This is a genomic window from Amycolatopsis sp. NPDC005961 (assembly GCF_040629235.1).
Taxonomy (GTDB): domain Bacteria; phylum Actinomycetota; class Actinomycetes; order Mycobacteriales; family Pseudonocardiaceae; genus Amycolatopsis; species Amycolatopsis camponoti.
In genome coordinates this window covers 110982-167032 of sequence record NZ_JBEXVF010000010.1, presented here as the reverse complement: position 1 = coordinate 167032, position 56051 = coordinate 110982, and the positions used below count along the sequence as shown (strand labels likewise).

Genomic DNA, 56051 nt, shown 5'->3' with positions numbered 1-56051 from the left:
CCGATTTCGATGGCGCGGTCGTCGAACGCGGCGAGGCTGTCGGGCACCACGACCGGCGAGTAGTCGCCGTTGAGGATCTGGAAGCTCAGGTCGGCGGTGGTCCCGCGGACGCCGGTGACGAGGTATTCGCGGTCGGCGCGGATGTTCGCGTTGAAGTAGAGCGTGTCCGGGTTGTCCAGGCCCATCTTGGTGTACGGCCCGGTGGACGCGGTGAAGTACGGGAAGTCACGCTGGTAGGCCCAGGCCATCTGCAGCGACGCGCGGATGCTGCCGGCGAGGTAGTCGTAGCCCTCGAGGAGGCCCTGCTCGGTCTGCGCCGGCGGCGCTCCGGCGATCAGCTTCTCAGCCTCGGCGATGGCGTCGGCGAACGACCGGGTCAACGAGAACTCGTTCTCGATCATGCCGGAACGGCCCAGCGGTTCGCGAGCAGCCGGAAGCCCGGGGTGTCCTTCCACGAGACCATCGACTCGTACGTCCGGACGTAGCCGATGTGCGTCATCCGCCACGCGCCGTCGGTCTCGCGGCGGTAGGTGTCCTCGTAGAACGCGGCGCCCTCGATGATCACCTTGTGCTCGGGCACGATGACCTTGTCGGTGAACGACCAGCGTCCGGTCGCGGTGTCCCCGTCGACCTCGATCTCGGGCTGACCTGCGTGGTGGACGGTGATGATGCCGTTGCCGAGGCTCTCGGTGAGAAACGCGACGATGGCGTCGCGACCCTCGAAGTGCTTCCCGTCCTCCCCCGTCGCGCGGGTCCCGTAGTCGGCCGTGGCGTCGGCGGTGAAGGTGTCGGCCACCTCGTCCCACTGCTTCAGGTCGACCGCGCGGAGGTAGCGGTACTTCAGCCGGCGGATCTCTTCGAGTACGACCAGGTCCATCGTCCCAGGATCGCGCACCGCTTGACCGATGACAAGAACATGTTCTACTTTTTTCCGGTGCCCGTGGCCTATGAACTCTCGCACCTGGCCGCGCTCGAAGCGGAGGCCGTGCACGTCTTCCGTGAGGTCGCGGCGACCTTCGAACGCCCGGTGCTGCTCTTCTCCGGCGGCAAGGACTCGGTGGTGATGCTGCACGCCGCCGCGAAGGCCTTCTGGCCGGCCTCACTGCCCTTTCCCGTGCTGCACGTCGACACGGGCCACAACTTCGACGAGGTGCTGCGGTTCCGCGACGAGACCGTCGCCGCCTTGAACCTCCGGCTCGAGGTGGCGAGCGTGCAGGACGACCTCGACGCCGGCCGCGTCGTCGAGGAGACCGGCCCGGGAGCCAGCCGCAACCGGCTGCAGACCGTCACGCTGCTGCGGGCGATCCGCGAAGGCGGCTTCGACGCCGTGTTCGGCGGCGCCCGCCGCGACGAAGAGAAGGCGCGGGCGAAGGAACGCGTCTTCAGCTTCCGCGACGAGCACGGCCAGTGGGACCCGCGGGCGCAACGCCCGGAGCTGTGGAACCTCTACAACGGGCGGCACCGGCGCGGCGAGCACATCCGCGTCTTCCCGCTGTCGAACTGGACCGAGCTGGACATCTGGCAGTACATCCGCGACGAGCGGATCGCGCTGCCACCGCTGTACTACGCGCACCGGCGTCCGGTCGTCCAGCGCGACGGCATGCTGCTGGCGGCGACCCGTTTTCTGTCCCTTGTGGACGGTGAGACGCCGTACGAGGCGACCGTTCGCTTCCGGACCGTCGGCGACGCGACGTGCACCGGCTGTGTCGAATCGTCGGCGGCGACACCGTCCGAAGTGGTCGCCGAGGTGGCCGCGACGCGCGTCACCGAACGCGGTGCGACACGCGCGGACGACCGGATTTCCGAAGCAGGCATGGAAGACCGCAAGCGGGAAGGCTACTTCTGATGCAGCTGCTGCGGATCGCCACGGCGGGCAGCGTCGACGACGGCAAGTCGACGCTGATCGGGCGGCTGCTGTTCGACTCGAAGGCGATCTTCACCGACCAGCTCGCCGCCGTCGAACGCGCCAGCCGCGAGCGCGGCGAGGACTACCCGGACCTCGCGCTGCTCACCGACGGCCTGCGCGCCGAGCGCGAGCAGGGCATCACCATCGACGTCGCGCACCGCTACTTCGCCACGCCCAGACGGAAGTTCATCATCGCGGACACGCCGGGGCACCTGCAGTACACGCGGAACATGGTGACCGGCGCGTCGACGGCCGACCTGGCGCTGGTCCTCGTCGACGCGCGCAAGGGCGTGCTGGAGCAGTCGCGGCGGCACGCGTTTCTCGCGTCGCTGCTCGGGATCGGGCACCTCGTGGTGTGCGTGAACAAGATGGACCTCGTCGGCTGGTCGCAGGAGCGGTTCGACGAGATCCGCGAAGAGTTCCGCCGGTTCGCGATGAAGCTGGACGTCGCCGACCTGACGTTCGTGCCGGTTTCGGCGTTGCACGGCGACAACGTCGTCCACCGCAGCGCGAGCATGCCTTGGTACGAAGGGACTTCGTTGCTGCACCAGCTGGAGGAGGTGCACGTCGCGTCCGACCGCAACCTGATCGACGCGCGGTTCCCGGTGCAGTACGTGATCCGCCGGTCGGACTTCCGCGGCTACGCGGGCACCATCGCCGGCGGGGTGTTCAAGCCGGGCGACGAGGTCGTGGCGCTGCCGTCCGGGTTCACCTCCCGGGTCCGGGCGGTGTGGGGGCCGGGCGGGACCCCGCTTCAGGAGGCGTTCACGGGGCAGGCGGTGGCGGTCGAGCTGGCCGACGACCTGGATCTGGGCCGGGGCGCGATGCTCTGCCGGCCGGGCAACCGCGCGGAGTCGGCGCGCGAGGTCGACGCGCTGGTGTGCTGGTTCTCGGCTCGGTCCTCGTTGACGCCGGGCGCTTCGTACGTCGTCCGGCACACGACCACCGAAACGCGGGGTTCGGTGGAGCGGCTGGAGTACCGCCTCGACGTGACCACGCTGCACCGCGACTCCGCGGAGTCGTTGTCGTTGAACGACATCGGCCGGATCCGGCTGCGCACGCGCGCGCCGCTGCTGTTCGACCCGTACCGCCGCAACCGCGCCACGGGCGGGTTCCTGCTGGTGGACGAGCACACCGGCGATACGGTCGCGGCGGGCATGATCACCGGCGCGCCGCTGTCCCCGATCGTCTGGCACACGGCGGCGGTCCGCCGCGAGGACCGCCCGACCCGCGGCGCGACGGTGTGGCTGACCGGGCTGTCGGCGTCGGGCAAGTCGTCGGTGGCGGTGGAGCTGGAACGCCGCCTGGTGGCGGCGGGCCGCCCGGCCTACCTCCTGGACGGCGACAACCTGCGCCACGGCCTGAACGCGGGCTTGGGTTTCAGCCCCGAGGACCGCGCGGAGAACGTCCGGCGGGTGGCCGAGGTGGCGCGCCTGTTCGCGGACGCGGGCGTGGTGGCGATCGCGTCGCTGATCAGCCCGTACGAGTCGGATCGTGCTTCGGCGCGGGCGATTTCCGGCGATCTGCCGTTCGTGGAGGTCTTCGTGGACACGCCCCTCGAGGTGTGCGAGGCGCGGGACCCGAAGGGGATGTACGCGAAGGCGCGGGCCGGAGAGATCCGCGGGTTCACCGGGATCGACGCACCGTACGAACGCCCGTCGGCGCCGGACCTGGTGCTGCGCCCGGGCGACGGCGACCCGGCCGCGATGGCGGCGGCGATCCAGGCCCTGTTCGAAGGTTTCGACTGACGAGACCGGCCCGTTGCATGATCAAGATCGCCCGAAGGTGATCAAAGGCTAGATTACCGGCATGCGCTTTCTCGGGGGGATCCTCGCTGCCTGCCTGCTGACCGGTCTCGCCGCGTGTTCAGGTGGCACTCCGGCCGCGGCACCGCCGCCCGCAACGTCGACACCGCCGTCCAGCACGGTGAGCAAGCCGAAGACGACGGCCCCGACCTTCACACCGGCGGCCTCGCCGGCCACCTTGACCGCGGCCTGCCCGTTCCTCAGTGCCGAGGAGATCATGCAGGCGCTCACCCAGGTACTCACCGGTGGATCGACCGAGCAAGATCCGGTACAGACCGGCGTCGGCAAGGCCTACTCCTGCGATTACGGCACGGGGCTGACCGGAAGCCTTTTCGTCGCCACGGATTCCAGCACGCCGGCCCGGTTCCTCTCCCGGTCGGAAAGGGACTGTGCGGACGTGGTGCCGATGCCCGGCATCGGCGAGGGCGCGATGCACTGCGAGACGAAGGACGCCGGCACGGAGATCGCGGTCGCCAAGCACAGCCACGGCCAACTGCGTACCGCGACCCTGTTCGTGCGCTCCGAGGGCCGCGCGGACAGCTACACCACCCTCGCGAAGCTGCTGGCTGACCGGCTCTGAGACCGGTCAGCCAGCCGGAGTCACGCGGCAGACGCGGGTCGAGCTAGTAAGCGACCTTTTGGGAAGCGGCCGCGGTAGCCGCGAAACCGTTCACCCACAACGACTGCACCTTCGCCGCCTCGGCCGCCGACGGCTTCGCGTTCGTGCACGCCGTTCCCGGGCCGTGGCCGGACATCAACTCCGTGCACGGGCCCGTGTAGTGGTCCGGCAGCCCCAGGTTGTGGCCCAGCTCGTGCGCCGCGATGCGGGTCGGGTCGAAGCCCTCCGCCACCTGGCTCGTGTCCAGGTAGATGTCGCCGCGGCCGTGGCCGTTCGTGTTCGTGTACGAACCGCCGCTGTGGATCTCGTGGAACTTGATCGTCGCCCCCGAGGTCCGCTTGACCAGCTTCACGTCGGTCACCGCGGCGTTCCAGTTGGCCGCGCCCTGGTCGATCTGGCCCAGGTAGTCCGGCGCGCCCGACGAGCTGTAGTACAACGTCGTGACCGCGGCCGCCGAAGCGGCGGGGGCGACCGCGAGCCCCAAGCCCAGCGGGGCCGCGACTGCCGTGGCCAGTGCCACGATCCGGCCGATCGCGCGTCCGTTCATCGTGTCTCCTTCGTCCGGTTTAGAGAACACTTCACCGTGGTTCGCGCGGTCAGGTTAGAAGTCCACGGACGATCGGGGCCACGGCCGAAAGTACCCTGCTGGCGATCAGCGCACCGGTGGAGCTGCTTTTCGCCGTCCTCCGGCGTTCCGGACGACGGTCACGATCAGCCCGATGAACCCGCCGACGAACAGCACGAACCCACCGAGGATCCACCACCGCAAGCCAGGCAGGGTCCCGTCGGCGTTCGGCGCTCCCGGCAGGCCCGCGTCGGTGAACGAGGTGACCGGGGTCAGGGCCTTCGGAGTGACCACCGTGCCGGTCGCGACCACCAACCCGACGATGCCGGACGACCGCACCGGGCCGCTGAACCGCGAGTCGTCGGAATTGCCGCGGTTGTCGCCTTCGACGAAGATCGTGCCTTCGGGCACCGTGGCCGAGAACTCGAAGAGCCCCTCGAAGCCGGGCGTGATGTAGGGCTCGGTGATCGGCTTGCCGTTGACCGAGAGGTGCTCGTCGGTACAGCAGGCGACCGTGTCCCCGGCGACCCCGACCACGCGGACGACACTGACGCCCTCGTGGCTCGCCTCGGCGTACGCGCTCAGGTCGATCGCGACGACATCCCCGCGGTGCACCTCGTCGACCGGGCGCACCACGAGCCGGTCGCCGATCGCCAGCGTCGGGCTCATGTTCCCGCTCTGCATCACGTAAGCCTCGTACCCCAGCATCAGCCGCCCGAGACCGTAGCCGCCGGCGGCCACGCCGAGCACCATGACGGCGATCATCACCAGCAGGACGGGCGAAACTCGGCGCCGCTTCGGCGCAGCGGGTGGTGCGGGCGGGAAGACGGGTTCGGTCACCAAGATCTATCGGCGCAAAGCGGACGGCGTTACCCCGTCCGGGGCGCGTACATGATCACCGCGACACCGGCCAGGCACAGCAGCGTGCCGATCACGTCATACCGGTCGGGACGGTAACCGTCCGCGACCATCCCCCACACCAGTGAACCGGCCACGAACACACCGCCGTACGCCGCGAGGATGCGGCCGAAGTGGGCGTCCGGCTGGAGCGTCGCCACGAAACCGTACAGGCCGAGGGCCACCAGGCCACCGCCGATCCAGAGCCAGCCGCGGTTTTCGCGGACGCCTTGCCAGATCAGCCACGCGCCGCCGATTTCGCAGACCGCCGCGGCCAGGAACAGGAGGATCGACCGCAGGACCACCCCGGGATACTAGCTCCCGTGCCGTTCACGCTGAGTCATCCCGCCGCCGTGCTCCCGCTGGCGAGACGACCGCTGGTCCCGGCCGCGCTCGTCGCCGGGTCGGTCGCCCCGGACGTCTTCTGGTTCGTGCCGCGGCTGCCCGGCGTCGGCCTGACCAGGACCCACGAACTGACTTCCGTCCTCTGGCTCGACCCGCTGCTCGCGCTCGTCCTGCTGGCGGTCTTCCAGATCGTCCTGAAGGAACCTCTGCTGGCGCTGGCACCGAGACCCCTGGCCGAACGGCTTCCCCGCCGTTTCAGCTGGCGGCGGCCGGGCTGGATCGCGCTGTCGCTGGTCGTCGGCGCCGCCACCCACGTCGGCTGGGACGCTTTCACCCACGAAAGCGGCGGGTTTCCGTTCCTGCGGATCCCGCTCGTCACCGGGGTCGACGTCGGACGGCTGATCCAGCTGGTCAGCACGGTCGCGGGCGCCGGGATCCTCGGCTGGTGGCTCGTGCGCTGGTACCGCACCGCGCCCACCGGACGCGCGCCGAGAGCCACCCGCCACCGCAAGCCCGTGCTCGCGTTCCTGGCCGCCGGTGCGGTCGTCGGCGTCCTGGCCGAGGTGCTGCCCTTCCTGGCCCACCACGACCCGATGACCCGCGCCGGCGTCGTCGGCAACGCGACCTACCTCGCGGTCACCGGCGCCGGCAGCGGGTTTCTCGCCGCGCTCCTCGGCTACGCGCTGGCCTGGCACGCGCGGTATAGCTCGTTATACACAAAGCGGGCCACCTCGGAAGGTGGCCCGCTCGATGTAAAGCTCAGACGGTGAAGCCGAGGGCGCGCAGCTGCTCGCGGCCGTCCTCGGTGATCTTCTCCGGGCCCCACGGCGGCATCCAGACCCAGTTGATCCGGAAGTCCTTGACGAGCCCGCCGGACGTCAGCGCCGCCGACGTCTGGTCCTCGATGACGTCGGTCAGCGGGCAGGCCGCCGAGGTGAGCGTCATGTCGATGGTGGCGGTGTTGTCCTGCTCGACGCGGATGTCGTAGACCAAGCCCAGGTCGACGACGTTGATGCCGAGCTCGGGGTCGACGACGTCGCGCATGGCTTCCTCGACGTCCTCGAGCTTGGCGAGGTCGAGGTCCTGCGTGGCCGTCGTCTCGGCGTCGAGGTCGGCGGCGGTCCGGCCCTCGCGGGTGTCGGTGGCGGTGTCTTCGGTCATGCTGTCTCAGCTCCACTGGTGGTCCGGGCGACGGCGTCCTTGAAAGCCATCCAGCCGAGGAGGGCGCACTTGACGCGGGCCGGGTACTTGGCAACGCCCGCGAAGGCGATCCCGTCCTCCAGCACGTCCTCGTCCGGCTCGATCTTTCCCTTGCCCTGCATCAGTTCCACGAAGGCGTCCATGGTGGTGAACGCCTCCTCAAGGGTGTGGCCGACCACGAGATCCGTCAAGACCGACGTCGAAGCCTGGCTGATCGAGCAGCCCTGGCCGTCGTAGGAGACGTCGGCGACCTTCCCGTCGTCGAGCTTGACCCGCAGGGTCACCTCGTCGCCACAGGTCGGGTTGACCTGGAACGACTCGGCGTCGAACGGGTCGCGCAGGCCGCGCCCGTGCGGGTTCTTGTAGTGGTCCAGGATGATCTCCTGGTACATGCTCTCCAGGTTCACTGGGCCACCCCGAAGAACTTCTGGGCCTCGCGCACACCCGCTACCAGGGCGTCCACTTCGGACAGCGTGTTGTAGAGGTAGAACGACGCGCGCACGGTCGCCTGCGCGTTGCAGGCCCGGTGCAGCGGCCACGCGCAGTGGTGGCCGACGCGGACGGCGATGCCGAGGCTGTCGAGCACCTGGCCGGCGTCGTGCGGGTGCACGCCGTCGATCACGAACGACACGGTCGCGCCGCGGTCCTTCAGGTCGGTCGGCCCGATGATCCGGACGCCGGGGATGGCGCCGACGCCTTCGAGGGCGGCCGCGGCCAGCTCGTGCTCGTGGGCGGCGATCCGGTCCATGCCGATGGCCGAGAGGTAGTCGACGGCCGCGCCGAGGCCGATGGCCTGCGACGTCATCGGCACGCCCGCCTCGAACCGCTGCGGCGGCGGCGCGAAGGTGGAGCCCTCCATGCGGACCATCTCGATCATCGACCCGCCGGTCAGGAACGGCGGCATCGCCGACAGCAGCTCGGTGCGGCCGTACAGGACACCGATGCCGGACGGGCCGAGCATCTTGTGTCCGGAGAACACCGCGAAGTCGACGTCCAGCGCGTGGAAGTTCACCGGGAAGTGCGGAACGGACTGACAGGCGTCGAGCACGGTGAGCGCGCCGACGGCCTTCGCCTTCTCGACGAGCAGCGACACCGGGTTGACCGTGCCGAGCACGTTCGACTGGTGCGCGAACGCGACCACCTTGGTGCGCGGCGTGATCAGCTCGTCCACATCGGACAGGTCGAGGCGGCCTTCGGGCGTCACCTTGAACCACTTCAGCGTGGCCCCGGTGCGCTGGCACAGCTGCTGCCAGGGCACGAGGTTCGCGTGGTGCTCCATCTCGGTGATGACGATCTCGTCACCCGGGCCCACGACGAAGCGCGCGGCTTCGGGACCGGCGGTGGCGGCGTTGCTCATCGAGTACGCGACGAGGTTGATGCCCTCGGTCGCATTCTTGGTGAACACCAGCTCTTCGGGGTCGGCGCCGACGAACTCGGCGATCTTCGCCCGAGCGGACTCGTACGCGTCGGTCGCTTCTTCCGACAGCTGGTGCGCGCCGCGGTGGACGGCGGCGTTCGACGTGAAGACGTAGTCGCGTTCGGCCTCGAACACCGCGGTCGGACGTTGTGACGTCGCCCCGGAGTCGAGGTACACCAAGGGTTTCCCGTCGCGGACGGTGCGCGACAGGATGGGGAAGTCGGCCCGGAGGGCCGCCACGTCGAGTGGCACAGAGCTGGCCGAGGTGGTGGTCATCGGGCCGACTCCTCTCATTCTCGGTGTGTGCTGACGAAAGTCAGACCGCGGCCGGCTCGGGCTTGCCGACGTACTTGACGTAGCCGTTCTCTTCCAGCTCGTCCGCCAGCTCCTTGCCGCCCGACTCGACGATCTTGCCGCCGGCGAAGACGTGCACGAAGTCCGGCGTGATGTGCCGCAGGATCCGGGTGTAGTGCGTGATCAGCATGACGCCGACCTCGCTCGACGCCTTGTAGGCGTTGACCCCCTCGGAGACGACGCGCAGGGCGTCGACGTCGAGACCGGAGTCGGTCTCGTCGAGGATGGCGAACTTCGGCTTGAGCAGCGCCAGCTGCAGGATCTCGTGGCGCTTCTTCTCGCCGCCGGAGAAGCCTTCGTTGACCGAGCGCTCGGCGAACTCCTGCGAGATCTCGAGCTTGCCCATCTCCTCCTTGACCTCCTTGACCCAGTGGCGCAGCTTGGGGGCCTCGCCACGGACCGCGGTGGCCGCGGTGCGGAGGAAGTTGGACATGGACACGCCGGGCACCTCGACGGGGTACTGCATGGCCAGGAACAGGCCGGCGCGGGCGCGCTCGTCGACGCTCATCTCGAGCACGTTCTCGCCGTCGAGCAGCACCTCGCCGGAGGTCACCTGGTACTTGGGGTGACCGGCGATCGCGTAGGACAGCGTGGACTTGCCGGAGCCGTTGGGGCCCATGATCGCGTGCGTCTCGCCCGACTTGATGGTCAGGTTGACGCCCTTGAGGATCTCCTTGGCGCCTTCGTCGGTGTCGACCGAGGCGTGGAGGTCCTTGATTTCGAGGGTAGCCATGTCTTTTCTTTCCTGAAGTCTGTGGTGGACGGCGTCAGGCGCCAACGGCTTCGAGCTCGGCCTCGATCGCGGCTTCGAGGCGCTCGCGCACCTCGGGGACGTCGATCTTCACCAGGATCTCGTGGAAGAACCCACGCACGACCAGTCGCCGCGCGGCTTCTTCGGCGATCCCGCGCGACTGGAGGTAGAACAACTGCTCGTCGTCGAACCTTCCCGTCGCGCTCGCGTGGCCGGCGCCTTCGATCTCGCCGGTCTCGATCTCGAGGTTCGGCACCGAGTCCGCGCGCGCCCCGGGCGTGAGCACCAGGTTGCGGTTGAACTCGTAGGTGTCGGTCGACTCGGCCGCGGCGCGGATCAGCACGTCACCGATCCAGACCGTGTGCGCGCCCTCGCCCTGCAGCGCGCCCTTGTAGCCCACCCGCGACTTGCAGTTCGGCACCGCGTGGTCGACGAAGAGGCGGTGCTCCTGGTGCTGGCCACCGTCGGCGAAGTAGACGCCGAGCATGTCGACGTCGCCGCCCTTGTCGGTGAAGGTCGCCGTCGGCGAGACGCGGACCAGGTCACCGCCCAGGGTGATCACGGTGTGCCGCAGCGCGGCGTCGCGGCCCAGCTTCAGGTGCTGCTCGGAGACGTGCACCGCGTCGTCGGCCCAGTCCTGGACGCTGACCACGGTGACCTTGGCGCCGTCGCCGATGACGAACTCGACGTTGTCGGCGTAGGTGCCGGCGCCGACGTGGTCGAGGACGACGACGGCTTCGGCGAACGCCTCGGCGCGAACCTGCAAGTGCCCGTAGGCGACCTGGTCCACACCCGGGCCGTGGATGCGCAGCACCGACGGCTTGGACGCCTTGGTCTCCTTCGGCACCGTCACGACGGTGGCCTTGGTGAACGAGGAGTAGGCCTGGGCGGCGATCCGGTCGCTCGGGACGCCGGCCTGGCCCAGCCGCGAGTCGTCGCGGCCGACGGTCTCGATGGTCAGCTCGGGGGCGGCGTCGGCTTCGAGGGTGATCTCGCCGGTGGCGACCGCGCTGCCGTCGTGCAGGCCGCGCAGCCGCTTCATCGGCGTGAAGCGCCAGTTCTCCTCACGGCCGCCCGGGACCTCGAAGGCCTCGACGTCGTAGGAGGTGAAGCGCTCCGCGCGGGAGGCGGCCGGAATGACCGCCCCCTCGCGAAGAGCTTCGGAAACGTTGTTCTCGGTAACCGACATGACTAGCCGACGGACCCTTCCATCTGGAGCTCGATCAGGCGGTTCAGCTCGAGCGCGTACTCCATCGGCAGCTCGCGCGCGATGGGCTCGACGAACCCGCGCACGATCATCGCCATGGCCTCGGCCTCGTCGAGACCGCGCGACATCAGGTAGAACAGCTGCTCTTCGCTGACCTTCGACACCGTGGCCTCGTGGCCCATGGACACCTCGTCGTTGCGGATGTCCACGTACGGGTACGTGTCCGAGCGCGAGATCGTGTCCACCAGCAGCGCGTCGCAGACGACGCTGGAGCGCGAGTGGTGCGCGCGCTTCGCCACGCGGACCAGGCCGCGGTACGAGGTGCGGCCGCCGCCGCGCGCCACCGACTTCGACACGATCGTCGAGGAGGTGTACGGCGCGAGGTGCTCCATCTTGGCGCCCGCGTCCTGGTGCTGGCCTTCGCCCGCGAACGCGACCGAGAGGACCTCACCCTTGGCGTGCTCGCCCATGAGGAAGACCGACGGGTACTTCATGGTCACCTTGGAACCGATGTTGCCGTCGATCCATTCCATGGTCGCGCCCTCTTCGCACTTGGCGCGCTTGGTGACCAGGTTGTAGACGTTGTTCGACCAGTTCTGGATGGTCGTGTAGCGGCAGCGGGCGCCCTTCTTGACGATGATCTCCACGACCGCCGAGTGCAGCGAGTCGGACTGGTAGATCGGCGCCGTGCAGCCCTCGACGTAGTGCACGTAGGCGTCTTCGTCGACGATGATCAGGGTGCGCTCGAACTGGCCCATGTTCTCGGTGTTGATCCGGAAGTAGGCCTGCAGCGGGATGTCCACCTTGACGCCCTTGGGCACGTAGATGAACGAGCCGCCGGACCACACCGCGGTGTTCAGCGCGGAGAACTTGTTGTCGCCGGCCGGGATGACCGAGCCGAAGTACTCCTCGAACAGCTCCGGGTGCGTCTTGAGCGCGGTGTCCGTGTCGAGGAAGAGCACGCCCTGCTTCTCGAGGTCCTCGCGGATCGAGTGGTAGACGACCTCGGACTCGTACTGGGCCGCGACACCGGCGACGAGGCGCTGCTTCTCCGCCTCGGGGATGCCCAGCTTGTCGTACGTGTTCTTGATGTCCTCGGGCAGGTCTTCCCAGCTCGCAGCCTGCTTCTCGCTGGAGCGGACGAAGTACTTGATGTTGTCGAAGTCGATCCCGGAGAGGTCCGCACCCCAGTTGGGCATGGGCTTCTTCTCGAAGAGCTTGAGCGCCTTCAGTCGCGCTTCGCGCATCCACTCCGGCTCGGACTTCTTCCCGGAGATGTCGGTGACGACATCTCCGTTCAGCCCGCGACGGGCGCTGGCGCCCGCTTCGTCGGAGTCGGCCCAGCCGAACGCGTACTTGCCAAGGGACTCGATGGTCTCTTCCTGGCTCAGTGGCGCGGTGGTGGGAGTGCGCTGCTCGGCAGCGGCAGTCATGCGGGTTTCCCTCCATTCGGGATCCGTGCTGTGCGCCCAGAGGGCACCGTGCTTCCCGGCTCGGGATGGGCCGGGTTGTTCCCCGTCGTGACGGGAACGTGGGTGGTGCACGCGGAGTCACCGCGTGCGATCGTCGCCAGCCGCTGGACGTGGGTGCCCAGCAGCTCGGCGAACGCCTCCGTCTCGGCCTCGCACAGCTGCGGGAACTCCGCGGCCACGTGGGCGACCGGACAGTGGTGCTGGCAGAGCTGCGCTCCGACGTTCCGGGTGAGCGCGGGCGCGCCCACCTGACGGGTCGACGCAGCGTAGCCCTCCCTGGTCAGGGCGGTGGCCAGGGCCTCCGCGCGCGCCGCCGGATCACTCGATCCAGTGATCGCGGAACGGTGCGGCCCGACGAGCTTCTCGATGCGCTGCTCGGCGAAGGCGCGTACGGCGTCTTCGCCCGCGTGCTCGGCGAGGAAGCGGATGGCGGAGACGGCGAGGTCGTCGTAGGCGTGCCCGAACCGGGCGCGGCCGGGCTCGGTCAGCAGGAAGAGCTTGGCCGGGCGACCCCGCCCGCGGGGCCCGCGGCGGGGCGCGTCGCGCGTCTCGGCTTCGCCGTCCGCGAGAAGAGCGTCCAGGTGCCGGCGGACGGCCGCGGGGCTGATCCCCAGCTGCTCGGCGACCACGACGGCGGTCATGGGACCCTGTTCCAGGAGCAGCCGGGCGACCTCGTTGCGGGTCTTGCCCTCGGCACTGACCTGCGACGGGACAGCGTTGACCACGGCGCGGGGCATGTCGCCGCCCGCCGGATCACCCGCCTCCGTCTTTTTCACAACACAAGTGTGTCTTATTTCCCGGCGGTCGGCAAAGGCGGGGTGTCCGGCAGTGACCCGACTCACTCGAAGACGGCCCCGATACCCTGCACCCGTGGCAGTGGGTGAGCAGGACCAGCAGGCGGCGGTGATCGCAACGGACAGTACGCATCCGGTGACGCTTTCGCCCGTCCGGCCCCTCGAACCCCTCCCCCTCGAAGCCGAGGAGCTGCGCGGGCTGAACGTCGTGCGCCGGTTCGGCACGGTCGGTTCGCTCTTCCTCGCGCTCGGCTCCCTCGGCGCCGGCGCCGCCCCGGTGATCAACCCGGTGCAGGAGATCCCGGTGCTGCGGCTGTTCACCCGGATCCCGACGGTGTCGCTGGCCATCGCGATCTCCGGGATGGGCATCCTCGTGCTCAGCTGGCTGATGCTCGGGAAGTTCGCCCGGCCCGACCGCGCCCGACTCGCGTCGCAGGGCCAGCTCGCGCGCACGATCGCCCTGTGGGTGCTGCCGCTGCTGGTCATCCCGCCGCTGTTCTCCCGCGACGTCTACAGCTACCTCGCGCAGAGCGAGATCGTGCACCGCGGCATGGACCCGTACGTCCTGGGCCCGGCGCAGGCCCTCGGCGTCGCCGACCCGTTCACCGCGGGCGTGTCGAACATGTGGCGCGAGACGCCGGCGCCGTACGGGCCCCTGGTGCTGCGCCTCGGCGGCTGGCTCGCGCCGCTGGCGGGCAACAGCATCGCCGTCGGGGTGCTCCTGCAGCGCGTGCTCGCCCTGGCCGGCGTGGTCCTCATCGTCTGGGCCCTCCCCCGGCTGGCGCGCCGCTTCGGCGTCCAGCCCGCGACGGCCCTGTGGCTCGGCGCCCTGAACCCGCTGCTGATCTTCCACTTCGTCGCCGGCGCCCACAACGACGCGCTCGCCATCGGCCTGATGCTCGCCGGGCTCGAGGTGGGCATCCGGAAGCTGCCGATCCGGGTGAAGGGCGACACGCCGCCACCACTGGCGCACGGCGAGCTGCTCTACATCGGGCTCGGGGTGGCGATCATCACCCTGGGCGTCGCGGTGAAGCTGCCCGCCCTGTTCGCGTTGCCGTTCTTCGCCGTGATGGTCGCGCGACGCTGGCACGGCCGCCTCAAGGACCTCTTCTTCGCCGGCGCGCCGATGGCGCTGTGGTTCGGCGTCGTGCTCGTCGTCGTCTGCTTCGGCACCGGCCTCGGCTTCGGCTGGGTCGGCGCGACGTTCGACACCCCCGGCCTGGTCCGCTCCTGGATCTCCCCGACCGCCGAGCTGGCCAACCTCTCCGGCGTCCTCGGCATCGCCCTCGGGCTCGGCAACCACACCAACGCCCTGGTGCCGATCCTCGGCGCGCTCGGCTACCTGGTGGCCGTCGCCATCACGTTCAAGTTCCTGTGGGACAGCTTCAAGTGGCGCTACCGGCCGATCATCGGCCTCGGCGTCTCCCTCGGCGCGGTGATGATCCTGCAGATCAACCTGCAGCCCTGGTACGTGCTGTGGGCGGTGATCCCCCTGGCGGCCGCGGCCGGGACGTCCCGCTTCCGGGTGGCCGCGGCGGTGCTGTCCGCCGCCCTGCCGTTCCTCCTCCCGCCCACCGGCAGCACGTTCGACGGCCGCCCGTACGTGCTGCCGTTCGCCTACGTCGCGGCGATCGTCGTGTGCGGCGGCGGGATGCTGATCGTGCGCCGGCTCGCTCCCGTCTTGCTCTCCAGGCCGTCCCCGCGGGTGCCCGCGCGGGCCGAGCCCGTATCGTGACCCGATGTGAGTGCCCCCGCCGTCGAGATCACCGGGCTGGTCAAAAGCTACGGCTCCACCCGCGCGGTCGACGGTCTCGACCTGCGGATGGAGCGCGGCAGCCTGCTCGCCCTGCTCGGCCCGAACGGAGCAGGCAAGACCACCACCGTCGAGATCTGCGAAGGCTTCCTGAAGCCTGACGCGGGTTCGGTGCGCGTGCTCGGCCTCGACCCCGTGCGCGAGTCCGCCGCGCTGCGCCCCCGCGTCGGGATCATGCCCCAGGGCGGCGGCGCCTACCCCGGCGTCCGCGCCGACGAGATGCTCGGGCTGGTGGCGTCCTGCGCGGCCTCCCCGCTGGACCCGGCCTGGCTGCTGGAGGTCCTCGGCCTGGCCTCGTCGCGGCGGACGCCGTTCAAGCGCCTGTCCGGCGGGCAGCAGCAGCGGCTCTCGCTGGCGTGCGCGCTGGTCGGACGGCCGGAGCTGGTGTTCCTCGACGAGCCGACGGCGGGCATGGACCCGCAGGCCCGGCGGCTGGTCTGGGACCTGCTCGGCGCGCTGCGCCGCGACGGCGTGTCGGTGCTGCTGACCACGCATCTGATGGAGGAGGCCGAGGCGCTGGCCGACACGGTGGTGATCGTGGACCACGGCAAGGTCGTGGTCTCCGGCGCGCCGCAGTCCCTGACGGTCGACGAGAGCGGCAACGCGGGCCTGCGCTTCAAGGCGCGCACGCGGCTGGACACGGCGCTGCTGACCGCGGCGCTGCCGGAGGGTTACGCGGTGCGCGAGTCGGCGCCGGGCACGTACGTCGTGGTGGGCTCGGTCGACCCGCAGGTCGTGTCGACGGTCACGGCGTGGTGCGCGCAGCAGGGCGTGCTGCCGGAGGAGCTGCAGGTCGGCAAGCGGACGCTCGAAGAGGTCTTCCTGGAGCTGACCGGACGGGAGCTGCGGGCATGAGCGTGTTCGAGCCCGGTGTTTTCGTTCCGGCACCCGGACGGGGGTCGCTGGGCCGGATGGTGCGCACCCACGCGAAGGTCGAGGCGAGCCTGACCCTGCGCCACGGCGAGCAGGTGCTGCTGACGCTGCTGATCCCGCTGGCGCTGCTCATCGGGTTGTCGCTGCTGGACATCCTGCCGGCGTCTTCGGTCGGTTCGACGTCCAAAGTGGACTGGATCACCCCGCGCATCCTGGCGCTGGCGGTGATGTCGTCGGCGTTCACCGGCCAGGCGATCGCGCTGGGCTTCGACCGGCGTTACGGAGTGCTGAAGCGCCTTTCGGCGACGGCGTTGCCCCGCTGGCTGCTGGTGGCGGGCCGCCTCGCGGCGGCGCTGGTGGTCGTCGTCCTGCAGTCGGTGATCATCGGGGTGGTGGCGGCGTTCCTGGGATGGTCGCCGTCGTTCTCGGGCCTGGCTTCGGCCGTGGTGCTGCTGGTGCTGGGCACCTTGGCCTTCGGCGCGCTGGGCGTGCTCCTGGGTGGGGCGCTGCGCGCGGAAGCCGTGCTGGCGCTGGCGAACATCGTCTGGTTCGTGCTGCTCCTGGCGGGCGGCATCCTGCTGGCGCCGTCGTCGCTGCCCTCGGGGTTGGCCCGGGTGGTGGAGCTGCTGCCGTCGGGAGCGCTGGCCGAAGGCATGCGGTCCGCTCTGGTGGACGGTTCTTTCGCGCCCGGGCCCATGCTGGTCCTGGCAGTGTGGGCAGTGCTCGCGGGAGCGCTGGCTTCCCGCACCACGAAGCTCACCTGAGTCCGATCGGGTCGGGTAGAAGTGACCTCACGGACCGCGCGCCGTCCTGGGAAGGTCGTCCGGACCCGCAACCGGACCCCAGGGAGCAGTTCCACATGGTTTCGAAAACCCGCGTCTTCCTGATCATGCTGCTCCTGCTCGTGGTGGCGATCGGCGCGATCATCCTCTTGGTGAAGGTGGACGCGGGAGCGTTCTGGATCAGGACGGTTCCCCTCGCCGTGCTGGGCTTCGGTGCGGTCATCGCGCAGTCGATGGGCTTGTTCCAGAAGAAGGCCAAGAAAACCGAGTGACCTAGGTCCCTTGCGCCCGGCACGCCGTTCTGGGCGCCGGGACCTGCCGAAAGCCACGTTTCCCGGCGCTCTACCATCGATGGGTGCCGTTCACCAGCCTCGTCGCCCGCCTGCCGTATCCCTCCGCCACCGTGCAGCGGGCCGTCGGGATCGCCGCGGTCCTCGCGCAGGCGCTGATCGGCGTCACCGGCTCCATCGTGCGCGTCACCGGCTCGGGCCTCGGCTGCCCGACCTGGCCGCAGTGCGTCGCCGGCAGCCTGGTCCCGGTGGACCACCCCGGCATCCACGCGCTCAACCAGTGGATCGAGTTCGGCAACCGGATGCTGACCGGCGTCGTCATCGCCGTCGCCGCGGTCGCCGTCATCACGGCCTGGCGCGTGCAGATCGACCACCCGAGCCGCACCCGCCTGGTCAAGCTGGCCTGGACGATGCCCGGCGGCGTCGTGCTGCAGGCCGTCGTCGGCGGGATGACCGTGCTCGCCAAGCTCGAGTGGTGGACCGTCGCGATCCACTTCCTCGCCACCACTCCCCTGGTCTGGCTCGCGGTCCTGCTGCTGCGGGCGTTCCGCGAAGGCGACGAACCCGCCCGGCCGCTGGTGCCCGGCCGCTCGGTCCTGGTCGCGCTGGCCGTCGTGATGTGGCTGGTGCTGGCCGCCGGCACCACGGTGACCGGCGCCGGCCCGCACAGCGGCGACATCAACACGCACCGCCTGGCCGTCTCGGTGGAGACCCTCGCCCAGGTCCACGGCGGCCTGCTCGTGCTGTACATGCTCCTGCTCGCGGTGTTCGGCCTGCAGCTGCTGCGCGCCGGCGCGCCGAAGAGCCTGTGGCAGCGCTACATCGCGGTGTGGGTGGTCGCGCTCGCGCAGGGCGGGCTCGGCTCGCTGCAGTACGCGCTGGGCGTGCCGGAGGCGATGGTGTCGTTCCACGTCCTCGGCGCGATGGCGGTGATCATCGCGACGGCGACGCTGTGGACGGGCAGCCGCGACCGCGGCCCGGCCGTCTCGCTGACGGCGGCGCCTAAGGAACTCGCCACCGCCTGAGCAACCGCCGGTCACACCGCCTTAACTCGCACCGCATAGGGTCTGCGCATGACGACGCGCTCCGCGCCCAAGCCGCTCATCTCCCACCGCCGGGGGACCGGCGAGATGCTCGTGCTGAAGACGTTCCTGCTGGTGCCGTTCGCGGCACTCCTCGTCGCGGTCCCGCTGGTGTGGGGCTGGGGCATGACGTGGATCGACCTGGCGCTGGCGGCGGTGTTCTACGTGTTCGCGACGCTCGGCGTGACGGTGGGTTACCACCGCTACTTCACCCACGGCGCGTTCAAGGCGTCCCGGCCCCTGCGGGTGGCGCTGGCCATCGCGGGCAGCATGGCGGTCCAGGGCTCGGTGATCTTCTGGGTGGCGAGCCACCGCCGGCACCACGCGTTCGCCGACCGCGAGGGCGACCCGCATTCGCCGTGGCTGTTCGGCACATCGCCGTCGGCGTTGCTGCGCGGGTTCTGGCACGCGCACATGGGCTGGATGTTTTCCCGCGAGGTGACCAACGCGGACCGTTTCGCGCCGGATCTGGTGGCGGACGGGGATCTGCGGGTGGTCAACCGGTTCTTCTGGCTGTGGATCACGCTGAGCCTGGCGCTGCCGGCTCTTCTGGGCGGCCTGCTCACATGGTCGTGGTGGGGCGCGGTGACGGCGTTCTTCTGGGCCGGGTTGGTGCGGATCGCGTTCCTGCACCACGTGTCTTGGTCGGTGAATTCGATTTGCCACCTGATCGGGGAAAGGCCGTTCGCTTCACGCGACAAGGCGGCGAACTTTTGGCCGCTGGCGGTACTTTCGATGGGCGAGAGCTGGCACAACTCGCACCACGCGGACCCGACTTGCGCGCGGCACGGGGTGTTGCGGGGGCAGGTGGATATTTCGGCTCGGGTGATCCGGACTTTTGAGCAGCTCGGGTGGGCCACCGATGTCCGGTGGCCGCGGGCTGATCGGCTGGCCGCCAAGCGGGTAACCGCGGAAGCTTAATTGGCCCACGAAGACACGATCGAGCAGCTGAGTTCCTCGATCGTGTCGACCGCTTCCCCTCTACCGTGAGTCGAATTTTCGATCAGCCGAAGGAGACTCACGGTGAAGAGCGGTAACTACTGGCGCAGGGCAATTGCCGCGGCAGCGTTGGTTCTCGCACTGGGCGGAGCGACCGCCCCGGCGTCGAGCGACCACGAATCGACGAGTCCCACCGTTGTCGTCGTCGCAGGTGGCGGCGGCGGCAACACCGGAAACTGACCAGTTCCACCAGGATCGATCTCTCGTGACCGAGGTGGCTCCACATCGGTCACGAGGATTTCCACCTGAACGCCACCCCGTAGCTCTCCCGCGGATGGCACCCCTCGAGAAAGGTGTGCTGGACGAAACCGTCTCCGACGGGAAGCAGATGCGGATCACCCTGCGACGGCCGGCACGTCCGTTCGAATTCGAGTTGCTCCGCGTACCACCAACACGCCTCGGGTAGCTGATTCGCGTCGAAGTTGAGCTGGATCGTCAAACCCCCGGGTGCGATCCCGTGGTGGTCGACGGCTACATCGAGCCACCGGCGTTCTTCCTCCAAGTGCCCGTCCAGCGCCTCGGAGACGAAGTCGTACCGCTCGCCTTTCCGAAGCGTCCTGCGAAAGCGCAACGAGACCACCGCCGGGTCGCGGGGTGAAGCGGCCACACGACACGCCCACAGAGCCTTCACCGGCAGGTCTCCCTGGGCATGCTTCCAGCCGGTGCGTGCATGGACGTTGTAAGCGTCGACGCCGTCCTCACAGGCGACAATGGCACGTTCGGTGATGCGACGCTGCACCGTCCGGCGGTGCATCACCGCCCGGACGAGCATGCGTTCCACGAACACCGGCTGTGCCCCTTTCGACGCCGCCCGGGCTCGCCAGCTGACACACCCCGCGTTCGTGGCCTCCACCGCCCCGCGGCCGATGTCGATGTAGGGCTGCCAATCCGCCCCTTCCAGCGACCCCAGTTTCCCCGTCAGCGACGCGGCCAACGCCTGGAGCGCCCACCGCCAAGCTTGGTTCATCGGCGTCGTGGTGGTGGGCGGCGGGTCGCCGAAGACGCGGGGAAGCACCATCAACTGCCGGAACCGATCACCCAGCTTGGTCTTCCAGACGGTGCCGCCCGGCGCCGGCGGCACCCGGAACGCCGCCATCAGGGTGACGCGGCGGCGGTCGTTCCCGGCCGAGCCGATCTCGTCGACGAGCAGACCCCAGATCGCGAACGCGCGCGACTCGGTCCCTTCGGCCGACAGCGACGCTGTCCGCTCTACCAGTGAGCGGAGCACGTCCGCCGACTCGCTCGCCGGCTCGTCGATCGCTTCCCGGAGAAATCGAAGCGGCTCCCCGTCTTTGCGGGTCGCCAGCCAGCGCAGCGCGGCTTCGACCTCGGCGGGCGAACGCGCCTCGCTCGCCGGTCCACAGTCCGTCCGGATGGTCACGGCATCCTCCGCTACTCCCACGAAGATCGACAACTGCCGAACTTCTGCGAGCAACGGTGAAACTGCGATGACAACCCTTCGACAACGAGAAACCGACCTCGGAAACAAAAGATCATTTCCGGACCGGCTCGCTGCCCGTCACCATTGCCCCGTACTAGTACACCGATAAAGGGGTAGCACAGTGACCAAGGGCAAGACAAGGGAACCCACTCCGGGCCGCGGCCTCCGGGAATTGATCAAAGTCGGCCTGAGCGGGATCGGCGGGCTTTATCTGATCACCGGCTCGATCGCCGTGACCGCGATCGGTGCGGTCGTCGCCCTCGCGCTGGCCGCCGTGCGATGACTACGCCAGCTGCTGCCGCACCGCCGAAGCGAATCGCAACGCCGCCGACTCGTCCGCCTGACGGAAGCCCAGCGACGGTTCCGTCAGCTCCAGCTCCAGCAGCAACGGCTTCCCGTCCGCACCGCGGACCACGTCCACCCGCGCGTACAGCAGCTCGGCCCGCAGGATCCCCAGCAACGCCGACGCCGCGTCCAGCATGTCCTCGGCCAACGCGACCGCGTCGGCGGGCGGCGAAGCCGGAGCCAGCTTCTCCGACAGGTACAGCCCCGACGAGTCCACTTCGGACCCCAGCATCGCGCTCTTGGTGAACGCGTGCGAGTAGAACCCGCCGATATACACCAGAGCCAGCTCACCGGAAGTGTCCACACTGGACTGGTACGGCTGGATCAGCGCCGTGTGGCCCTCGGCGTGCAAGGTCGCCACGTGCGCGGAGGCGTCCTCACCGGCAGCGAACCGGGCCGCGCCGCGGGAACCCGCGCCCACCGAGGGCTTCACCACGAAGTCCGAGGACGGGAAGCGTGCGTCGTCGCCCGGCGAGACCAGCGTTGTCGGGACCACCGCCAGACCCGCGTCGAGCAGCTCGACCAGGTACGACTTGTCCGTGTTCCAGCGCACGACCGCCGCGGAGTTGAAGAGAGACGGAACCGACTCGCACCACGCGAGGAACTCCGGGCGCCGCGACGGGTAGTCCCACGTCGCGCGCAGGATCACCGCGTCGGCGTCCTCGAACGCGGCGTCCGCGTCCCACGCTGCCCACGACACCGAGAAGCCCAGCGACTCCAAAGCAGGCACCAGAGCGTCGTCGTCGCCGTCACCCGTGGGGAGCTCCGCGCAGCTGGCCAGGATCGCTGTGCGGTTCACCGGCTGGCCATCTTGCGGCGGTGCTCCGGGCCGATCTTCGTCGCCTTGACCGTCTCCGCGTCCCACGTCGCCGGGGAGAGGTCCTCGACCGCCTCGATCAGGGCCTCGCCGGTCGCCACGGACGGCACCACGACGTCGCCGAGCGCGCCGTCGGCTCCTACCAGCACCACACGCGCGCCCGCGCGGCCGATGTTCTCCACCACCGCGCGGGACGGCTTGCCATGCGCCTTCACGAACTTGCGCGCCGCGCCCAGCTGCGCGCTGGTCGGCGAAACAGTCTCTTCGGAATCAGACACGTCCCGAACGATAACCAAAGACGCGCCGGAACGCGGAACAGCGTGGCGTCGGCCATAGTTGTGCGTGGGAGAAACCCGACCCCAGGAGGACGCATGCCCACCGCAGTGCAGGTGACGAAGACCGGCGGCCCGGAAGTGCTCGAAGCGGCCGAAGTGGACGTCCGCGCCCCGGAGGCCGGCGAACTGCTGGTCGACGTCGCCGCGGCCGGCGTCAACTACATCGACACCTACCAGCGCCAGGGCATCTACCCGATCGACCTGCCGTTCGTGCTCGGGCTCGAGGGCGCGGGGACGGTCGTCGAAGCCGCGCCCGGGACCGGGTTCGAGGCCGGCGACCGCGTCGCCTGGCAAGGCGACCTCGGCAGCTACGCCGCGCGCAAGGTCGTCCCCGCGTCGATCGCCGTGAAGGTACCCGAAGGTGTCTCGCTGGAGACGGCCGCCGCGACCATGCTGCAGGGCATGACCGCGCACTACCTGGTCGCGTCGACGTTCGAGGTCAAGCCCGGCCACGACGTGCTGGTGCACGCGGCCGCGGGCGGGGTCGGCCTGCTGCTGGTGCAGCTGGCGAAGGCGCGCGGCGCCCGCGTGATCGGCACTGTGTCGACCGAGGAGAAGGAGAAGCTCGCCCGTGAGGCCGGCGCCGACGAGGTGATCCGCTACGACCGGGACGACTTCGCGAAGGTCACCCGCGAGCTGACCGGCGGCGAGGGTGTCGACGTCGTGTACGACGGCGTCGGCAAGGACACCGTCGACGGCAGCCTGGCCAGCCTCAAGATCCGCGGCCTGCTCGCGCTGTTCGGTGCGGCCAGCGGCCCGGTCCCGCCGATCGACCCGCAGCGCCTCAATTCCGGCGGCTCGCTGTACCTGACCCGCCCGACGTCGGCGCACTACACGCGCAGCCGCGAGGAGATCGACTGGCGCTCGAAGGAGCTGTTCGACGCGATCCTGGCGGGCGACCTCACGGTCCGCATCGGCGGCAAGTACCCGCTCGCGGACGCGCGCAAGGCTCACGAGGACCTTCAGGGCCGCCGCACGACCGGCAAGCTCCTGCTCATCCCGTAAAGCCGTGAAGGTCGCGTTGAGGGACTTCGATTCCCTCAACGCGACATTCACGGACCGAGCGGCTCAGGCCGGGACCGAAACCGCGTCGGTGACGAAGACCAGCGTCTCGTTCGGCTTGATGCCGCGGCCGCCCTCGCCGTACGCGAGGTCCGGCGGGATGATCAGCAGGCGGCGGCCGCCCTGCTTGATGCCCTCCAGGCCCTTGTCCCAGCCCGGGATGACCTCGCCCGCGCCCAGGTTCAGGTCGAACGTCTCGCCGCGGTCGAACGAGCTGTCCAGCTTCTTCTTGTCCGACCACGTCACCAGCAGGTAGTTCATCTTCAGCTGCTGCCCGGCCTTGGCCGCGCCGCCGGTGCCCTCGGACAGGTCCTTCGTGATCAGCTTCTTCGGCGGGTCGCAGTCGTCGGGGATGGTGATGGTCGGCACCTCGCCGAACTTGCCCGTCGTCTTGATGTCGTCCGCCGTGCACTCGCGGCCCTTGCTCTGGGGCGCCTGGGCGGCGTCCGACGACGGCGGCACGGACGGTCCCGCCGGCGCGGCCGTCTGGGTCTTGGCGGCCTGGCCGCACGCGGCCAGCGACAACGCCGCCGCGGCGGTGACCACGATCTTCCCGATCTTCTGCATGCCGGGCACCCTAGCCAAGCACGGAGAGTGCCGGGACGTCGTCACCCGTGGCGACCACGCCGAGCCGCCGCGTAGCGCGTGTCAAGGCCACATACAGGTCGTTGAGCCCGCGCGGCGAACCCGAGACGACCTCGTCCGGCGCGACCAGCACCACCGAATCGAACTCCAGGCCCTTCGCCCGCTCGACGGTCAGCACGCTCAGCCGCTCGTCGTGCTCCGACAGCCACGACGACACCTCGTCGAACCGGGCCGCGGGCACCAAGACCGCCACCGTCCCACCATCCACTTCGGACAGTTCACGCTCGACCAGCCCCGGCAGCTCCGAGGCCAAGGACGAAGGCCGCGCCGACCACGGCGCCACCCCGGTCTCCCGCACCGAGGACGGCGCCGACAGCGTCGGGTCGACCTCGGCCAGCACCCGGGCCGCGACCGCCATGATCTCCGCGGGCGTGCGGTAGTTCACGGTGAGCTGCTCGAGCCGCCACCGGTCCGCGACGTACGGCGAGAGCGCCTCGCCCCATGACCGCGCTCCCCCGGCCGCACCCGTCTGGGCGACGTCCCCGACCAGCGTCATCGACCGGTTCGGCGAACGCCGCATGAGCAGCCGCCAGTCCATCGCCGACAGCTCCTGGGCCTCGTCGACGATCACGTGCCCGAACGTCCAGGTCCGGTCCTGCGCGGCGCGCTGGGCCGCGGTTAGCTCGCTGCGCTCCACCTGGCGCTCGGCGAACAGCTCGGCGTCGAGGACGTCGGAGACGCGCAGCAGCTCCTCGTCGATGATCTCCTCGTCCTGTTCGAGGATGTCGAGCACGCCCTCGGCGTACGCGCGGTCTTCGCGCTCACGGCGTTTGCGCTCGACGCGGGCCTCGGTGTCGTCGACGCCGATCAGCTCGGCCAGCTCGTCGAGCAGCGGCACGTCGGCCGGCGTCCACTTCGTGTCGCGGCCGCTCTCCAGCAGGGCGCGGTCTTCGGGCGAAAGCAGCTTCCGGGCCGCGCCGGAGAGCCGTTCGCGGTCGGCGAACAGGTCGTCGAGCACGCCTTCCGGGGTCAGCACCGGCCACAGCGCGTCGATGGCGGCCGTGACGTGCTCGTCCGCGGCCAGCTCGGCGCGGATGTCCTGCAGGTCCTGCCCGTCGAGGAGGTCGTCGCCCAGCTTCCGGGCGGCCTGGCGGGTCAGCGCGTCGAGGACGTCGGAGACGAACAGCCGCCGCGCCGGGTTGTGCGGCCGCCGCGACCGGCGGGCGCGGGTCCGGGCGTCGGTGCACGTCTTCCGGTCCAGCCGCAGCACGTCGTGCTCGTACTCGATCTCCATGACGGGCTCGGGCACGCGCTGGCGGTCGCGGACGGCGTTGGCCAGCACCTCGGCCATCACGAGCCGGCCCTTGACCTCGGTGGTCTCGCGCGGCTCGACGCCGTCGGCGTCCAGGCCCGGGTAGAGCTGCCCGACGGTGGCGAGCAGCACGCCGGTCTCGCCGAGCGACGGCAGCACCTGGCCGATGTAGCGCAGGAACGTGCTGTTCGGCCCGACGACGAGCACGCCGCGGGTCGTGAGCTGCTGGCGGTGCGTGTAGAGCAGGTAGGCCGCGCGGTGCAGCGCGACGGCGGTCTTGCCGGTGCCGGGCCCGCCCTGCACGACCATGACGCCGCCCAGCGGCGCGCGGATGATGCGGTCCTGCTCGGCCTGGATGGTCGCGACGATGTCGCTCATTTCGCCGGTGCGCCGCTGTTCGAGGGCGGCGAGCAGCGCGGCCTCGCCGGCCAGCCCGAGGTCCTGGCCCTGGTCGGCGGCGGTGAGATCGAGGATCTCGTCGTCGAAGCCGGTGACCTTGCGGGTCAGCGACCGCAGGTGCCGTCGCCGCCGCACGCCGTCGGGCGAGGCGGCGGTGGCGAGGTAGAAGGGGCGCGCGACGGGCGCCCGCCAGTCGACGAGCAGCGGCCGGTAGTCGTCGTCTTCGTCGAACAGCCCGAGCCGGCCGATGTAGGTGGTCTCCTCGGCGTTGCCGGGGACGAAGTCGAGCCGCCCGAAGGCCAGGCCCTGCTCGACGGAGCCGAGCTGGGCGAGCCGGTCGGTGTAGAGGGTGGTGGCGACGTCGCGTTCGGTGCGGGCCTGCGGGGTGCCGCCGGTCTGGCGGAGGGTGTCGTCGAGGCGCCGCTGGGCCTCGGCGCGTTCGGCGTCGAGCTTCGCGTAGAGGGTGGTGACGTACGCCTGCTCGCGGGCGAGCTCGGCGGTGAAGCCGTCCGAGGACACGGACAAGAGATCCTGCTTTCGCCTCAAGGAAAAGAGCCAGCAGAGTTTAACGACCCCGGCTCCGGGATCATTCCGCCCCGAGGGCGCAGTACGGGTAGACCTCGGTGCGAGCATCATCACCTGTGACAGGCCCACCGACGGACGGAATGACCCAGGTCTCCCGCTCTCCTGGTGAGCAGGACGGGCTGGACGGAACTTGCCGCTCGACGACGATGTCGTTGCCATGGGTGTCCTGGAAGGTGAGCGGCATGCCGGCCGGACCGCTGTCACCTCCGATGATCCGCCCGGCGGGATCACGGAAGAGCGCGACGGTGGCGTGGCTGTCCAGAGCCCGGCAGTTCGTGGACGTCTCCCGATAGTGGACGTCGACGTAGGCCGGATTGTCCGGGTAGTAGCGCAGAGTCCGGAGATAGGTCGCGTTCACCGGGCCGAGGCTGCCCACAGCGGTAGGCGGCAGCCAGGCGTTCGGTCCCACGGCGGTCTCGACGGTGACCACGGTCGTGTCCCGCGCGTAGGTGCCTTTCCCGGCGCCGATCCGCTGGCCGGGCAGGAGGACGGGAATCTCGCCGGCCGCGACTTCGCGGAGTTCGTGGTGCGCGGCGTCGAACAGCCGGAACTTCACCGGAACGCGGTAGGCGACGTCGGTACCGGCGTTTTCCACGACGGCGCCGAGACTGACCAGCCCAGACGGGCTTTGACTGAATCCCTGGTCGACGACCTTGATCCCGCCACCGGACGTGGACGAGCTGGCGGTGACCCGGTCGGGGATGTCGACGGGGATGTCACAGCTGTCGGCCGGCCGGGATCCGGTCCAGGGCAGTTTTCCGCCCGCGGCCAGGACGATGGCGGCCAGGAGAACGACCGCGCCGGCCACCGGGAGCACGAGATTCCGCTTCATCCGTAGAACCGCGTCCTCAAGGCGCTGACCTTCGCCAGGTAGTCCCGGATCAGGATGATCACAGCCTCCTTGGCGCGCGCGGCGAACTGCTCTTCGGTCAACTTCCGGACCGTGCCGGGCTCGATCTCGACCGTGATCTCCTGCATGCCGACGCACGTGATGGTGATCCGGCCGTCGCTCGACCTTCCGCCTGCCTCGATCTTCGACCGCTCGTCGAGGAACTCGTGGTCCCGCTCGTCGTGTGGAGTGATGTCGAGGGCCGACTCGTCGATCGCCGCCCGGTACTGCCGCAACCAGCCCGCGTAGACCAGGCGCGCCAGCGCTGCCAGCGAGCGCTCGAGCCCGCGTTCATCGGCGAAGTCGTAGACGCTTTCGCCGAACGTGATGGTGATGTCCGTGCGGTCGCGCAGCTCGGCTTCGATGTCGGTGCCGGGCGCCCGGACCCGCACCCGGATGGCGTCGAGCCGGTCGGCGAGTCTTCCCATGTGCACGTCCCCCTAGCCCGACTCGCCGAGGCCGCCGGTGCCGGTGAGCCCGCCCTGCGGCAGCGAAGCGAGAGCGGGACGGGCGGCGACGAAAAACGGCTCGGTGGTCGCCAGGAGGTCGGTCACACCCGTCACTTTTTCGGCGATGAAAGCTTCCGCCTTCTCGACGACCTTCGTCAGCTGATCGATTGCCGCCTTCATCGAGTTGATGATCTGCAGTGCCGTCTCGCCTCCACCCTTGGGCGGATCCGACAAGCTGTCCGGTGGCAACGTCGCCCCGACCTGCGCTGCCGCACCGACCACGCTCAGGAGGAGCGGGGCCGCAGCACCCTCGGTCGCGACGGTGAGGATGGCGGCAGCCGTGGCCCCGATCGAAGACAACACGGTGAAGGTCACGTTCCACGTGTTCTTGTCGCAGCACTTGTTGTCGAACGCGTCCATCGTGGCGTGCGCGATCTTGTCGATGTCGTCCCGGGTCTTCGACCACATCGCCTGGTGAGCCTCCAGCGCCGCTTTGAGGATCGCCGTGAGGATGAACTGGTTGGCCGAAATCGCCGGGAACGGGTCGAGGAACTTCTGCTTGAACTGCATCGCGGCCTGTCCCGACCAGTCCTGGAGGTAGTCGCTCGCCGTGTGGATCTTCTCCAGCGTGGGGTTGGCCAGGTAAGGGTTCTTGTCGATCGGGTCCTGGTCGATGTGGCCGCCGGACAGGTCGTGCATCGCGGCGGACAGGTCGTCGATCATCGGCTGGTAGCCGGCCGGGTCGGGAATGCGCGAAAACGGTTTGAACAGGGGCTCGATCACTTGCTGGTAATAGCCGTCGACCCCTTGCCGCGCGTACTCCGGCTCGGTCTCGTGCTCGTCCAGGGCCCGTTTGATCGCCAGGAACTTGATTTCGCTCGCGTGGGCCATCAGCTCGTCGAAGCTCACACGTCACCGCCCCGGCGTCGGCTCGCCGCGTTCCGCGATGAGCTTGTGCAGCTGGTCCGCGGCCGTGCGATCGGTCGCCGCGTACATCTCGGCGGCCTTCGCCAGGGCCGCGGCGGTGTCGTTCAGGTTGGCCTGGGTGTCCGTCATGAACTTCGCCGCCGCGGTGTGCAGCCCGATCCAAGCCGCGTGCACGGGCCCGAGTGCGCTTCCGCCGAAATGGTCAGGTCGTGTCATCGCGCCGTCCAGCCCGGACCTCGCCCGGCCGTACTTCCCGACGACGTCGCCGTATACCGCCGACACTGAGGGCAGATCGTCTTTGGCGACCACGAGCATCCGGTAGAGATCGGCCGCGAGGTCGACTCCGTGATCAGGCATGCACCCTCCCCGAGTAAGCCCAACCCGGGGAGTCTCTCACAGTGTTCGCGAGTGCACCGAGAGTTTCAGAAAGCCGCCAGAGCGCAGTACGGATAGACCTCACTGCCGGCCGCGACGACGACCGGAAGTTCCTTCTCCCCCACCGCGCACGACACGCTCGCCGCCGGCAGTTGCTCGCCGCCGGTGAGCCGACCGTTCGCGTCCCGGTGGAGAACAGCCGCGCCGTGGCTGGTCAGCGCCCGGCAGTTCGCCGAGTGGTAGCGGACGCCGCCGGGGACGACCGTCGCTGTCACCGGGGTGAAGCCGCCGAGGGACTCCGGGGGCAGCCACGTCGCCGGGCCCGGCTCGGGCCGGTCCAGGGCGATGCCGATCCGCTCCCCCGGCAGCAGCAGCGGCATTTCCACCGTCCGGGCGCCCGACGTCAACGGAATCCGGTAAGCAGCCAGGGTGCTCGTGTTCTCCAGCACCGCCGCGCCCGGGCCCTGTTCGGCGACTCGCACGACACCGCCGTCCGGGGCCGGGCCGGGAACCGCCGTGATCCGCGACGGAATCGCGCAGGCGGTGCCGAGGAGCGAGTTCGTGTCGAGCGACACCTTCCCGCGGCCGATGAACGCCAGCAGACCGAGAACCACGACGGCCGCCAGCACGGCCAGGACCCGGTCCTTGCCGAGGCGCGGCATCATGGCTTGCTCGAACTCGAGACGCTGTAGAGGTCACCGGCTTGCCCGTAGTAGGCGCCCGCGACCACGGAGACCAGGATCCCCGCGTCCGGCTGCCGGTACGTGCGCATCTCGTCCGGGTCCGGCGGATAAGGCACCTCGTCCAGCCGCACGCCCCGCGCGGCGAGCAGCGCACTGACTTCGGCGAACGGCACCGGACCGTCGAAGGGGCCGTAGCGATCGCGCACCAGGAGGTTGATCATCTCGGGGTCGCGGTACCGGAGCCGGTGCGCCTGCACCGAGAAGTGTGTCCCCACCCACGGGTGCCCGGGACCGGGACGCTGCCAGAAGAACTCGGCCAGGCCGTGGTCGCGCCCCAACGTGTGCTTCGAAGGGTTGTCGCCGTAGTCGTCGCCGAGCAGTGAAGCCACTCGCTCGGGTGACCAGGTGTGGTCGGCCCCGAGCACGGTGCCCGACTCGATGACGTCGGCGAAGAACTCCGCCGGGCTCAGAACGGCAGGCCGAGGGTCGGCAGGCCGATGGCCGAGTCGACCGCCAGCGCCACGAACACGATCATCAGGTACGTGTTGGACCGGTGGAACAGCGCCATCGGCTTCGTCTCTTCGCCGCGCCGCACCGCGGCCTGCAGGCTGTGCGCGTAGAAGAGGAACCAGCCGCCCGCCAGGATGGCGAACGTGCCGTACAGCCAGGACGTCACCGGGAGCAGCAGCAGCGTCCACGCCACCATCACCCACGAGTAGATGACGATCTGCTTGGCGACGTGCTGGGCGGTGGCCACCACCGGCAGCATCGGGACGCCCGCGCGCTCGTAGTCGTCGCGGTACTTCATGCCCAGCGCCCACGTGTGCGGCGGCGTCCAGAAGAAGATGACGCCGAACATCACGAACGCCGGCCACTGCACGGTGCCGGTGACGGCGGCCCAGCCGATGACCACCGGCATGCAGCCCGCCGCGCCGCCCCAGACCACGTTCTGCGACGTGCGCCGCTTGAGGCCGAGCGTGTAGACGAAGATGTAGAAGAGGATCGTGGCCACGGCCAGCACGGCCGACAGCAGGTTGACCGTGAAGTAGAGCACCACGGCCGACGCGACGCCCATGACCAAGCCGAAGATCAGCGCGCCGCGCCGCGGCACCGAGTCCTTCACCAGCGGACGGCGCTTCGTGCGGTTCATCACCTTGTCGATGTCCGCGTCGATCACGCAGTTGAGCGCGTTCGCGCTGCCCGCGGCCATCGTCCCGCCGACCAGCGTGGCCAGTACCAGCCACGGCGAGGGGATCTGACGGCCGGCGAGGAACATCGCCGGGATGGTGGTCACCAGGAGGAGCTCGATCACCCGCGGCTTCGCCAGCGCGGCGTAGGCGCCGACGACCTGGCGGATGCTTCGCCGGTCACCGTGCGGTCGCTCACCGGTCGGGTGCACGGCGCTGGTGTCGTCACTGCGTCCGTGCGCAGCGTTCACCAACGACATTTCACTCCCTGAGTCAGGTTCGGGCGGGCCCGATGCCGGAGGCGTGTGGTGCCGCTGAAACCCGCCGGTGTGAACCCTCGAACGATGTTAGACGTGGTGAATCCCGTGGGTGATCGCGGGTCTGGAACGGGTCCAAGCACTAGGCTGGCCGGGACGGGCCGCGATTGCCCCTGCGCACGGCCGCGAGCAGGAATATCGTCCCTTCGGGATCGATTGAGATAGATGTCCGTGCGCACGGGTAACCGGAACGAGCAAGACCAGCCGCAACCATCATGACCGGGAGTTGGAGTTCAGTGTCCGATACCGCCCCTACCAGCGAGAACAACCCACTCCTCCGGCGTAACGTCCCCGCCGACTGGACCGACACCGACACCCGCGCCGTGGACACCGTCCGGGTGCTCGCCGCGGACGCGGTCGAGAACTGTGGCAGTGGCCACCCCGGCACCGCGATGAGCTTGGCGCCGCTGGCCTACACCTTGTTCCAGCGCACGCTGCGGCACGACCCGAACGACCAGAACTGGCCGGGCCGCGACCGGTTCGTGCTGTCGGCCGGCCACTCCAGCCTGACGCTGTACATCCAGCTGTTCCTCGCCGGCTACGGCCTCGAGCTCGAGGACCTCAAGCAGCTGCGCAAGTGGGGCTCGAAGACCCCGGGCCACCCGGAGTACCGCCACACCGACGGCGTCGAGACCACCACCGGCCCGCTGGGGCAGGGCCTGGCGAACGCCGTGGGCATGGCGATGGCCGCCCGTCGTGAGCGCGGCCTGCTCGACCCGGACACCGCGCCCGGCGAGAGCATCTTCGACCACTACATCTACGCGATCGCGTCCGACGGCGACATCGAAGAGGGCGTGACCGCCGAGGCGTCGTCCATCGCGGGCCGCCAGGAGCTGGGCAACCTGATCGTCTTCTGGGACGACAACAAGATCTCCATCGAGGACGACACGAACATCGCCCTCTCGGAGGACACCGTCGCGCGCTACGACGCCTACGGGTGGCACACCCAGGTCGTCGAGGGTGGCGAGGACGTCGTCGCGATCGAAGAGGCCATCAAGAACGCGAAGGCCGAGACCGGCCGCCCGTCGTTCATCGCGGTGAAGACCGTGATCGGCTACCCGGCCCCGAAGAAGATGGGCACCGGCAAGGCGCACGGCGCCGCGCTGGGCGCCGAAGAGGTCGCCGCGGTCAAGAAGGTCCTCGGCTTCGACCCGGAGCAGTCGTTCCAGGTCGAGGACGACGTGATCAAGCACACCCGCCAGGCGCTCGACCGCGGCAAGGCCGCGCACGCCGAGTGGGACGGGAAGTTCGAGGCGTGGGGCAAGGCCAACCCGGAGCGCAAGAAGCTGGCGGACCGCATGTCCACCCGCACCCTGCCCGAGGGCTTCGCCGACAACCTGCCGAAGTGGGAGCCGGACGCCAAGGGCGTCGCCACCCGCAAGGCCTCCGGCGAGGTGCTCAACGCGCTCGCCGAGCCGCTGCCCGAGCTGTGGGGCGGCTCCGCGGACCTCGCGGAGAGCAACAACACCACGATGAAGGGCGCCGACTCGTTCGGCCCGGAGAAGGCTTCCACGGACATGTGGAAGACCAGCCCGTACGGCCGGACGCTGCACTTCGGCATCCGCGAGCACGCCATGGGCTCGATCCTCAACGGGATCGCGCTGCACGGCGGCACCCGCCCGTACGGCGCGACGTTCCTGATCTTCTCCGACTACATGCGCCCGCCGGTCCGGCTGGCCGCGCTGATGAAGGCGCCGGTCACCTACGTGTGGACGCACGACTCGATCGGCCTCGGCGAGGACGGGCCGACGCACCAGCCGATCGAGCAGCTGTCCGCGCTGCGCGCGATCCCGGGCCTCAACGTCGTCCGCCCGGCGGACGCCAACGAGACCGCGTACGCGTGGAAGGCCGTGCTGGAGGACATCCACCACCCGTCCGGCCTGGCGCTCACCCGCCAGAACGTGCCGGTGCTCGAGGGCACCAGCGCCGAGGGCGTCGCCAAGGGCGGGTACGTCCTGGCCGATTCCGACGGCACGCCGGACGTCGTGCTGATCGGCACCGGCTCCGAGGTCCAGCTCGCCGTCGAGGCGAAGAAGGTCCTCGAGGCCGACGGCGTCAAGGCGCGCGTCGTCTCGATGCCGTGCGTCGAGTGGTTCGACGCGCAGGACGCGGCCTACCGCGAATCCGTCATCCCGGCCGGGGTGAAGGCCCGCGTGTCCGTCGAGGCGGGCATCGCCCAGTCGTGGCACCGCTTCACCGGTGACGCCGGGGTGAACGTTTCGATCGAGCACTTCGGCGCCTCCGCCGATGCCGCCACACTGTTCCGTGAGTTCGGGTTCACCACGGAGGCAGTCGTCGACGCGGCTCGCCGCTCGATCGCCAACACCAAGAACTGAGAGGGACATAGATGAGCACCGACAAGCTCGCGCAGCTGTCCGAAGCCGGCGTATCGATCTGGCTGGACGACCTCTCGCGTGAACGCCTGACCACCGGCAACCTCGCGGCGCTGATCCGCGACAAGCACGTCGTCGGCGTGACGACCAACCCGACGATCTTCGCCAACGCGATGTCCAAGGGTGACGCCTACGACGAGCGGACGAGGGAGCTCGCCGCCCAGGGCGCCGACGTCGAGGCGACCATCCGCGACCTGACCACGACCGACGTGCGCAACGCCGCGGACCTGTTCCGGGACGTCTACACCGCCACGAACGGTGTCGACGGCCGCGTCTCGATCGAGGTCGACCCGCGCCTGGCCAAGGACACCGACCGGACGGTCGCCGAGGCCCAGGACCTGTGGAAGACCGTCGACCGGCCGAACACGCTGATCAAGATCCCGGCCACCGAAGAGGGCCTGCCGGCGATCACCGCCACGCTCGCCGAGGGCATCAGCGTCAACGTCACGCTGATCTTCTCCGTCGAGCGCTACAAGAAGGTCATCGAGGCCTACTTCGCCGGCCTGGAGCAGGCGAAGGCCAACGGTCACGACCTGCGCGGCATCCACTCGGTGGCGTCGTTCTTCGTGTCCCGCGTGGACACCGAGATCGACAAGCGCCTGGAGGCCATCGGCTCGGACGAGGCGCTGGCCCTCCGCGGCAAGGCCGCCGTCGCCAACGCCCGGCTCGCCTACGCGGCCTTCGAGGAGCTTTCGGCCACGGACCGCTGGAAGGCCCTCGCGGCCGACGGCGCCAACGCGCAGCGCCCGCTCTGGGCCTCGACCGGCGTGAAGAACCCGGACTACTCCCCCACGCTCTACGTCGACCAGCTCGTGGTGAAGGACACCGTCAACACGATGCCGGAGAAGACCCTGGACGCGGTCGCCGAGCACGCCGAGATCACCGGTGACCAGGTTTCCGGCCGCGGCGCCGAGGCGCAGGAGGTCTTCGACCAGCTTTCGGCGGTCGGCATCGACATCACCGACGTGTTCGTCGTCCTGGAGAACGAGGGCGTCGAGAAGTTCGAGAAGTCCTGGATCGAACTGCTCGAGACCGTCAACGGCCAGCTCGAAAAGGCGAAGGGCTGAAGCACGTCATGACGACAGGGGAAAAGACCGGCGTCGAGATCGTGGACGCCGAACTGGCGGAGCGCGCCGCGCCGCTGGCCGAGCGGCTGGTCACCGACCAGGCCGCGTCGAGGCTGGCGGCGCAGGACCCCACGCTGTGGGGACCGGACGCCGAGTCCGAGGCGTCGATCCGGCTTTCGTGGACGACGCTGCACAAGTCGTCCCGGCCGCTGATCGGCGAGATCGAGGCGCTGCGGACCGAACTGCGGTCCGAGGGTGTCGACCGCGTGGTGCTCGCCGGCATGGGCGGCTCGTCGCTCGCGCCGGAGGTCATCACCGGCACCGACGGCGTCGCGCTGACCGTGCTCGACACGACCGACCCCGGCCAGGTCGCCGACGCGCTGGCCGGCGACCTCGAGCGCACGGTGATCGTGGTGTCGTCGAAGTCGGGCGGCACCGTCGAGACCGACAGCCACCGGCGGATCTTCGCGAAGGCGTTCACCGACGCGGGGATCGACGCGGCGCGGCGGATCGTGGTCGTCACCGACCCGGGCTCGCCGTTCCAGGAACTGTCCGAAAAGGAGGGTTACCGCAAGACCTTCCTCGCCGACCCGCACGTCGGCGGCCGTTACTCGGCGCTGACCGCGTTCGGGCTCGTCCCGGCCGGTCTCGCCGGCGCGGACGTCGCCCGGCTGCTCGACCAGGCCGCCTCGGTGGCCGAAGAGCTCGGCGCGGACTCGGTCGACAACCCGGCGGTCAAGCTGGCCGCCGCGTGGGCCGCCGCGCACGAAGCGGGCGCCGAGAAGGTCGTGCTGGCCGACTCCGGTTCCGGCATCAAGGGCTTCCCCGACTGGGCGGAGCAGCTGATCGCGGAGTCCACCGGCAAGCAGGGCACCGGGTTGCTGCCGGTCGCCGTCGAAGGCACCGAGGCGCCCGGCTTCGCCGACGCGAAGTCCGATGCCACGGCGGTCACCGTCGGCCCGGCGAAGGGGGCGGCGAAGCTCGCCGTCACCGGTTCGCTCGGTGCGCAGATGCTGCTCTGGGAGTTCGCGACGGCGCTGGCCGGGCGGCTGCTCGGGATCAACCCGTTCGACCAGCCCGACGTCGAAGCGGCCAAGAAGGCGGCCCGCGCGCTGCTGGACGACCCGGAGAAGCTGAAGGGCGGCGAGGAACCGTCCAACGTGGACGGTCCGGTCGAGATCTTCGGCAGCGACGGGGTTTCCACCGACGGCAGCCTGACCGACGTGCTGCGCGCGTTCTTCGCGTCGGCGCCCGACAAGGGCTACATCGCGGTGCAGGCCTACCTCGACCGCCTCGACGACGCGTCGACGGCGCTGCTGCGCGGCGAGATCGCCAAGCGCACCGGCCTGCAGACGACGTTCGGCTGGGGACCGCGGTTCCTGCACTCCACCGGCCAGTACCACAAGGGCGGGCACCAGAACGGCGTGTTCCTGCAGCTCACCGGCGCCGTCGAGCAGGACCTCGACGTGCCGGAGCGGCCGTACACCCTCGGCCAGCTGCAGCACGCGCAGGCCCTGGGCGACGGGCAGGTGCTCGCCGAGCACGGCCGCCCGGTGCTGCGCCTGCACCTGACCGACCGGGCCGCGGGGCTCGCGGCGGTCGTCCGCGCGGTACAGGAGGGGGACGCATGACCTGGACCAATCCGCTGCGCGATCCGCGGGACAAGCGGCTCCCGCGCATCGCCGGGCCGTCCAGCCTGGTGATCTTCGGGGTCACCGGCGACCTGGCCCGCAAGAAGCTGATGCCCGCCATCTACGACCTGGCCAACCGCGGGCTGCTGCCCGCCGGCTTCTCGCTCGTCGGGTTCGCCCGCCGCGACTGGGAGCACCAGGACTTCGGCGAGCTGGTGCACGACTCGGTCAAGGCGCACGCGCGCACGCCGTTCAAGGAGTCGGTGTGGAACCGGCTCGCCGAAGGCATCCGGTTCGTGCAGGGCACCTTCGACGACGACGACGCCTTCGACCGGCTCGCGCAGACGGTCAAGGACCTCGACAAGGAACGCGGCACCGGCGGCAACACGGCGTTCTACCTGTCGATCCCGCCCGGCGCGTTCCCGGTGGTGACCAAGCAGCTGGCCCGATCCGGGCTGGCCAACGCGGACGAGAACACCTGGCGCCGCGTCGTCATCGAGAAGCCATTCGGCCACGACCTGAAGAGCGCCGAAGAGCTGAACGCGATCGTCAACGACGTCTTCCCCGAGGAGTCGGTGTTCCGCATCGACCACTACCTCGGCAAGGAGACGGTGCAGAACATCCTGGCGCTGCGCTTCGCGAACCAGCTGTTCGAGCCGATCTGGAACGCCAACTACGTCGACCACGTGCAGATCACCATGGCCGAGGACATCGGCCTCGGCGGGCGCGCGGGGTACTACGACGGCATCGGCGCGGCCCGCGACGTCATCCAGAACCACCTGCTGCAACTGCTGGCCTTCACCGCGATGGAGGAGCCGGTCTCGTTCGAGCCGCGGGCCCTGCGCGCGGAGAAGATCAAGGTGCTGTCGGCGACGGGCCCGGTCGGGCCGCTGAGCAAGACGACCGCGCGCGGCCAGTACGCGGGCGGCTGGCAGGGCGGCATGAAGGTGCCCGGCCTGCTGGAGGAAGAGGGCTTCGCGAAGGACTCGAAGACCGAGACCTACGCCGCGGTGACCCTGGAGGTGCAGAGCCGCCGCTGGGCCGGGGTGCCGTTCTACCTGCGCACCGGCAAGCGGCTCGGCCGCCGCGTCACCGAGATCGCCGTCGTGTTCAAGCGGGCGCCGCACCTGCCGTTCGACTCGACGTCGACCGAGGAGCTGGGGCAGAACGCCCTGGTCATCCGGGTCCAGCCGGACGAGGGCATCACGCTGCGGTTCGGTTCGAAGGTGCCGGGGACCACGATGGAGGTCCGCGACGTCACGATGGACTTCGGCTACGGGCACGCGTTCACCGAGTCCTCCCCCGAGGCCTACGAGCGCCTGATCCTCGACGTCCTGCTCGGCGAGCCGTCGCTGTTCCCGGTCAACGAAGAGGTCGAGCTCTCCTGGAAGATCCTCGACCCGATCCTGGAGGCCTGGGCCAAGGAAGGGTCGCCGGAGCAGTACCCGCCGGGCACCTGGGGCCCGCCGTCCGCCGACGAAATGCTGGAGCGCACCGGCCGGAAATGGAGGCGCCCGTGATCATCGACCTGCCGTCCACCACGACTTCGGCACTGAACAAGAAGCTGGTGGAGATCCGCGAACAGGGCGGGCAAGTCGCGCTCGGGCGGGTGCTGACGCTGGTGATCGTGGCCGACGACGACTCCAAGCTCGAGGAGGCCATCGAGGCGGCGAACGGCGCGAGCCGCGAGCACCCGTCGCGGGTGATCGTGGTCGCCAAGGGCGCCCGCACCGCGGCGCCGCGCATCGACGGCCAGATCCGGGTCGGCGGCGACGCCGGCGCGAGCGAGGTCATCGTGCTGCGGCTCTACGGCCCGCTGGTGGCCCAGGGCCAGAGCGCCGTCGTGCCGCTGCTGCTGCCCGACGCGCCGATCGTGTGCTGGTGGCCCAGCGCCGGCCCGAAGGACCCGGACAAGGACCCGCTCGGTGAGCTGGCCCAGCGCCGGATCACCGACTCGGCCGCGGAGAAGAGCCCGGTCAAGGCGCTGACCACGCGGGCGAAGGCCTATACGGCCGGCGACACCGACCTGGCCTGGACGCGGCTGACGCACTGGCGCGCCCAGCTCGTCTCCGCGCTGGACCTGCCGCCGTACGAGAAGATCACCGGCGCGACCGTGACCGGCGAGGCCGACTCGCCGTCGACCGAGCTGCTGGCCGCGTGGCTGGCCGAGTACCTGAAGGTGCCGGTCAAGCGGGTCAAGAGCTCGGGCGCGGCCGGGATCATCTCGGTGACGCTGGACCGGCGTTCGGGCGCGGTGGAGCTGCACCGGCCGGACGGGCGCGTCGGCACGCTGACCCAGCCGGGCCAGCCGACCCGGCGGATCGCCCTGCAGCGGCGCAGCACCCAGGACTGCCTGGTCGAGGAGCTGCGGCGGCTCGACCCGGACGAGGTCTACGAGGCGGCGCTGCACGGCCTGGGCAAGATCACGTCCGGCAGCAACGGCAAGACGGGCGCGCCGGCCAAGGCCGACGTCACGTCTCCCGCGGCCGCGGGCGCGTCCGCCAAGGCGAAGAAATGAGCAAGACCGAGGTCGTCGTCTACGCGAACCAGGACCTCCTGGCCGCCGCGGCGGCGGCCCGGCTGGTCACGCGGCTGGTGGACGTCCAGGCGGCCAAGGGGACGGCGTCGCTGGTGCTCACCGGCGGCGGCACGGGAATCGCGGTGCTCTCTGAGCTGCGGGCCTCCTCGGCCCGTGACGCGATCGACTGGTCCCGCCTGGACATCTACTGGGGCGACGAGCGGTTCGTCCCGGCGGATTCGGACGAGCGGAACGAGAAGCAGGCCCGCGAGGCACTGCTGGACCACGTGCCGCTGGACCCGAAGCGGGTGCACGCGATCGCCGCGTCGGACGGCGAATTCGGCGACGACGTGGACGCGGCGGCCGAGGCCTACGCGGAAGTGCTGGCGTCGAACGCGGGCCCGGAGGACCACGGCGACGTGCCGTCGTTCGACATCATGCTGCTGGGTCTGGGCGGTGAAGGGCACACGGCATCGGTGTTCCCGGAGTCCCCGGCGGTGTACGAGACCGAGAGGTCGGTGGTGGCGGTGCGCAACTGCCCCAAGCCGCCGCCGACCCGGGTTTCGCTGACGCTGCCGGCGATCCGGCGGGCCCAGGACGTGTGGCTGATGACGGCGGGTTCCGCGAAGGCCGACGCGGTGGCGCTGGCCTTGGCGGGGGCCGGTGAGGTTCAGCTGCCGGTCGCCGGGGCCCGCGGGCATCGGCGGACGCTGTGGCTGCTGGACCGTGCGGCCGCCGGGAAGCTGACGAAGGTTTATCAGCCGCCCACGGCTTAGGTTTCGGTGGTTGGTGAAGGCCCTCTGCTTCGGCAGGGGGCCTTCACGGCTTTCGGGCGCCGGAACTGTCGGGGGTCGCCGGTAGCGTGGAAAACGGGGGCTGCTCAGGCGGCTTTCGCCTCACTTCACCCGCCAGCCCCGACCCAGGTTGCCGAAGATCTCCTCCGCGGCCCGTCTCGGGTTCTCGTCGGCCACGATCAGCTCCCGCGACGCCAGCGCGAACCGCGCCAGCGCCGCGCACGACACGTCGCCCTCCGGGGCTTCCATCTCCTCCGCGATCGCGCGGGCGAGCGCCGTCTCGTGGCGCATCCACATGCGGCGGCCGTAGTCGCGCAGGGTCGGGGTGCTCTCGATCAGCCGGACGAACTCGTCGCTCGGGCCGCCGTCCGCGCTGTCGCGCAGCATGTGCTCCCGCAGCGCGTCCACGATCGTGTGCCCCGGCGGCCGGCCGCGCACCGCCAGGACCAGCGCCGCCTCGATGTCGTCGTCCTGGTCGAACAGCAGCGCTTCCTTGCTGGGGAAGTACTTGAACAGCGTCGTCACCGAGACGTCGGCGGCATCCGCGACGTCCTTCACGCCGACCTCGTCGTAGCCGCGTTCGAGGAACAGCTCCAGCGCCGCGTCGGCCAGCGCTTGCCGGGTCTGCGCCTTCTTGCGCTCGCGGCGCCCGATCACTTCGGTCATGACCCCAGCCTACGTGATGGTGGACTCACTTCAAAAGTTGAGTCGTTGCACTTTTTGAGTCACTGTGCTTTTCTGGATCCAGGCCGCCGGACCAGCCGGCGGCACCGAACTTCCAGGGGGAAGCCATGAACTCCATCGCGATCGTCGGCGCCGGGCTGGGCGGACTCGCCTGTGCCCGCGTCCTGCAGCTCCACGGCCTCGACGTCACCGTTTTCGAACAGGAAGCCTCGGCCGATGCCCGGACCCAAGGCGGCACGCTCGACCTCCACGGCGACACCGGCCAGGTCGCCCTGCGCACCGCCGGCCTGTACGAGCAGTTCCGGGAGCTGGCCCGCCCTGAGGGTCAGCAGATGCGCGCCGTCGACCCGCGCACCGGCGACGTCGTCATGGACGAGGTCCCCGCCGAAGGCGACGACTTCCGTCCCGAGATCGACCGCGGCCAGCTCCGCGGACTCCTGCTCGGCTCCCTGGAACCCGGCACGGTTCGGTGGGGACATCCGATCACCGAGGTCACCAAGGCCGGCCGCCTGACCTTCGCCGACGGCACCGCCCGCGACTTCGACCTGGTCGTCGGCGCGGACGGCGCGTGGTCCCGGGTCCGCCGGGCGCTCACCGGCGTCCGGCCCGAGTACAGCGGGGTCACGTTCGTCGAGCTCGGTCTCGACGACGCCGACCGCCGTCACCCGGACCTGGCCGCGCTGACCGGCCAGGGAACGATGATGACGAAGATCGACGGGAAAGCGCTCGTCGCGCAGCGCAACAGCAATGGCCACATCCGCTGCTACGCCGTCTTCTACGCACCCGAAGACTGGGCCGCCGGCCTCGACTTCGCCGACACCGCGGCGGTGCGCGCGCACCTGCTGGAGCGCTTCGCCGGCTGGCACCCGAGCCTGCTCGGCTTCCTGCACGACCTCGACGGCGGGTTCACCCACCGGCCGCTGCACGTCCTCCCGGTGCCGCACGCCTGGACCTGCACGTCCGGGCTCACGCTCCTCGGCGACGCCGCGCACCTGATGCCGCCGCTGGGCGTCGGCGCCAACCTCGCCCTGCTGGACGGCACCGAGCTCGCCACCGCGCTGGCCACCGCCCCGAGCGTCGGCGAAGCCGTCCGGATCTACGAGACCGGGATGCTGCCGCGGTCGATCGAGACGGCGAAGGCCTGCGCCACCGGCCTGCACGATCTGCTCAGCGACGACCTCAGGTCGATGGCGGCGTGACGACCTATCGCCGGACGGCCACACGTGGGTAACATGATTCCCACGATGTGGTCGTCCCGGTGCACAGCGGGGAGCAGCTCCCCGACTCTCGGTAGCACCCCTCCGCGGCTATCGCCCGGACGGAGTAGTCGACTACGGAATTCGGCCGCCGCAACTCCGGCAACGGGTGAAACTTACCGTCTTCGTACGCCACCTCGTTAGCATCCGCACATTTGTCCGTTGCTGCGCGTCCCGATCGGGCCCTGAGCACCTCTCACCAACAAGTCCACAAGACGAATGGGGTCGCCAGCGATGAGTACAGAGGGACTCTCGATTCCAGGCATCTCGATCGCCGGCTCGGGGCCATCGGCCGCCGAGCGGGCGCGCAAGCGCGGGTTGAGCCTGTTCGGCTCGGTGCCGCGCCCCGCTGTGGTCACGTTCGCCATCGACGCGGCCGCGGTCATCCTGGCCGTGCTCGACGTGTGGCTGGTGATCCCGGAGAAGGCCCAGCCCTATTCGATCTGGCTCTCCGGCGCCGCCTGCCTCGCGGTGGTGTTCCGCCGGAAGTTCCCGTTCCTCGCCGTGCTCGTCGCGGTCCCCGGCTTCCTGGCCGGCTGGGCGCAGCTGGCGTCGATGATCACGCTCGGCATGCTCGCCACCCGCCGTCAGCTGCACTGGCAGGTGTGGGTCGGCGCGGCGCTGGTGTGGTGCTGCCGGTTCGTGCAGTGGCCGTTGGAGGACTTCGCCGAGCTCAGCTGGCGCGAACACATCCTCGACGGCATCTACGGCGTGCTCGTCGCGGGCATGCCGATCGCGATCGGCCTGCTCATCGGAGCGCGGGCCGAGGTTTCGAACAAGCTCGCCGAGCTGGCCACGAGCCGCGACCGCGAGCGCCGCTTCCACGCCGACGCCGTCCGCGCCGAAGAGCGCGCACGCCTGGCGCGCGAGATGCACGACGTCGTCTCGCACCAGATCACGCTGATCGCGATGCAGGCCGGCGCGCTGCAGGCCCAGACCACCGACGACCACGCGCTGGAGACCGCGCAGGTCATCCGGACGCTGTCGAAGCGGACGCTCGAGGAGCTGCGTTCGCTGCTGAGCGTGCTGCGCACGGGTGCCGACGACGAGGGTCCGCGCCCCGGGATCAACGACCTCGACCGGCTGATCCGGACGTCGGAGGTCCCGGTGCACCTGTCGGTGGAGCACCTGCCGGAGGCCCTGCCGAACCAGGTGTCGGCGGCGGCGTACCGGACGGTGCAGGAGTGCTTGACGAACGTCCACAAGCACGCCCCGGGCGCGACGGCGACGATCCGCATCCAGGGTGAGCACGGAGCGCTCAAGATCGAGGTCCGCAACGAGCGCGCTCGCCGGACGGCGGAGTCGCTGCCGTCGGGCGGGCACGGGCTGACGGGGCTGGCCGAGCGGGCCCGGCTGCTGGGCGGGAGTTTCGAGACGTCCGGCATGGAGGACGGTGGGTTCCGGGTTCGGGCCCGCTACCCGCTGGACCGCTGAGGACGCCCTCCGGCCCCCGGTATCCATTTTATCGGCGGCCACCGACGATTTCGGATTCGCAGGGCCGCGAGCGGCGGATTTCGGACCATTACGGCCGGAATTCGCCGCTCGCGGCTTTCTCGCGCCGGAATTGTCGGTGCCCGCCGGTAGCGTGGAAATCGGGGGGCGGCGGCCCAACCGGACGCGAGCGGGAACGCTTGCGCGCGCACTTCGACCATCGGCCCGCGTATCCGGAGAGTCCGACTGCGTACCCCGGACGGTCGGCCCACGTACATGGCAGGTCGGCTCGTGTACCGGGACGGTCGACACGCGTGCCTGGATGGTCGACACGCGTGATTGAAGGGCCGACACACGTGATTGGAGGGTCGACACTGCGTGCTGCGTCGTGTCGACCCTCGGATCACGTGTGTTGACTGTCGGATCACGGCGGGAGGGTGGGTGGGCGCGCGAAAAGCCACCCCGAGGAGTCCCGGGGTGGCTTTTGGCCGGCAACGCTTAGATGATCTCCCGGCGCTGGCGCAGGCGCTCGAGGGCTTCGGCCAGGATGGCCTCGCCGTCGGCGTCGCTGCGTCGCTCCTTCACGTACGCCAGGTGCGTCTTGTAGGGCTCGGTCCGCGGTGCGGCCGGTGGGTTCTTTTCGTCCTGCCCGCCCGGGAGCCCGCAGCGGGGGCAGTCCCACTCGTCGGGGATCTCCGCGTCGAGCGCGAACGACGGCCGGGCTTCGTGGCCGTTGGCGCACCAGTAACCCACCCGGCGCCGGGGCGCCGATTCACCTCGTTCCGATTCGCCTGTAGGACCGGCACCCACCCGGGTGCCTCGAATCGCGTTACCGCCAACCATGAATCCTCACACCTAGGAATCGGCGGCGCGCCCCCCAATAGGCACGCCGAATCACTGCGCCCTGCCGCCGGAATCCGGTCGCGATCGGCGGTGGGGCGCCGGACGCCTCACACCTTGAGCAGCAGACCCAGGCCCACGATGCTGATCAGCCACACCGCGCCCAGCAGCAGGGTGATGCGGTCGAGGTTCTTCTCGGCCACGCTCGACCCGGCCAGGCTCGACTGCATCCCGCCGCCGAACAGCGACGACAGGCCACCGCCCCGGCCCCGGTGCAGCAGCACCGCGACCACCAGGAAGACGCTGGTGACGATCAACAGGATTTGCAGGAACAGCTTCATGTCATCCCTTGGGCTCTAGGTGAATGCAGGGGTACGGCATGGTCGTTTCCGACCACCACCGTACCCCTGGACTCGTCCACTGCTGTGTGACGGACCGGATACACAGGCTACCCGGTCGTGGCCCCGATCAGGGCAGCGGCCCGCCCGCGGCGAGTGCGCAGAGTTTCGTGAACTCCTCGCCGTCCAGGCTCGCTCCGCCGACCAGGGCACCGTCGATGTTCTCGCAGCCCACCAGCTCGCTGATGTTGCCCGACTTCACCGATCCCCCGTAGAGCACCCGGACGGACGAAGCGATCTCGTCGCCGTACTTCTCCTGGAGGGTGGCGCGGATGGCCTTGCAGACCTCTTCGGCGTCGGCCGAGGAGGCGACCTTGCCGGTGCCGATCGCCCAGACCGGCTCGTACGCGACGACGACGTCCTTGACCTGCTCGGCCTTGAGGCCCTTCAGCCCGTCGATCAGCTGCGTCGTGGTGTGGTGGATGTGCTCGCCGGCCTCGCGGACCTCGAGCTTCTCCCCGATGCAGAGGATCGGCGTGATGCCGTGCTTGAGCGCGGCCTTGACCTTCTTGTTGACCAGCTCGTCGGTCTCGGCGTGGTACTCGCGCCGCTCCGAGTGCCCGACGGTGACGAACTTGCAGCCCAGCTTCGCCAGCATCAGGCCCGAGATGTCCCCGGTGTAGGCGCCGGAGTCGTGCGGCGAGAGGTCCTGGGCGCCGTAGGTGAGCGACAGCTTGTCGCCGTCGACCAGGGTCTGCACGCTGCGGATGTCGGTGAACGGCGGCAGCACCGCCACGTCGACCTTCGCGTAGTACTTCTCCGGCAGGGCGAAGGCGATCTTCTGGACGAGCGCGATCGCCTCGAGGTGGTTCAGGTTCATCTTCCAGTTGCCGGCGATGAACGGCTTGCGTGCCACTAGTTCTTCTCCTCCAGGGCGACCACGCCCGGCAGTTCCTTGCCCTCGAGGTACTCCAGGGAGGCACCGCCGCCGGTGGAGATGTGCGAGAAGCCGTCTTCGGGCAGGCCCAGCTGCCGGACCGCGGCGGCCGAGTCGCCGCCGCCGACCACGGTGAACGCGTCGCTCTTCACGAGCGCCTCCGCGACGGCGCGGGTGCCGCCGGAGAACGCCTCGAACTCGAACACGCCCATCGGGCCGTTCCAGAACACGGTCTTGGCGTCGGCCAGCTTGCCCGCGAACAGCTCACGGGTCTCCGGGCCGATGTCGAGACCTTCGCGGTCGGCCGGGATCGCGGTGGCGGCGACGACCTCGTGCTCGGCATCGGCCGCGAACCCCGTCGCGGCCAGGACGTCCACCGGCAGGACCAGTTCGACGCCGCGCTTCTCGGCCTCGGCGAGGAAGCCCTTCACCTGGTCGAGCTGGTCGGCCTGCAGCAGCGAGTTGCCGACCTCGTGGCCCTGGGCCTTGAGGAAGGTGTACGCCATGCCGCCGCCGATGAGCAGCCGGTCGACCTTGGTGAGCAGGTTCGCGATGACGCCGAGCTTGTCGGACACCTTCGCGCCGCCGAGCACGACCACGTAGGGCCGCTGCACGTCGTCGGTCAGCTTCTTCAGCACGTCCAGCTCGGCCAGCACCAGGCCACCCGCGTACGCCGGGAGCACCGAAGCGACCTCGTAGACCGAGGCCTGCTTGCGGTGGACGACACCGAAGCCGTCGGAGACGAACGCGCCGCCCGGCACGAGCGCGGCCAGCTCGGCGGCCAGCTCGGAGCGGTCCACGGCGTCCTTGCTGGTCTCGCGCGCGTCGAAGCGCACGTTCTCCAGCAGGACGACACCGCCGTCGGCCAGGCCGCCGGTCAGCGCCTTCGCGGACTCGCCGACCAGGTCACCGGCCAGCGCGACCTCGGCGCCGAGCAGCTCGGAAAGCCGCTTGGCGACGGGAGCGAGGGTGTACTTCGGGTCCGGCTCGCCCTTGGGGCGGCCGAGGTGCGCGGTGACGACGACCTTCGCGCCCGCGTCGGCGAGCTTCTTGATCGTCGGCAGGGCCGCGCGGACCCGGCCGTCGTCGGTGATGCGGTCCCCGTCGAGCGGGACGTTCAGGTCGGAACGCACGAGTACGTAGCGGCCCTGAACGCCCTCGCCCAGCAGGTCGTCGAGGTTCTTGACGCTCATCGGGTCAGGAGAGCTTCGAACCGATGAGCTTCGCCAGGTCGGCGAGGCGGTTGGAGTAGCCCCACTCGTTGTCGTACCAGCCCACGACCTTGACCTGGTTGCCGATGACCTTGGTCAGCGGCGCGTCGTAGATGCAGGACGCCGGGTCGGTGACGATGTCCGAGGAGACGATCGGGTCGTCGCTGTAGCGCAGGATGCCGGCCAGCGGGCCGTCGGCGGCGGCCTTGTAGGCGGCGTTGATCTCCTCGACCGTGGCGGCCTTGGAGAGCGTCACGGTGAGGTCGGTGGCCGAGCCGGTCGGGATCGGGACCCGCAGCGCGTAGCCGTCCAGCTTGCCCTGCAGCTCCGGCAGGACGAGGCCGATGGCCTTGGCGGCGCCGGTCGAGGTCGGGACGACGTTCACGGCGGCGGCCCGGGCGCGGCGCAGGTCCTTGTGCGGGGCGTCCTGCAGGTTCTGGTCCTGCGTGTAGGCGTGGACCGTGGTCATCAGGCCCTGCTCGATGCCGAAGGCGTCGTGGAGGACCTTGGCCAGCGGGCCGAGGCAGTTGGTGGTGCAGGAGGCGTTGGAGATGATGACCTGCGAGCCGTCGTACTTGTCGTCGTTGACGCCGAGGACGACGGTCAGGTCCTCGCCCTTGGCGGGCGCGGAGATGATGACCTTCTTCGCCCCGCCGGCGATGTGCGCCTTGGCGGCGTCGGCGTTCGTGAAGAAGCCGGTCGACTCGAGGACGACGTCCACGCCCAGGTCGCCCCAGGGCAGGTTGGCCGGGTCGCGCTCGGCGAGGGCCTTGATGGTCTTGCCGTCGACGACGATGCCCTCGTCGCTGACGCTGACCTCACCCGGGAACCGGCCCAGGATGGAGTCGTACTTCAGCAGGTGGGCCATGGTGGCGACGTCGCCGAGGTCGTTGAAGGCGACGACCTCGATGTCGTGGCCGCTGGCCTGCACGGCGCGGAAGAAGTTGCGGCCGATGCGGCCGAAGCCGTTGACACCTACGCGAACGGTCACTGCTGCCACTCCTCTGAGGATCGGCCGGGAGTCCCGGCCGTGACTTGCGGGCTCGCGGCCACCCTAGCGTGCGGGCATGCGCGTCCCTGACTGCCCTGACGAGACTTCCACCACTTGGCGAACGGGTCAAGAATCGATTAAGAAGCCGGGGCCTCCCGAGGGGTCTTCTTAACGTGATCGACACCTGGACCACGGCGGACCGCCGAGGCCCGCGGTTCGGCGGTTCCGCCTGGAAGCGCCCGGTGCGGACGACGTGACCGCAACGAGGCCGACAGGACTCTGGACCGATTCAGTCGATCTTGCGAAAACCCGGTTTCCGGACGCTGTCCGAAGCCGGTTTCCGGACGGCCGCGAGCGGACGTGAGGTCGATGACTCGACCGATCCAGCCGGGGAGCTTCACCCGGTCAGCTCCCGTTCCAGCGGCGTCCGGAACCGCGGCACCGCCCGGACCTCCCCGTACCACCCGGCGCACCGCTCCGCCTCCGCTTCGGCCAGCGCCTTCCCCTCCGCGCCCACGTCCTCCAGCAGCCGGAACGCGATCTCGCCCGAGCGTCGCTGGGCCCAGCCGCCGACCACGCGACCGTCCAGCCAGATCGTCGGGCCGACGTTGCCGCTGCGGTCGAACAGCGCCGGGCGGTGCGGCCCGAGGTACCAGTCGCGCTCCTGCCAGCCCATCGGCGTCGGGTCCAGCGCCGGCAGGAACGCCACCCATGGCGCTGGCTCGGGCACGGACGCGACGTCGTCCGGCAGCACGACTCCGGGCACCCCGTCGAGGTCGGCCTCCACCGGCGACAACGCGGAAAGGGCCTTCTTCGTCTGCCCCGCCGTCCAGCCCGTCCACCACCGCAGGTCCGCCGCGGGCGCCGGGCCGTACGCGCGCAGCCAGCGCCGGGCCAGCTCGACCCGCGCCTCCTCCGCGTCCCACCGGAGCAACCCGGGCGCCCAGGAATCCAGCGGGTGCCAGACGTACTGGCTGCTGGTCCAGCTCCCCCGCGGCCGGCCCCGCACGATCCGGCCGCCGGCGGCCAGCAGGAACAACACCCGGCTGGTGACGTTCCCGATCGCCTCGTACGGCTTCCCCGCCGCCATCAGCAGCTGCTGCCGCAGCCGTGGCTCGTCCTCGCTGAGCTGCTGCGCCGTCGCCGAGCCGCGGGCCCGCAGCGCCGCCTCGACCGACGCTTCGACGTCCAGGAGCCACTTCCCCGGCTCCGGCACGTTCTCCGGGTGCCCCTGCCGGCCCAGGTGCTGCTCCAGCAGCTTCCGCTGCTTGACCTCGATGTCCGCGGAACACCCGGCCTGCACGAGCGCCGCGGTGTCCAGCCCGGTGACGAACACCGTGCGGCGCATGCCGAGCAGCCGTAGCAGCGTGCGGTCGTCGTACAACGCCCGCTCCACCGCAGCGATCGCCGGGGACGCGAGCCGCGCGCACGCCGAAAGGTGGACCGTCGCCGGGTCGGTGGCGTGCAGGGCCACGACGCCGGCCACGGCGTCCTCCACCGTGGCCGCGGGCGCGGCGAGGTGGTGCCGGACGGCGAGGCGGGCCCGGCGTTGCGCGGTGCTGATCTTGAGTGGAGGCACCCGCTGTTGATACCACCGGGCACCGACAAAAACGCCTGGTCGCCAGGCCGGGGCCCGTTTACGCTCGAGGCATGGTCTCCGGTGCGCACTTTGTTGCCTTCGCCGCACTGACGTTCCTCATGGTCGTCGTCCCCGGTCCGAGCGTGCTGTTCACCATCAGCCGCGCGCTCACGGTCGGGCGGCGCGACGCGCTGCTCACCGTCGTGGGCAACTCCGCCGGCGTCTACACGCAGGTCGTCGCGGTCGCGTTCGGCCTCGGCGTGCTCGTGACGACGTCGGCCGCGGTGTTCACCGCGATCAAGATCGCCGGCGCGATCTACCTCGTGTACCTGGGCGTCCAGGCCCTGCGGCACCGCCGCCGGCTCACCGACGCGATGGCCGCCAAGGTGCCCGCGACGCCCGGTCGCGTCCTGACCGTGCTGCGCGACGGGTTCGTCGTCGGCTTCGCGAACCCGAAGTCGATCGTGTTCCTCGCGGCGCTGCTGCCCCAGTTCGTCGACCCGGTCGCCGGGTCCGTGCCGGTCCAGATGCTGCTGCTGGGCCTGTGCCTGCCGGCGATCGCGCTGGCCACCGACAGCGCGTGGGCGCTGGTGGCGGGCACCGCCCGCGCGTGGTTCGCCCGCTCGCCGAAACGCCTGGAGATGGTCGGCGGCACCGGTGGCCTCGTCATGATCGGCCTCGGCACCACCCTCGCCTTCACCGGCCGGGGTGACTGAGCACCAGGTCCAGCAACCCGGGGAACGCCGCGTCGAACTCCGGGCGCCGCAAGCGGTTCAGCCGCCGCGGCCCGGCGTCGCGCTGCTCGATCAGGCCCGCCGCCCGCAGCACGGTGAAGTGGTGGCTGAGCGTCGCCTTCGCCACCGGCTGGGCGAAGGTGCCGCACGCCTTCGTCCACTCCGGCACGGCGGCCAGCTCCCGCAGGATGCTGCGGCGCACGGGATCGGCGACCGCGGCGAGGGCGTCCTGCAAGGACACCTCCGCCGGGACGCCGTGCGTGAGCCCGCGGGCCCGTGCGGTGGTCACCGCAGAGCCTCCGCCAGCGCCGGCCACCACTCGCGGGGCAGGTCACCGGCCGGGACGACGACCTGGTCCGCCCCCGCCGCCCGGTACTCGCGCAGCCGCGCCACGACCGCGTCGAGGTCGCCGCGGACCGTGAGCCCGTCGACCAGCCGGTCGGAGAGGTCCGCGATGTCGGCGTCGGTGAAGCCCATGCGGCGGAAGTTGTTCGCGTAGCCGGGCATCCCGGCCAGGAACCGCAGCGAGCCCTCGCGGGCGCGCTCGCGGGTCGCGGCGGTGTCGGCACCCGGGACGACGCTCAGCAGCACCACGAGCTGTTTGCCGGCGCCGAGGATCTCCCGCGCCGAAGCGACGTAGTCCGTCGTCACGAGGAACGGGTACGCCCCCGACGCGCGGTCCCGCGCCAGCTCCAGCATCTTGGGGCCCAGCGCCGAAAGGATGCGTTCGGACGCGGGGACGGTGTCGTCCAGCTCGTCGAGGTAGTCGTTCAGCGTGGCCAGCGGACGCGGGCCGTGGGCGCCGCCGAGGCCGACGACGAACCGCCCGGCCGGCAGGTCCGCGTACGCCCGGGCGATGTCGGCCGCGGGCACCCGGTCGACCGGCAGGATGCCGCTCGCGACCGGGATCTTCGCGGTCCCGTGGATCACGTCGGCGATCAGCGGCAGGTTGCTGCCCTGCCCGCCCGGCAGCCACAGCGTGGCGTACCCCAGCTCGTCCAGCTCCGCGGCGGCCGTGACGGTCTCCGGCCCGGTCGTGCCCAACGTGGCGCCCAGCGCCCCCAGGTTCGTCATGCGCCGGGCAACCACGGAACTCCCGGAGATGTTCCCGTCAGGCCGTCTGTTCGTCCTCAGCGGAATCCGGGTCTTCGGACGGCCGCGAGAACATCCGCGTCGCCGACAGCCGCGCGACGCCGTCCGGGTCGCCGAGGTCGTCGAGGGAGGTGCGGACCGTCGAATCCACCGACAGGTACTTGCGGCCGGCCCGCAGGTCGGCGTCGTTGCGCAGCCGCACGATCAGCGGGAACTCCGACAGCGCGCCCGCGTCGAACAGGCCCGTCGTGTAGATGAGCTGCACGCCCAGCGCCTCGGCCACCGCCCGCTGCAGCTCCAGCAGGTACCCGGCGGACGCGCGGCCGATCGGGTTGTCCAGGAACAGCACGCCCGAGTGCCGGTTGCGGGCCTTGCCGCGGTTGTTGGCCCGCAGCGCGGCCAGCGTGCAGTACAGGATGATCGCCGCGGTCAGCTGCTGGCCGCCCGAGAACACGTCGCGGATCTCCGAGACGCGCTGGCGTTCGGTCCGCAGCACCGAGTCCGGCTTGAGCATGTCGACGCGGAACCCCTTGGGCGCCGCGGCCCGGACCCCGCGCAGCACCAGGGAAAGCCCGTCGCGCTTGACGTCGCGGCCGTCCGCGGTCTTGCCGACGGCCGCCTCGTCGACGACCTCGCCGAGCTTCTCGGTGAGCGCGTTGTCCTCCAGCTCGGTGAAGCGGATGCGGAGGAACTCCTGCCCGGACCAGTCGCCGAGGCCGTCCGGGAGCCGGGAGACGCGCTGGGCGGAGCGCAACGTCCGGAGCGCGCCGTCGACCATGCCCTGCAGGCGCGTGATGATGCCGCCGCGGTGGCGGTCGATCTGCGCGAGGTCGTCGGTGAGCGAGCGCAGCCGCGGCCGCAGCGCCTCCGCCCACTCGGCGGCGTGCGCGGGCAGCCGGTCGCGCTTGACCGAGATGACCTGCTGGCGCACCGGCGTGCTCAGCTTCTCGAACCGCTTCTCCGTCGCGTACTGCGCGAGCTGGTCGGCGGCCTCGCGCACGCGCCGGTCGCCCGCGTCGGCGGCCTCCTGCGCTTCGGTGAACGTCGCGTTGAGCCGGGTGTACTGGGCGCGCGCGGTGTCGACGTCGCCGTCGTAGGCCGCGGCGTCGGTGTCCGTCACCAGCCGGGCCATCGACTCGGCCAGCAGCGAGAAGCCGGACGCCGAGTTCTTCGCGGACTCCAGCGTCGCTTCGGCCGCCGCCCGGCGTTCCTGCAGCTCTTCCCACTTCCGCGCGGCCACCGACACTTCCAGCCCGGCCGCGTCGATCAGTTCGAGGCCGTGCTCGATGTCGCGCGGTTTCTCGCCGGTGACGCCGTTCTGCAGCGGCAGCGCGTCCAGCTCGGCCCGCCGCGTCGACACCAGCCCGATCGCTTCCGTGCGCTCGTCCTCCAGGCCGTCGACGACCCGGCGGGCGCGCGCCAACGCGGCCGCGCGCGCCGAGGCGTCCGAGCCGTCGGGCGTCTCCAGCAGCTCGGCGGCGCGGACCCGGACCGCCTCGTCGAGGGACTCGACGGCCGAGCCGGCGGCGGCTTCGGCGGACTCGGCCTGCTCCAGCTCGGCCCGCAGGTCGCTGCCGACCTCGACCTTCGCGTACGACTCGGACGCCGACAGGTAGGTCCGCCGCAACGCGTCGACCGGCTCGGCCGGCACCGGGCCGTCGGCCGCTTCGGCCGCGCCCGGGACCTCGGCCAGCTCGGCGCGGGCGGTCGTCGCGGTGCGGCGGTGGCCGTCGGCGGTGCGCTGCTCCTCCCCCGCCTGCTCGCGCAGCCGCGCGGCCTTGCCGGCGGCGTCGGCGGCCTGCAGGTCGGCGCGCTCGGCGACCTCGGTGGCGCGCTCGACGTCTTCGGTCCACTCGGCGATCCGCGCGCCGCGGGCGCCCAGGTCCCCGAGCCGGCGCGCCTTCTCCTCGGCTTCGCTCGCGGCCGCCCGCAGCTCCGGGACGCGCTCCCGCAGCGACGCGGCCTTTTCGCTCAACCGCGCGAACTCCGCGTCGGCCTGCTCCAGCGCCGTGCGCGCGGTCTCGCGCGCGGCCCGGGCCGCCTGGGCCTGCTCGGCCAGCGTCGCGACGGCGCCGGGCGGGTAGTCCTCGCGCCAGGTGGTGAGCTTCCACGTCAGGGCGCCGTCCGCGGCCAGCTTGGCGGACAACGCCTCCAGGCGTCGCTGCCGTTCGGTGTGCCGCCGGGCCACGGCTTCCCGCTCGGCGTCCGCGGCTTCTTCGTCGTACATCGCGGGGTTCGGCGGCACGAGGAACTCGACGCCGGGCGCGGCGGGCGCCTCGGCCAGCAACGCCTCGGTGGTGCCGACGGCGATGATCGCGCTGGGCAGCAGCCGCCGCGTCGTCAGGACCTCACGGGCCCGGTCCGCGTGGGCGGTGTCGTTCAGCAGCACGCCGGACACCAGCTGCGGCAGGCTTTCCAGGACTTCGGCGCGCCGGGCAGCGTCCAGTTTGGACAGATAGCGCCAGCCGGACCACGCGGTGATCCCGGCTTCCTCCAGGGCGTCCAGCGCGGCCTGGACGTCTTCCGGCGGCGGCAGCAGCCCGCCGGAGCCCAGCGCGGCGAGGGCCCGCTCGTCGGCGGACTCCTCCATCCGCAGCGCGGTCTGCTCCTTCTCGACGGACGCGCTCGCCTCGCGCAGCCGCTCCAGCAACACCGGCAGGTCGCTCTCCAAAGCGACGTCGTCGGCGCCGAGCAGCTCGACCAGGCGGCCCTCGGCGGCGAGCGCGTCGGTGCGGCGGTGGGCACGATCGAGGTCCTCGGTGGCCCGCTCGAAGCGGTCCTGGGTGGTGCCCGCCAGCTGGTGTGCCTCGTTGACGGCCCGTTGCGCCGCTTGGAGATCCGCCGCCACCCGGTCCAGTTCCTGCTCGCGCCGGGCCAGCTCGGCGGTGGCGGCCTCGGCCGCGGCGCGGGCGGCTCGCGAAGCGTCCGCGACGTCGGCACCCGAGGGCAGCAGCCCGGCGCGGACGGCGTTCTGGATCTCTTCGCGCAGCTCGGTGATCCGCGTGGTCAGCCCGCGGGCTTCGGCCCGCCGCCCGGCCGCGAGGTTGGCGGCCTCGTCGCGTTCGGTCTGGGCCTTCTCCGCCTCGGCACGCAACGCGCCCGCGTGGGCCTCGGCCTTGTCGGCCTGACGCTGGGCGTCCTGCGCCAGCGCGTGCAACCCCCGCGCGAGCGCCGAAGCGGCGTCGTTGCGCGCCTGCAAGGCCGGTCGTGCCTTCTCCTCGCGGCTGCCGACCAGTTCGCGCAGGTCCTTCGCCTTGCGGGAGGAGTTCAGCTGGTTGAGCACGGTCGCCGTCTCGCGCCACGCCTCGGCCTCGGTCTTCGCTTCAGCCAGTTCGGCGTCGACCCGTTTGCGGGCTTCCTGGGCCTCGTCCAGGCGCAGCACCGCGACCAAGCGGCGCAGCTCCGTGACGCCCGCGGCGAGCCGCCGGTGGTCGCCCTCGGCGAGCTTCTCGGCCGACTTGACCTCGGCGACGTGCTCCTCGAGTCCCGACAGCCGCGCGTTCTCCAACTCGTTGCGCGCGACGACGCGACCGGCGAGCGACGCCATGTCGGCCTTCGCGGCCTCGGCGATCTTCCGCGACTCCGCGGCGACGCCTTCCTCGGCGGCCAGCGGGCCCAGCAGGTCGAGCGCTCCCGCGACGAAATCGCGTTCCGACAACAGGTCCCCGCGCTGCGCCAGGTTGTGCGAGTACGTCGAGACGACCTCGGCGAGGTCCTTCGGCTCGTCCTCGGAGATCACCGCGCGCAGCAGGAAGTCGACGAAGGCGTCGTCGGTGCCGAAGGCGAACGCGTCCGCCGCTTCACCTTCGCCGGCGTTCATCGCGCGCTGGTACCGGAACAGCTCGGTGTCGAGGCCGAGGCCGTCGAGCCGGCCGGTCCACTCGTGGTGGCGGCGGGTCCAGGACAGCTCCAGCTCGGGCTCGGCCAGCTGGGCGGCGGCGAGCTTGTCGTGGAAGCCGGACATGGTGAGCAGCCGGCCGTCCTGGGTCATCGGCAGGGAATCGAGCCCCAGCGCGGCGGTCGGGCGGAAGCAGTACCAGGAGTCGGCGAGGTTCTCGGAGTCGGCGGACACGACGTGCCCGCGCCACTCGGAGACCTTGCCGGTGATGATCCGGTGCCCGCTCTCGACGTGCAGCCACTCCAGGACGACGTGCGAGACGTCCTTGGCGGCGACGAACTTCTCGAGCACCTTGGTGCTGGTGGTGCCGACGACCTGGCGGCGGCCGGGCAGCATCACCGAGAAGATCAGCTTGATGAGGACGGACTTGCCGCCGCCGTTCTCCAGGAACAGCACGCTGGCCGGCGACGGGCGGCGCAGCTCGGCCGGGCCGGTCGCGTGGATGCCGGCGCTGAACAGCGCGTCCTGCTGGGGTGCGGTGATCTTGGCGCCGACGCCGCTGAAGTCGAGCACGACGTCCTGGTAGCGGGCACCCGCCGGGCCCACGGAATGCAGGCGGACCCGCGAAAGCTCGTACATCGATTCCCCTCTACAGCGTGTCCGACGACGTCGCGCGCAGCGTGCCCCAGGAGTTCGCGACGGCCACGACGTCCAGCGCGAGCAGGTCGTCGAAGGCGGCGTCCGCGGCGAGCTCGCGGACCTGGATCTGGTAGCGCGGCGTGGTCCGGTAGGTGCCGCCCTGCTCGTCGCTCACCGGGACCAGGAAGCCCTGGTCGGCGAGGAAGCGCAGGGCGCGGGAGACCATGCCGCGGGTGGTGTCGGCGGCGAGACGGCCGTCCTTCGTGGCGGCCGCCGCGGGACGCCGGGTGTAGGCGCGCCAGGCCTGTTCCAGCTCGGGCGCGTCGGCCAGCGGGTCGTTGTTGGCCTCGGCCGCCGCGGCGCGTTCGTCGAGCATGCGGGCGGCTTCGCGGACCATCGCGTCGACCTGCTCGACGCTGACGCGGCCGATGTAGGTGTCGTTGGCGAGGTCGTCCGGGCGCGGGTAGCCCAGCGCCGCGGTGGCGAGGTGGATCAGGCCGTGCAGGACCTTTTCCGTCTCGCGCCGCTCGCGGATCTTGGCCTGGCGGGCGTAGGAGTCCATCTTGATCTCGAAGACGGACTCGTCGGTGGCCGCGAGGACCGCGCCGGCCTGCTGGTTGACCTCGAGGACCATCAGCCCGAGCCCGGCGGCGACGGCGTGGGTGAGCGCTTTGAACGCGTTGTCCTCGCCGTAGCGGCGCACGAGGTCGCCGTAGACGACGTCGCGCGCGGGCAGCTGCTTCGGCCGCATGCCGAACGCGACCAGCCGGGCCGCGGCCTCGGCGTCCACGCTGCTGTGGGACAGCGCCATTACGCGACTTCCTCTTCTTCGTCGGCCCGCTCTACGGCGGCGGTGGACAGCAGGAGGTCGGCGCCGCCGAACTCCGGGTCGTCGAGCAGGGTGCCGTCGTCGACGGCCAGCAGCACCGAGCGGTCGCCCTGGCGCCGGGCCGCGCCGACCCCGGGACTGTAGGCGTGGACCGCGCGGAGCGCGACCAGGGCGGCGAGGCCGGGCTGGCGGCCGCGGCGGGCCTCTTCGAGCAGGCCGGACAGCCGCCGGGGCACCTCGGGCAGGTCGAGCAGCTCGTCGGCCCGGCGCCAGACGTCGTCGCCGAATTTGTCGGTGATGTCGGCGGGCATCAGCTCCGGCTCGGGGATCTCGCCCACCAGCTGGTCGCGCTCGGGAGCCGGGCGCAGCA

General features: G+C 70.6%; 57 protein-coding genes (2 of these 57 cut by a window edge). 21 read left to right on the top strand and 36 right to left on the bottom strand.

Features of this window, described 5'->3' with window-relative positions:
- Together ABZ342_RS12120 and ABZ342_RS12115 are read right to left on the bottom strand one after the other, a co-directional pair.
- Positions 1–401: the beginning of a hypothetical protein gene (locus ABZ342_RS12120; protein ID WP_360471835.1), read on the bottom strand. Its footprint begins 790 nt before the window's first position; the window shows 401 of its 1191 coding nt (coding positions 1–401); its start codon is at positions 399–401; its stop codon lies beyond the left edge, outside the window.
- Positions 398–877, bottom strand: coding sequence for a nuclear transport factor 2 family protein (locus ABZ342_RS12115; RefSeq protein WP_360471832.1), 480 nt, complete (start codon positions 875–877; stop codon positions 398–400). Before ABZ342_RS12115 ends, ABZ342_RS12120 begins: the two co-directional genes overlap by 4 nt.
- A 39-nt stretch (positions 878–916) precedes the next feature.
- Here ABZ342_RS12115 and cysD point away from each other — a divergent pair, with 39 nt between their 5' ends.
- From cysD to ABZ342_RS12100, 3 genes are all read left to right on the top strand, one after another.
- A complete protein-coding gene (gene cysD / locus ABZ342_RS12110; protein ID WP_360471917.1) occupies positions 917–1846 on the top strand; it encodes a sulfate adenylyltransferase subunit CysD in 930 nt (309 codons plus the stop codon).
- Entirely contained in the window at positions 1846–3654 is a 1809-nt protein-coding gene (gene cysC, locus ABZ342_RS12105) for an adenylyl-sulfate kinase (RefSeq protein ID WP_360471830.1), read from the top strand. The genes cysD and cysC overlap by 1 nt, the downstream gene beginning before the upstream one ends.
- A 178-nt stretch (positions 3655–3832) precedes the next feature.
- Positions 3833–4291 carry a hypothetical protein gene (locus ABZ342_RS12100; protein ID WP_360471827.1) on the top strand — a complete coding sequence of 153 codons (459 nt, stop codon included), beginning with the start codon at positions 3833–3835 and terminating at the stop codon, positions 4289–4291.
- A gap of 43 nt (positions 4292–4334) precedes the next feature.
- Here ABZ342_RS12100 and ABZ342_RS12095 read toward each other — a convergent pair whose 3' ends face one another.
- From ABZ342_RS12095 to ABZ342_RS12085, 3 genes are all read right to left on the bottom strand, one after another.
- Complete coding sequence (locus ABZ342_RS12095; RefSeq protein ID WP_155542520.1) at positions 4335–4877, bottom strand: snapalysin family zinc-dependent metalloprotease; 543 nt, start codon at positions 4875–4877, stop codon at positions 4335–4337.
- Between the two features lie 105 nt (positions 4878–4982).
- Positions 4983–5735: a signal peptidase I gene (lepB, locus tag ABZ342_RS12090; RefSeq protein ID WP_360471824.1), complete on the bottom strand. Its 753-nt coding sequence runs from the start codon at positions 5733–5735 to the stop codon at positions 4983–4985.
- Positions 5736–5764: 29 nt separating this feature from the next.
- Positions 5765–6097 carry a YnfA family protein gene (locus ABZ342_RS12085; RefSeq protein ID WP_360471822.1) on the bottom strand — a complete coding sequence of 111 codons (333 nt, stop codon included), beginning with the start codon at positions 6095–6097 and terminating at the stop codon, positions 5765–5767.
- Positions 6098–6115: 18 nt separating this feature from the next.
- Between ABZ342_RS12085 and ABZ342_RS12080 the strand changes: the two genes are divergently transcribed.
- On the top strand, positions 6116–6907 hold the full coding sequence (locus ABZ342_RS12080; protein ID WP_360471819.1) for a DUF4184 family protein: 792 nt from the start codon (positions 6116–6118) through the stop codon (positions 6905–6907).
- Here the strand turns inward: ABZ342_RS12080 and ABZ342_RS12075 are convergent.
- The 7 genes from ABZ342_RS12075 to ABZ342_RS12045 are packed head-to-tail and all read right to left on the bottom strand — an operon-like array spanning position 6897 to position 13275.
- Positions 6897–7298: a metal-sulfur cluster assembly factor gene (locus ABZ342_RS12075; protein ID WP_155542517.1), complete on the bottom strand. Its 402-nt coding sequence runs from the start codon at positions 7296–7298 to the stop codon at positions 6897–6899. The two genes, ABZ342_RS12080 and ABZ342_RS12075, sit on opposite strands and share 11 nt — an antisense overlap.
- Positions 7295–7744, bottom strand: coding sequence for a Fe-S cluster assembly sulfur transfer protein SufU (gene sufU / locus ABZ342_RS12070; protein WP_155542516.1), 450 nt, complete (start codon positions 7742–7744; stop codon positions 7295–7297). The genes ABZ342_RS12075 and sufU overlap by 4 nt, the downstream gene beginning before the upstream one ends.
- Complete coding sequence (locus ABZ342_RS12065) at positions 7741–9030, bottom strand: cysteine desulfurase (protein WP_360471814.1); 1290 nt, start codon at positions 9028–9030, stop codon at positions 7741–7743. The genes sufU and ABZ342_RS12065 overlap by 4 nt, the downstream gene beginning before the upstream one ends.
- Positions 9031–9070: 40 nt before the next feature.
- Entirely contained in the window at positions 9071–9841 is a 771-nt protein-coding gene (gene sufC, locus ABZ342_RS12060) for a Fe-S cluster assembly ATPase SufC (protein WP_360471811.1), read from the bottom strand.
- 34 nt (positions 9842–9875) lie between these two features.
- A complete protein-coding gene (gene sufD, locus ABZ342_RS12055) occupies positions 9876–11048 on the bottom strand; it encodes a Fe-S cluster assembly protein SufD (RefSeq protein WP_360471808.1) in 1173 nt (390 codons plus the stop codon).
- 2 nt (positions 11049–11050) lie between these two features.
- The gene (gene sufB / locus ABZ342_RS12050; protein WP_360471805.1) at positions 11051–12499 is read right to left on the bottom strand and encodes a Fe-S cluster assembly protein SufB; all 1449 of its coding nucleotides are present in this window, start codon (positions 12497–12499) and stop codon (positions 11051–11053) included.
- Positions 12496–13275 (bottom strand): metalloregulator ArsR/SmtB family transcription factor, encoded by a 780-nt coding sequence (locus tag ABZ342_RS12045; RefSeq protein ID WP_360471914.1) that lies wholly within the window; start codon positions 13273–13275, stop codon positions 12496–12498. The genes sufB and ABZ342_RS12045 overlap by 4 nt, the downstream gene beginning before the upstream one ends.
- 139 nt (positions 13276–13414) lie before the next feature.
- Here ABZ342_RS12045 and mptB point away from each other — a divergent pair, with 139 nt between their 5' ends.
- The 6 genes from mptB (at position 13415) to ABZ342_RS12015 (ending at position 19093) form a co-directional block, all read left to right on the top strand.
- The gene (gene mptB / locus ABZ342_RS12040; RefSeq protein ID WP_360471911.1) at positions 13415–15067 is read left to right on the top strand and encodes a polyprenol phosphomannose-dependent alpha 1,6 mannosyltransferase MptB; all 1653 of its coding nucleotides are present in this window, start codon (positions 13415–13417) and stop codon (positions 15065–15067) included.
- 6 nt (positions 15068–15073) lie between these two features.
- The gene (locus ABZ342_RS12035) at positions 15074–16000 is read left to right on the top strand and encodes an ABC transporter ATP-binding protein (RefSeq protein ID WP_155542512.1); all 927 of its coding nucleotides are present in this window, start codon (positions 15074–15076) and stop codon (positions 15998–16000) included.
- A complete protein-coding gene (locus ABZ342_RS12030) occupies positions 15997–16782 on the top strand; it encodes an ABC transporter permease (protein ID WP_360471803.1) in 786 nt (261 codons plus the stop codon). The genes ABZ342_RS12035 and ABZ342_RS12030 overlap by 4 nt, the downstream gene beginning before the upstream one ends.
- A gap of 95 nt (positions 16783–16877) precedes the next feature.
- A complete protein-coding gene (locus tag ABZ342_RS12025; RefSeq protein WP_360471800.1) occupies positions 16878–17072 on the top strand; it encodes a hypothetical protein in 195 nt (64 codons plus the stop codon).
- Positions 17073–17155: 83 nt separating this feature from the next.
- On the top strand, positions 17156–18115 hold the full coding sequence (locus ABZ342_RS12020) for a COX15/CtaA family protein (protein WP_155542509.1): 960 nt from the start codon (positions 17156–17158) through the stop codon (positions 18113–18115).
- Positions 18116–18163: 48 nt separating this feature from the next.
- The gene (locus tag ABZ342_RS12015) at positions 18164–19093 is read left to right on the top strand and encodes an acyl-CoA desaturase (protein WP_360471797.1); all 930 of its coding nucleotides are present in this window, start codon (positions 18164–18166) and stop codon (positions 19091–19093) included.
- A 307-nt stretch (positions 19094–19400) separates the two neighbouring features.
- Here the strand turns inward: ABZ342_RS12015 and ABZ342_RS12010 are convergent, their stop codons facing one another.
- Entirely contained in the window at positions 19401–20552 is a 1152-nt protein-coding gene (locus ABZ342_RS12010; RefSeq protein ID WP_360471795.1) for a hypothetical protein, read from the bottom strand.
- A gap of 181 nt (positions 20553–20733) precedes the next feature.
- Between ABZ342_RS12010 and ABZ342_RS12005 the strand changes: the two genes are divergently transcribed.
- Positions 20734–20895 carry a hypothetical protein gene (locus ABZ342_RS12005; protein WP_360471793.1) on the top strand — a complete coding sequence of 54 codons (162 nt, stop codon included), beginning with the start codon at positions 20734–20736 and terminating at the stop codon, positions 20893–20895.
- Here ABZ342_RS12005 and ABZ342_RS12000 read toward each other — a convergent pair whose 3' ends face one another.
- Together ABZ342_RS12000 and ABZ342_RS11995 are read right to left on the bottom strand one after the other, a co-directional pair.
- On the bottom strand, positions 20896–21756 hold the full coding sequence (locus tag ABZ342_RS12000) for a hypothetical protein (RefSeq protein WP_360471791.1): 861 nt from the start codon (positions 21754–21756) through the stop codon (positions 20896–20898).
- Positions 21753–22052, bottom strand: coding sequence for a hypothetical protein (locus ABZ342_RS11995; protein WP_360471788.1), 300 nt, complete (start codon positions 22050–22052; stop codon positions 21753–21755). Before ABZ342_RS11995 ends, ABZ342_RS12000 begins: the two co-directional genes overlap by 4 nt.
- A gap of 93 nt (positions 22053–22145) precedes the next feature.
- Between ABZ342_RS11995 and ABZ342_RS11990 the strand changes: the two genes are divergently transcribed.
- Complete coding sequence (locus tag ABZ342_RS11990; protein WP_360471786.1) at positions 22146–23114, top strand: quinone oxidoreductase; 969 nt, start codon at positions 22146–22148, stop codon at positions 23112–23114.
- A gap of 63 nt (positions 23115–23177) precedes the next feature.
- Here the strand turns inward: ABZ342_RS11990 and ABZ342_RS11985 are convergent, their stop codons facing one another.
- The 9 genes from ABZ342_RS11985 to ABZ342_RS11945 all read right to left on the bottom strand — a co-directional run bounded on the left by ABZ342_RS11985 (position 23178) and on the right by ABZ342_RS11945 (position 30822).
- Positions 23178–23738, bottom strand: coding sequence for an FKBP-type peptidyl-prolyl cis-trans isomerase (locus ABZ342_RS11985; protein ID WP_360471783.1), 561 nt, complete (start codon positions 23736–23738; stop codon positions 23178–23180).
- Between the two features lie 10 nt (positions 23739–23748).
- Positions 23749–25992, bottom strand: coding sequence for an ATP-binding domain-containing protein (locus ABZ342_RS11980; RefSeq protein ID WP_360471780.1), 2244 nt, complete (start codon positions 25990–25992; stop codon positions 23749–23751).
- A gap of 61 nt (positions 25993–26053) precedes the next feature.
- Entirely contained in the window at positions 26054–26884 is an 831-nt protein-coding gene (locus ABZ342_RS11975) for a hypothetical protein (protein ID WP_360471777.1), read from the bottom strand.
- The gene (locus ABZ342_RS11970) at positions 26881–27369 is read right to left on the bottom strand and encodes a hypothetical protein (RefSeq protein WP_360471774.1); all 489 of its coding nucleotides are present in this window, start codon (positions 27367–27369) and stop codon (positions 26881–26883) included. Before ABZ342_RS11970 ends, ABZ342_RS11975 begins: the two co-directional genes overlap by 4 nt.
- A 12-nt stretch (positions 27370–27381) precedes the next feature.
- Positions 27382–28299, bottom strand: coding sequence for a hypothetical protein (locus ABZ342_RS11965; protein ID WP_360471771.1), 918 nt, complete (start codon positions 28297–28299; stop codon positions 27382–27384).
- A gap of 3 nt (positions 28300–28302) precedes the next feature.
- Positions 28303–28674: a type VII secretion target gene (locus tag ABZ342_RS11960; RefSeq protein WP_360471768.1), complete on the bottom strand. Its 372-nt coding sequence runs from the start codon at positions 28672–28674 to the stop codon at positions 28303–28305.
- A 65-nt stretch (positions 28675–28739) separates the two neighbouring features.
- On the bottom strand, positions 28740–29357 hold the full coding sequence (locus ABZ342_RS11955) for a hypothetical protein (RefSeq protein ID WP_360471765.1): 618 nt from the start codon (positions 29355–29357) through the stop codon (positions 28740–28742).
- Complete coding sequence (locus ABZ342_RS11950; RefSeq protein ID WP_360471763.1) at positions 29354–29800, bottom strand: hypothetical protein; 447 nt, start codon at positions 29798–29800, stop codon at positions 29354–29356. Before ABZ342_RS11950 ends, ABZ342_RS11955 begins: the two co-directional genes overlap by 4 nt.
- A 41-nt stretch (positions 29801–29841) precedes the next feature.
- Positions 29842–30822 carry a heme o synthase gene (locus ABZ342_RS11945; RefSeq protein WP_155542499.1) on the bottom strand — a complete coding sequence of 327 codons (981 nt, stop codon included), beginning with the start codon at positions 30820–30822 and terminating at the stop codon, positions 29842–29844.
- Positions 30823–31115: 293 nt separating this feature from the next.
- Between ABZ342_RS11945 and tkt the strand changes: the two genes are divergently transcribed.
- From tkt to pgl, 6 genes are read left to right on the top strand one after another with little or no spacing between them, the layout of a single operon-like run.
- Entirely contained in the window at positions 31116–33215 is a 2100-nt protein-coding gene (tkt, locus tag ABZ342_RS11940) for a transketolase (RefSeq protein WP_360471761.1), read from the top strand.
- 11 nt (positions 33216–33226) lie between these two features.
- Positions 33227–34339, top strand: coding sequence for a transaldolase (tal, locus tag ABZ342_RS11935; protein WP_360471759.1), 1113 nt, complete (start codon positions 33227–33229; stop codon positions 34337–34339).
- 8 nt (positions 34340–34347) lie between these two features.
- The gene (locus tag ABZ342_RS11930) at positions 34348–35970 is read left to right on the top strand and encodes a glucose-6-phosphate isomerase (protein WP_360471756.1); all 1623 of its coding nucleotides are present in this window, start codon (positions 34348–34350) and stop codon (positions 35968–35970) included.
- A complete protein-coding gene (zwf, locus tag ABZ342_RS11925; protein WP_155542495.1) occupies positions 35967–37490 on the top strand; it encodes a glucose-6-phosphate dehydrogenase in 1524 nt (507 codons plus the stop codon). Before ABZ342_RS11930 ends, zwf begins: the two co-directional genes overlap by 4 nt.
- Positions 37487–38488, top strand: coding sequence for a glucose-6-phosphate dehydrogenase assembly protein OpcA (opcA, locus tag ABZ342_RS11920; protein WP_360471753.1), 1002 nt, complete (start codon positions 37487–37489; stop codon positions 38486–38488). The genes zwf and opcA overlap by 4 nt, the downstream gene beginning before the upstream one ends.
- Complete coding sequence (gene pgl, locus ABZ342_RS11915; RefSeq protein ID WP_360471751.1) at positions 38485–39264, top strand: 6-phosphogluconolactonase; 780 nt, start codon at positions 38485–38487, stop codon at positions 39262–39264. The genes opcA and pgl overlap by 4 nt, the downstream gene beginning before the upstream one ends.
- Before the next feature lie 120 nt (positions 39265–39384).
- Here the strand turns inward: pgl and ABZ342_RS11910 are convergent, their stop codons facing one another.
- A complete protein-coding gene (locus tag ABZ342_RS11910; RefSeq protein ID WP_360471748.1) occupies positions 39385–39948 on the bottom strand; it encodes a helix-turn-helix domain-containing protein in 564 nt (187 codons plus the stop codon).
- Between the two features lie 125 nt (positions 39949–40073).
- Between ABZ342_RS11910 and ABZ342_RS11905 the strand changes: the two genes are divergently transcribed.
- Together ABZ342_RS11905 and ABZ342_RS11900 are read left to right on the top strand one after the other, a co-directional pair.
- A complete protein-coding gene (locus ABZ342_RS11905) occupies positions 40074–41165 on the top strand; it encodes an NAD(P)/FAD-dependent oxidoreductase (RefSeq protein WP_360471745.1) in 1092 nt (363 codons plus the stop codon).
- A 291-nt stretch (positions 41166–41456) separates the two neighbouring features.
- The gene (locus tag ABZ342_RS11900) at positions 41457–42656 is read left to right on the top strand and encodes a histidine kinase (protein WP_196425280.1); all 1200 of its coding nucleotides are present in this window, start codon (positions 41457–41459) and stop codon (positions 42654–42656) included.
- Between the two features lie 495 nt (positions 42657–43151).
- Here the strand turns inward: ABZ342_RS11900 and ABZ342_RS11895 are convergent, their stop codons facing one another.
- From ABZ342_RS11895 to ABZ342_RS11870, 6 genes are all read right to left on the bottom strand, one after another.
- A complete protein-coding gene (locus tag ABZ342_RS11895; protein WP_086671261.1) occupies positions 43152–43496 on the bottom strand; it encodes an RNA polymerase-binding protein RbpA in 345 nt (114 codons plus the stop codon).
- Positions 43497–43603: 107 nt separating this feature from the next.
- A complete protein-coding gene (gene secG, locus ABZ342_RS11890; protein ID WP_086845181.1) occupies positions 43604–43834 on the bottom strand; it encodes a preprotein translocase subunit SecG in 231 nt (76 codons plus the stop codon).
- Between the two features lie 127 nt (positions 43835–43961).
- Positions 43962–44747, bottom strand: coding sequence for a triose-phosphate isomerase (gene tpiA / locus ABZ342_RS11885; RefSeq protein ID WP_155542490.1), 786 nt, complete (start codon positions 44745–44747; stop codon positions 43962–43964).
- The gene (locus ABZ342_RS11880; protein ID WP_360471741.1) at positions 44747–45961 is read right to left on the bottom strand and encodes a phosphoglycerate kinase; all 1215 of its coding nucleotides are present in this window, start codon (positions 45959–45961) and stop codon (positions 44747–44749) included. The genes tpiA and ABZ342_RS11880 overlap by 1 nt, the downstream gene beginning before the upstream one ends.
- A 4-nt stretch (positions 45962–45965) precedes the next feature.
- Positions 45966–46970, bottom strand: coding sequence for a type I glyceraldehyde-3-phosphate dehydrogenase (gene gap, locus ABZ342_RS11875; protein WP_155542488.1), 1005 nt, complete (start codon positions 46968–46970; stop codon positions 45966–45968).
- A gap of 397 nt (positions 46971–47367) precedes the next feature.
- A complete protein-coding gene (locus tag ABZ342_RS11870; RefSeq protein WP_360471738.1) occupies positions 47368–48549 on the bottom strand; it encodes a winged helix DNA-binding domain-containing protein in 1182 nt (393 codons plus the stop codon).
- 71 nt (positions 48550–48620) lie between these two features.
- Between ABZ342_RS11870 and ABZ342_RS11865 the strand changes: the two genes are divergently transcribed.
- Entirely contained in the window at positions 48621–49265 is a 645-nt protein-coding gene (locus ABZ342_RS11865; protein WP_360471735.1) for a LysE family translocator, read from the top strand.
- Here ABZ342_RS11865 and ABZ342_RS11860 read toward each other — a convergent pair.
- The 5 genes in view from ABZ342_RS11860 to ABZ342_RS11840 are tightly spaced (at most 37 nt apart) and all read right to left on the bottom strand, a layout consistent with a single transcriptional unit that may run on beyond the window.
- Positions 49246–49572 (bottom strand): helix-turn-helix domain-containing protein, encoded by a 327-nt coding sequence (locus ABZ342_RS11860; protein ID WP_360471732.1) that lies wholly within the window; start codon positions 49570–49572, stop codon positions 49246–49248. The two genes, ABZ342_RS11865 and ABZ342_RS11860, sit on opposite strands and share 20 nt — an antisense overlap.
- Positions 49569–50357, bottom strand: a complete 789-nt coding sequence (locus ABZ342_RS11855) for a TIGR03620 family F420-dependent LLM class oxidoreductase (protein WP_360471729.1) — start codon at positions 50355–50357, stop codon at positions 49569–49571. Before ABZ342_RS11855 ends, ABZ342_RS11860 begins: the two co-directional genes overlap by 4 nt.
- A 37-nt stretch (positions 50358–50394) precedes the next feature.
- Positions 50395–54852: a hypothetical protein gene (locus tag ABZ342_RS11850; protein WP_360471726.1), complete on the bottom strand. Its 4458-nt coding sequence runs from the start codon at positions 54850–54852 to the stop codon at positions 50395–50397.
- Positions 54853–54862: 10 nt separating this feature from the next.
- Entirely contained in the window at positions 54863–55663 is an 801-nt protein-coding gene (locus ABZ342_RS11845) for a hypothetical protein (protein ID WP_360471724.1), read from the bottom strand.
- Positions 55663–56051, bottom strand: partial view of a hypothetical protein gene (locus ABZ342_RS11840; protein ID WP_155544383.1) — the end only. Its footprint extends 1063 nt past the window's final position; the window shows 389 of its 1452 coding nt (coding positions 1064–1452); its start codon lies beyond the right edge, outside the window; its stop codon occupies positions 55663–55665. The genes ABZ342_RS11845 and ABZ342_RS11840 overlap by 1 nt, the downstream gene beginning before the upstream one ends.

Coding starts and splice junctions, on each gene's coding strand:
- ABZ342_RS12115 (WP_360471832.1), bottom strand. CDS start 877: ATGGACCTGGTCGTACTCGAAGAGATCCGCCGGCTGAAGTACCGCTAC.
- cysD (WP_360471917.1), top strand. CDS start 917: ATGTTCTACTTTTTTCCGGTGCCCGTGGCCTATGAACTCTCGCACCTG.
- cysC (WP_360471830.1), top strand. CDS start 1,846: ATGCAGCTGCTGCGGATCGCCACGGCGGGCAGCGTCGACGACGGCAAG.
- ABZ342_RS12095 (WP_155542520.1), bottom strand. CDS start 4,877: ATGAACGGACGCGCGATCGGCCGGATCGTGGCACTGGCCACGGCAGTC.
- ABZ342_RS12075 (WP_155542517.1), bottom strand. CDS start 7,298: ATGACCGAAGACACCGCCACCGACACCCGCGAGGGCCGGACCGCCGCC.
- ABZ342_RS12065 (WP_360471814.1), bottom strand. CDS start 9,030: ATGACCACCACCTCGGCCAGCTCTGTGCCACTCGACGTGGCGGCCCTC.
- sufC (WP_360471811.1), bottom strand. CDS start 9,841: ATGGCTACCCTCGAAATCAAGGACCTCCACGCCTCGGTCGACACCGAC.
- sufD (WP_360471808.1), bottom strand. CDS start 11,048: ATGTCGGTTACCGAGAACAACGTTTCCGAAGCTCTTCGCGAGGGGGCG.
- sufB (WP_360471805.1), bottom strand. CDS start 12,499: ATGACTGCCGCTGCCGAGCAGCGCACTCCCACCACCGCGCCACTGAGC.
- ABZ342_RS12045 (WP_360471914.1), bottom strand. CDS start 13,275: ATGCCCCGCGCCGTGGTCAACGCTGTCCCGTCGCAGGTCAGTGCCGAG.
- ABZ342_RS12030 (WP_360471803.1), top strand. CDS start 15,997: ATGAGCGTGTTCGAGCCCGGTGTTTTCGTTCCGGCACCCGGACGGGGG.
- ABZ342_RS12025 (WP_360471800.1), top strand. CDS start 16,878: ATGGTTTCGAAAACCCGCGTCTTCCTGATCATGCTGCTCCTGCTCGTG.
- ABZ342_RS12015 (WP_360471797.1), top strand. CDS start 18,164: ATGACGACGCGCTCCGCGCCCAAGCCGCTCATCTCCCACCGCCGGGGG.
- ABZ342_RS11990 (WP_360471786.1), top strand. CDS start 22,146: ATGCCCACCGCAGTGCAGGTGACGAAGACCGGCGGCCCGGAAGTGCTC.
- ABZ342_RS11985 (WP_360471783.1), bottom strand. CDS start 23,738: ATGCAGAAGATCGGGAAGATCGTGGTCACCGCCGCGGCGGCGTTGTCG.
- ABZ342_RS11975 (WP_360471777.1), bottom strand. CDS start 26,884: ATGAAGCGGAATCTCGTGCTCCCGGTGGCCGGCGCGGTCGTTCTCCTG.
- ABZ342_RS11970 (WP_360471774.1), bottom strand. CDS start 27,369: ATGGGAAGACTCGCCGACCGGCTCGACGCCATCCGGGTGCGGGTCCGG.
- ABZ342_RS11960 (WP_360471768.1), bottom strand. CDS start 28,674: ATGCCTGATCACGGAGTCGACCTCGCGGCCGATCTCTACCGGATGCTC.
- ABZ342_RS11955 (WP_360471765.1), bottom strand. CDS start 29,357: ATGATGCCGCGCCTCGGCAAGGACCGGGTCCTGGCCGTGCTGGCGGCC.
- ABZ342_RS11945 (WP_155542499.1), bottom strand. CDS start 30,822: ATGTCGTTGGTGAACGCTGCGCACGGACGCAGTGACGACACCAGCGCC.
- tal (WP_360471759.1), top strand. CDS start 33,227: ATGAGCACCGACAAGCTCGCGCAGCTGTCCGAAGCCGGCGTATCGATC.
- ABZ342_RS11930 (WP_360471756.1), top strand. CDS start 34,348: ATGACGACAGGGGAAAAGACCGGCGTCGAGATCGTGGACGCCGAACTG.
- zwf (WP_155542495.1), top strand. CDS start 35,967: ATGACCTGGACCAATCCGCTGCGCGATCCGCGGGACAAGCGGCTCCCG.
- pgl (WP_360471751.1), top strand. CDS start 38,485: ATGAGCAAGACCGAGGTCGTCGTCTACGCGAACCAGGACCTCCTGGCC.
- ABZ342_RS11910 (WP_360471748.1), bottom strand. CDS start 39,948: ATGACCGAAGTGATCGGGCGCCGCGAGCGCAAGAAGGCGCAGACCCGG.
- ABZ342_RS11905 (WP_360471745.1), top strand. CDS start 40,074: ATGAACTCCATCGCGATCGTCGGCGCCGGGCTGGGCGGACTCGCCTGT.
- ABZ342_RS11900 (WP_196425280.1), top strand. CDS start 41,457: ATGAGTACAGAGGGACTCTCGATTCCAGGCATCTCGATCGCCGGCTCG.
- ABZ342_RS11895 (WP_086671261.1), bottom strand. CDS start 43,496: ATGGTTGGCGGTAACGCGATTCGAGGCACCCGGGTGGGTGCCGGTCCT.
- secG (WP_086845181.1), bottom strand. CDS start 43,834: ATGAAGCTGTTCCTGCAAATCCTGTTGATCGTCACCAGCGTCTTCCTG.
- ABZ342_RS11880 (WP_360471741.1), bottom strand. CDS start 45,961: ATGAGCGTCAAGAACCTCGACGACCTGCTGGGCGAGGGCGTTCAGGGC.
- ABZ342_RS11865 (WP_360471735.1), top strand. CDS start 48,621: ATGGTCTCCGGTGCGCACTTTGTTGCCTTCGCCGCACTGACGTTCCTC.
- ABZ342_RS11855 (WP_360471729.1), bottom strand. CDS start 50,357: ATGACGAACCTGGGGGCGCTGGGCGCCACGTTGGGCACGACCGGGCCG.
- ABZ342_RS11850 (WP_360471726.1), bottom strand. CDS start 54,852: ATGTACGAGCTTTCGCGGGTCCGCCTGCATTCCGTGGGCCCGGCGGGT.
- ABZ342_RS11845 (WP_360471724.1), bottom strand. CDS start 55,663: ATGGCGCTGTCCCACAGCAGCGTGGACGCCGAGGCCGCGGCCCGGCTG.